The organism is Pseudoalteromonas sp. M8, from assembly GCF_018141365.1.
Taxonomy (GTDB): domain Bacteria; phylum Pseudomonadota; class Gammaproteobacteria; order Enterobacterales; family Alteromonadaceae; genus Pseudoalteromonas.
In genome coordinates this window covers 2867014-2924684 of sequence record NZ_CP047240.1, presented here as the reverse complement: position 1 = coordinate 2924684, position 57671 = coordinate 2867014, and the positions used below count along the sequence as shown (strand labels likewise).

57 protein-coding genes and 5 tRNA genes (2 of these 62 only partly in view) are annotated in these 57671 nt (G+C 43.9%); 39 read left to right on the top strand and 23 right to left on the bottom strand.

Features of this window, described 5'->3' with window-relative positions:
* Positions 1–163: the start of a bifunctional methylenetetrahydrofolate dehydrogenase/methenyltetrahydrofolate cyclohydrolase FolD gene (gene folD, locus GSF13_RS17925; protein WP_102057141.1), read on the bottom strand. The gene continues 692 nt to the left of window position 1, outside the view; the window shows 163 of its 855 coding nt (coding positions 1–163); it begins with the start codon at positions 161–163; its stop codon lies off the left edge, out of view.
* A 419-nt stretch (positions 164–582) separates the two neighbouring features.
* On the opposite strand from folD, the gene GSF13_RS17920 reads away from it, so the two are divergent.
* The 11 genes from GSF13_RS17920 to GSF13_RS17870 all read left to right on the top strand — a co-directional run bounded on the left by GSF13_RS17920 (position 583) and on the right by GSF13_RS17870 (position 10233).
* Positions 583–659: transfer RNA gene (locus GSF13_RS17920), tRNA-Pro, on the top strand.
* 41 nt (positions 660–700) lie between these two features.
* Positions 701–777: transfer RNA gene (locus GSF13_RS17915), tRNA-Arg, on the top strand.
* 24 nt (positions 778–801) lie between these two features.
* A tRNA-His gene (locus GSF13_RS17910) sits at positions 802–877 on the top strand.
* Between the two features lie 19 nt (positions 878–896).
* Positions 897–973, top strand: a tRNA-Pro gene (locus tag GSF13_RS17905).
* A gap of 21 nt (positions 974–994) precedes the next feature.
* A tRNA-Pro gene (locus GSF13_RS17900) sits at positions 995–1071 on the top strand.
* A 276-nt stretch (positions 1072–1347) separates the two neighbouring features.
* Positions 1348–2652: a trigger factor gene (gene tig, locus GSF13_RS17895; protein ID WP_010371144.1), complete on the top strand. Its 1305-nt coding sequence runs from the start codon at positions 1348–1350 to the stop codon at positions 2650–2652.
* A 333-nt stretch (positions 2653–2985) separates the two neighbouring features.
* On the top strand, positions 2986–3603 hold the full coding sequence (clpP, locus tag GSF13_RS17890) for an ATP-dependent Clp endopeptidase proteolytic subunit ClpP (RefSeq protein WP_010606724.1): 618 nt from the start codon (positions 2986–2988) through the stop codon (positions 3601–3603).
* A gap of 122 nt (positions 3604–3725) precedes the next feature.
* Positions 3726–5009, top strand: coding sequence for an ATP-dependent protease ATP-binding subunit ClpX (gene clpX, locus GSF13_RS17885; RefSeq protein ID WP_010606725.1), 1284 nt, complete (start codon positions 3726–3728; stop codon positions 5007–5009).
* 293 nt (positions 5010–5302) lie between these two features.
* Entirely contained in the window at positions 5303–7660 is a 2358-nt protein-coding gene (lon, locus tag GSF13_RS17880) for an endopeptidase La (protein ID WP_017216125.1), read from the top strand.
* A 216-nt stretch (positions 7661–7876) separates the two neighbouring features.
* Positions 7877–8149, top strand: a complete 273-nt coding sequence (hupB, locus tag GSF13_RS17875; RefSeq protein WP_010371157.1) for a nucleoid-associated protein HU-beta — start codon at positions 7877–7879, stop codon at positions 8147–8149.
* A 173-nt stretch (positions 8150–8322) separates the two neighbouring features.
* A complete protein-coding gene (locus GSF13_RS17870) occupies positions 8323–10233 on the top strand; it encodes a SurA N-terminal domain-containing protein (protein WP_174170012.1) in 1911 nt (636 codons plus the stop codon).
* A 67-nt stretch (positions 10234–10300) separates the two neighbouring features.
* On the opposite strand, the gene GSF13_RS17865 is transcribed toward GSF13_RS17870, so the two are convergent.
* The 8 genes from GSF13_RS17865 to pspF all read right to left on the bottom strand — a co-directional run bounded on the left by GSF13_RS17865 (position 10301) and on the right by pspF (position 18915).
* The gene (locus tag GSF13_RS17865; protein ID WP_211866583.1) at positions 10301–11428 is read right to left on the bottom strand and encodes a nuclear transport factor 2 family protein; all 1128 of its coding nucleotides are present in this window, start codon (positions 11426–11428) and stop codon (positions 10301–10303) included.
* A gap of 69 nt (positions 11429–11497) precedes the next feature.
* Positions 11498–12526 (bottom strand): AraC family transcriptional regulator, encoded by a 1029-nt coding sequence (locus tag GSF13_RS17860; RefSeq protein ID WP_206471054.1) that lies wholly within the window; start codon positions 12524–12526, stop codon positions 11498–11500.
* Positions 12527–12544: 18 nt separating this feature from the next.
* Complete coding sequence (locus GSF13_RS17855) at positions 12545–13306, bottom strand: ATP-binding cassette domain-containing protein (protein ID WP_128726417.1); 762 nt, start codon at positions 13304–13306, stop codon at positions 12545–12547.
* Entirely contained in the window at positions 13291–14298 is a 1008-nt protein-coding gene (locus tag GSF13_RS17850) for an oligopeptide/dipeptide ABC transporter ATP-binding protein (RefSeq protein WP_010606731.1), read from the bottom strand. The genes GSF13_RS17855 and GSF13_RS17850 overlap by 16 nt, the downstream gene beginning before the upstream one ends.
* The gene (locus GSF13_RS17845; RefSeq protein WP_010371175.1) at positions 14298–15191 is read right to left on the bottom strand and encodes an ABC transporter permease subunit; all 894 of its coding nucleotides are present in this window, start codon (positions 15189–15191) and stop codon (positions 14298–14300) included. Before GSF13_RS17845 ends, GSF13_RS17850 begins: the two co-directional genes overlap by 1 nt.
* Complete coding sequence (locus GSF13_RS17840; RefSeq protein WP_010606732.1) at positions 15178–16212, bottom strand: ABC transporter permease subunit; 1035 nt, start codon at positions 16210–16212, stop codon at positions 15178–15180. The genes GSF13_RS17845 and GSF13_RS17840 overlap by 14 nt, the downstream gene beginning before the upstream one ends.
* Position 16213: 1 nt before the next feature.
* Entirely contained in the window at positions 16214–17797 is a 1584-nt protein-coding gene (locus tag GSF13_RS17835; protein WP_211200812.1) for an ABC transporter substrate-binding protein, read from the bottom strand.
* Between the two features lie 26 nt (positions 17798–17823).
* Complete coding sequence (pspF, locus tag GSF13_RS17830; RefSeq protein WP_211866581.1) at positions 17824–18915, bottom strand: phage shock protein operon transcriptional activator; 1092 nt, start codon at positions 18913–18915, stop codon at positions 17824–17826.
* Positions 18916–19097: 182 nt separating this feature from the next.
* Between pspF and pspA the strand changes: the two genes are divergently transcribed.
* The 8 genes from pspA (at position 19098) to GSF13_RS17790 (ending at position 25726) form a co-directional block, all read left to right on the top strand.
* The gene (gene pspA / locus GSF13_RS17825; protein WP_010371188.1) at positions 19098–19757 is read left to right on the top strand and encodes a phage shock protein PspA; all 660 of its coding nucleotides are present in this window, start codon (positions 19098–19100) and stop codon (positions 19755–19757) included.
* Positions 19758–19834: 77 nt separating this feature from the next.
* Complete coding sequence (gene pspB, locus GSF13_RS17820; RefSeq protein ID WP_010371190.1) at positions 19835–20068, top strand: envelope stress response membrane protein PspB; 234 nt, start codon at positions 19835–19837, stop codon at positions 20066–20068.
* Positions 20065–20466 (top strand): envelope stress response membrane protein PspC, encoded by a 402-nt coding sequence (gene pspC, locus GSF13_RS17815; protein ID WP_010606736.1) that lies wholly within the window; start codon positions 20065–20067, stop codon positions 20464–20466. The genes pspB and pspC overlap by 4 nt, the downstream gene beginning before the upstream one ends.
* 48 nt (positions 20467–20514) lie before the next feature.
* The gene (locus GSF13_RS17810) at positions 20515–21927 is read left to right on the top strand and encodes a YcjX family protein (protein ID WP_211866579.1); all 1413 of its coding nucleotides are present in this window, start codon (positions 20515–20517) and stop codon (positions 21925–21927) included.
* Positions 21924–22949, top strand: a complete 1026-nt coding sequence (locus tag GSF13_RS17805; protein ID WP_211866577.1) for a TIGR01620 family protein — start codon at positions 21924–21926, stop codon at positions 22947–22949. Before GSF13_RS17810 ends, GSF13_RS17805 begins: the two co-directional genes overlap by 4 nt.
* A 190-nt stretch (positions 22950–23139) precedes the next feature.
* The gene (locus GSF13_RS17800) at positions 23140–24318 is read left to right on the top strand and encodes an aminotransferase class V-fold PLP-dependent enzyme (RefSeq protein ID WP_211866575.1); all 1179 of its coding nucleotides are present in this window, start codon (positions 23140–23142) and stop codon (positions 24316–24318) included.
* Between the two features lie 255 nt (positions 24319–24573).
* Positions 24574–25371, top strand: a complete 798-nt coding sequence (phhA, locus tag GSF13_RS17795) for a phenylalanine 4-monooxygenase (RefSeq protein WP_010371198.1) — start codon at positions 24574–24576, stop codon at positions 25369–25371.
* Between the two features lie 10 nt (positions 25372–25381).
* Entirely contained in the window at positions 25382–25726 is a 345-nt protein-coding gene (locus tag GSF13_RS17790; protein WP_010606741.1) for a 4a-hydroxytetrahydrobiopterin dehydratase, read from the top strand.
* A gap of 196 nt (positions 25727–25922) precedes the next feature.
* On the opposite strand, the gene GSF13_RS17785 is transcribed toward GSF13_RS17790, so the two are convergent.
* Positions 25923–26522, bottom strand: a complete 600-nt coding sequence (locus tag GSF13_RS17785) for a Yip1 family protein (protein ID WP_010606742.1) — start codon at positions 26520–26522, stop codon at positions 25923–25925.
* 209 nt (positions 26523–26731) lie between these two features.
* Here GSF13_RS17785 and miaE point away from each other — a divergent pair, with 209 nt between their 5' ends.
* Positions 26732–27514: a tRNA isopentenyl-2-thiomethyl-A-37 hydroxylase MiaE gene (miaE, locus tag GSF13_RS17780; RefSeq protein WP_211866573.1), complete on the top strand. Its 783-nt coding sequence runs from the start codon at positions 26732–26734 to the stop codon at positions 27512–27514.
* A 9-nt stretch (positions 27515–27523) separates the two neighbouring features.
* Here miaE and GSF13_RS17775 read toward each other — a convergent pair whose 3' ends face one another.
* Both GSF13_RS17775 and GSF13_RS17770 read right to left on the bottom strand, forming a co-directional pair.
* Complete coding sequence (locus tag GSF13_RS17775; RefSeq protein WP_211866572.1) at positions 27524–28249, bottom strand: UDP-2,3-diacylglucosamine diphosphatase; 726 nt, start codon at positions 28247–28249, stop codon at positions 27524–27526.
* A 58-nt stretch (positions 28250–28307) separates the two neighbouring features.
* Entirely contained in the window at positions 28308–28802 is a 495-nt protein-coding gene (locus tag GSF13_RS17770; protein WP_010371206.1) for a peptidylprolyl isomerase, read from the bottom strand.
* Positions 28803–29001: 199 nt separating this feature from the next.
* Here GSF13_RS17770 and cysS point away from each other — a divergent pair, with 199 nt between their 5' ends.
* Complete coding sequence (gene cysS / locus GSF13_RS17765) at positions 29002–30381, top strand: cysteine--tRNA ligase (protein ID WP_211866570.1); 1380 nt, start codon at positions 29002–29004, stop codon at positions 30379–30381.
* An 89-nt stretch (positions 30382–30470) separates the two neighbouring features.
* Here the strand turns inward: cysS and GSF13_RS17760 are convergent, their stop codons facing one another.
* A complete protein-coding gene (locus tag GSF13_RS17760) occupies positions 30471–31994 on the bottom strand; it encodes an amidase (protein WP_211866568.1) in 1524 nt (507 codons plus the stop codon).
* 180 nt (positions 31995–32174) lie between these two features.
* Here GSF13_RS17760 and GSF13_RS17755 point away from each other — a divergent pair, with 180 nt between their 5' ends.
* Complete coding sequence (locus GSF13_RS17755; protein WP_069018601.1) at positions 32175–33071, top strand: mechanosensitive ion channel domain-containing protein; 897 nt, start codon at positions 32175–32177, stop codon at positions 33069–33071.
* 42 nt (positions 33072–33113) lie between these two features.
* Here the strand turns inward: GSF13_RS17755 and GSF13_RS17750 are convergent, their stop codons facing one another.
* The 4 genes from GSF13_RS17750 to GSF13_RS17735 all read right to left on the bottom strand — a co-directional run bounded on the left by GSF13_RS17750 (position 33114) and on the right by GSF13_RS17735 (position 35912).
* A complete protein-coding gene (locus GSF13_RS17750; protein ID WP_039497924.1) occupies positions 33114–33935 on the bottom strand; it encodes a mechanosensitive ion channel domain-containing protein in 822 nt (273 codons plus the stop codon).
* A 17-nt stretch (positions 33936–33952) separates the two neighbouring features.
* On the bottom strand, positions 33953–34633 hold the full coding sequence (locus GSF13_RS17745) for an LrgB family protein (protein WP_211200811.1): 681 nt from the start codon (positions 34631–34633) through the stop codon (positions 33953–33955).
* Between the two features lies 1 nt (position 34634).
* A complete protein-coding gene (locus GSF13_RS17740) occupies positions 34635–35003 on the bottom strand; it encodes a CidA/LrgA family protein (protein WP_174170025.1) in 369 nt (122 codons plus the stop codon).
* A 111-nt stretch (positions 35004–35114) separates the two neighbouring features.
* Positions 35115–35912, bottom strand: a complete 798-nt coding sequence (locus tag GSF13_RS17735) for a crotonase/enoyl-CoA hydratase family protein (RefSeq protein ID WP_211866565.1) — start codon at positions 35910–35912, stop codon at positions 35115–35117.
* Between the two features lie 192 nt (positions 35913–36104).
* Here GSF13_RS17735 and GSF13_RS17730 point away from each other — a divergent pair, with 192 nt between their 5' ends.
* Genes GSF13_RS17730 through GSF13_RS17720 form a run of 3 tightly spaced genes read left to right on the top strand, consistent with a single transcriptional unit; the run spans position 36105 to position 37728 of the window.
* Complete coding sequence (locus GSF13_RS17730) at positions 36105–36422, top strand: DUF440 family protein (protein WP_211866564.1); 318 nt, start codon at positions 36105–36107, stop codon at positions 36420–36422.
* Positions 36423–36439: 17 nt separating this feature from the next.
* The gene (locus GSF13_RS17725) at positions 36440–37267 is read left to right on the top strand and encodes a DUF481 domain-containing protein (protein ID WP_010606753.1); all 828 of its coding nucleotides are present in this window, start codon (positions 36440–36442) and stop codon (positions 37265–37267) included.
* 11 nt (positions 37268–37278) lie between these two features.
* Positions 37279–37728, top strand: coding sequence for a hypothetical protein (locus GSF13_RS17720; RefSeq protein ID WP_010606754.1), 450 nt, complete (start codon positions 37279–37281; stop codon positions 37726–37728).
* A gap of 31 nt (positions 37729–37759) precedes the next feature.
* Here the strand turns inward: GSF13_RS17720 and GSF13_RS17715 are convergent, their stop codons facing one another.
* Complete coding sequence (locus tag GSF13_RS17715; RefSeq protein WP_010606755.1) at positions 37760–38245, bottom strand: peptidylprolyl isomerase; 486 nt, start codon at positions 38243–38245, stop codon at positions 37760–37762.
* Between the two features lie 11 nt (positions 38246–38256).
* On the bottom strand, positions 38257–39168 hold the full coding sequence (ygfZ, locus tag GSF13_RS17710; RefSeq protein WP_211866562.1) for a tRNA-modifying protein YgfZ: 912 nt from the start codon (positions 39166–39168) through the stop codon (positions 38257–38259).
* Between the two features lie 160 nt (positions 39169–39328).
* Between ygfZ and GSF13_RS17705 the strand changes: the two genes are divergently transcribed.
* Entirely contained in the window at positions 39329–39580 is a 252-nt protein-coding gene (locus GSF13_RS17705) for a succinate dehydrogenase assembly factor 2 (RefSeq protein WP_010371260.1), read from the top strand.
* 40 nt (positions 39581–39620) lie between these two features.
* Positions 39621–39974, top strand: coding sequence for a protein YgfX (locus tag GSF13_RS17700; RefSeq protein WP_249122696.1), 354 nt, complete (start codon positions 39621–39623; stop codon positions 39972–39974).
* Positions 39975–40031: 57 nt separating this feature from the next.
* On the opposite strand, the gene nadB is transcribed toward GSF13_RS17700, so the two are convergent.
* The gene (gene nadB, locus GSF13_RS17695; protein ID WP_010606758.1) at positions 40032–41633 is read right to left on the bottom strand and encodes an L-aspartate oxidase; all 1602 of its coding nucleotides are present in this window, start codon (positions 41631–41633) and stop codon (positions 40032–40034) included.
* Between the two features lie 297 nt (positions 41634–41930).
* Here nadB and rpoE point away from each other — a divergent pair, with 297 nt between their 5' ends.
* From rpoE to GSF13_RS17640, 11 genes are all read left to right on the top strand, one after another.
* Positions 41931–42512 carry an RNA polymerase sigma factor RpoE gene (rpoE, locus tag GSF13_RS17690; RefSeq protein WP_010371267.1) on the top strand — a complete coding sequence of 194 codons (582 nt, stop codon included), beginning with the start codon at positions 41931–41933 and terminating at the stop codon, positions 42510–42512.
* 1 nt (position 42513) lies between these two features.
* On the top strand, positions 42514–43125 hold the full coding sequence (locus GSF13_RS17685; protein WP_174170031.1) for an RseA family anti-sigma factor: 612 nt from the start codon (positions 42514–42516) through the stop codon (positions 43123–43125).
* Positions 43126–44076, top strand: a complete 951-nt coding sequence (locus tag GSF13_RS17680; protein WP_010371273.1) for a MucB/RseB C-terminal domain-containing protein — start codon at positions 43126–43128, stop codon at positions 44074–44076. It abuts the gene before it with no gap.
* Entirely contained in the window at positions 44073–44531 is a 459-nt protein-coding gene (locus GSF13_RS17675) for a SoxR reducing system RseC family protein (RefSeq protein ID WP_010606761.1), read from the top strand. The genes GSF13_RS17680 and GSF13_RS17675 overlap by 4 nt, the downstream gene beginning before the upstream one ends.
* Positions 44532–44590: 59 nt before the next feature.
* Positions 44591–46378 carry a translation elongation factor 4 gene (gene lepA, locus GSF13_RS17670; RefSeq protein WP_010606762.1) on the top strand — a complete coding sequence of 596 codons (1788 nt, stop codon included), beginning with the start codon at positions 44591–44593 and terminating at the stop codon, positions 46376–46378.
* 12 nt (positions 46379–46390) lie between these two features.
* Positions 46391–47326, top strand: a complete 936-nt coding sequence (gene lepB, locus GSF13_RS17665) for a signal peptidase I (RefSeq protein ID WP_010371286.1) — start codon at positions 46391–46393, stop codon at positions 47324–47326.
* A 2-nt stretch (positions 47327–47328) separates the two neighbouring features.
* Positions 47329–48006 (top strand): ribonuclease III, encoded by a 678-nt coding sequence (gene rnc, locus GSF13_RS17660; RefSeq protein WP_010371291.1) that lies wholly within the window; start codon positions 47329–47331, stop codon positions 48004–48006.
* Positions 47996–48895 (top strand): GTPase Era, encoded by a 900-nt coding sequence (era, locus tag GSF13_RS17655; RefSeq protein ID WP_211866560.1) that lies wholly within the window; start codon positions 47996–47998, stop codon positions 48893–48895. The genes rnc and era overlap by 11 nt, the downstream gene beginning before the upstream one ends.
* Entirely contained in the window at positions 48896–49588 is a 693-nt protein-coding gene (gene recO / locus GSF13_RS17650; protein WP_010606763.1) for a DNA repair protein RecO, read from the top strand.
* A gap of 93 nt (positions 49589–49681) precedes the next feature.
* The gene (gene pdxJ, locus GSF13_RS17645) at positions 49682–50416 is read left to right on the top strand and encodes a pyridoxine 5'-phosphate synthase (protein WP_045989843.1); all 735 of its coding nucleotides are present in this window, start codon (positions 49682–49684) and stop codon (positions 50414–50416) included.
* A gap of 81 nt (positions 50417–50497) precedes the next feature.
* Entirely contained in the window at positions 50498–52552 is a 2055-nt protein-coding gene (locus GSF13_RS17640; RefSeq protein ID WP_211866558.1) for a TonB-dependent receptor, read from the top strand.
* Positions 52553–52601: 49 nt separating this feature from the next.
* On the opposite strand, the gene dapD is transcribed toward GSF13_RS17640, so the two are convergent.
* The 3 genes from dapD to map all read right to left on the bottom strand — a co-directional run bounded on the left by dapD (position 52602) and on the right by map (position 57066).
* The gene (dapD, locus tag GSF13_RS17635; RefSeq protein ID WP_010606766.1) at positions 52602–53429 is read right to left on the bottom strand and encodes a 2,3,4,5-tetrahydropyridine-2,6-dicarboxylate N-succinyltransferase; all 828 of its coding nucleotides are present in this window, start codon (positions 53427–53429) and stop codon (positions 52602–52604) included.
* A gap of 10 nt (positions 53430–53439) precedes the next feature.
* Positions 53440–56058, bottom strand: a complete 2619-nt coding sequence (gene glnD, locus GSF13_RS17630) for a [protein-PII] uridylyltransferase (RefSeq protein ID WP_010606767.1) — start codon at positions 56056–56058, stop codon at positions 53440–53442.
* Between the two features lie 216 nt (positions 56059–56274).
* Positions 56275–57066 carry a type I methionyl aminopeptidase gene (gene map, locus GSF13_RS17625; RefSeq protein ID WP_010606768.1) on the bottom strand — a complete coding sequence of 264 codons (792 nt, stop codon included), beginning with the start codon at positions 57064–57066 and terminating at the stop codon, positions 56275–56277.
* Between the two features lie 279 nt (positions 57067–57345).
* Between map and rpsB the strand changes: the two genes are divergently transcribed.
* Positions 57346–57671 carry the beginning of a 30S ribosomal protein S2 gene (gene rpsB / locus GSF13_RS17620; protein WP_010371318.1) on the top strand. 403 nt of this gene lie beyond the right edge of the window, so only the first 326 of its 729 coding nucleotides appear in the window; its start codon is at positions 57346–57348; its stop codon lies off the right edge, out of view.

Genomic DNA, 57671 nt, shown 5'->3' with positions numbered 1-57671 from the left:
GCTTTGAACCAACATAAACTTGGCTCGCGGGATCCTGGCCTACTAATACCACAGCCAAGCCAGGCGCTCTTAGGCCTTGCGCTAGTCTGTCTTGAACTCGTTGTGCAACAGTAGAACGAACTTGTTTCGCGATAGCTTTGCCATCAATGATGTTTGCCGTCATGATTGACCTATATTAAGGGTTAAAAAACTTGAACGATGATAGAGCCTTTAAATTCTTCTATACAAGCACTTTCATGTATTGATGAAATGATTGCTTAATAAAGATGAAAATGGGGTCGCTCTATTTATATGTCCCTTTAGTTACAACAAAGGAGGACATTTGCCCGCTATTTTCTCAAAAAACAGCCAGCCCGCCAAGTTTGCATTGCGTAAAAGCAAAGGTTTTCATGATCTGTTCTACAAGAACCGCTCAAAAATTGTTTAAGTCAGCTGTTTTATCAACAATTTGTGGCAAAATTAGGCAGTTGAAACAAAAACTAAAAAAAATATTTGACCTACTTCGGGCAAATCACTATTATGCACCCCGTTGCCAACGAGGACTCACCGATAAAAAGGTTCTTAGTTCTCCAAGGTCACAGTCGGCGATTAGCGCAGCTTGGTAGCGCACTTGGTTTGGGTCCAAGGGGTCGCAGGTTCAAATCCTGCATCGCCGACCACTTTTAAAATAAGAATGTAGCATGAAGATGTTTACGAGTTTGCGCCCTTAGCTCAGCTGGATAGAGCAACGCCCTTCTAAGGCGTCGGTCGAAGGTTCGAATCCTTCAGGGTGCGCCATCTTATTTTAATCCACATGTAGTGGCGGCTGTAGCTCAGTTGGTAGAGCCCTGGATTGTGATTCCGGTTGTCGTGGGTTCAAGTCCCATCAGTCGCCCCATCTACATGCCAAAATCAGTCGGCGATTAGCGCAGCTTGGTAGCGCACTTGGTTTGGGTCCAAGGGGTCGCAGGTTCAAATCCTGCATCGCCGACCACTTCTACAAAATATATATGTTCGGCGATTAGCGCAGCTTGGTAGCGCACTTGGTTTGGGTCCAAGGGGTCGCAGGTTCAAATCCTGCATCGCCGACCACTTTCTCTCTAGTATTTCAGTCCTTTATTTCAAATTTACTAACTTTTAATCAATTAGCACCAATATGCCTAATTATTTAACCTGATTGCTCGACTCCGTCGTTGAATAGGTTATAATGCCGCGTCTATTAATTAACGTAGTGCCCGTAGGGCAGGCAACAAGCGTCACATGCAACGGAGAGTTTGGCAATTTAGCCGAAGGCCCATAAAAGCATGATGGTTGTCTTGTTAGTAAGGAAGGCGCTTTGTCGCCCAAAAATGAAGATTGAGGTAAATCATGCAAGTTTCTGTTGAGACGACTCAAGGCCTTGAGCGCCGTCTGACCATCACCGTTCCTGCAGAGAACGTTGAGACTGAAGTTAAAAAACGCCTACAACAACTGTCAAGAACACAGCGTATCGATGGCTTCCGCCCTGGTAAGGTTCCAGTGTCAATCATCACTAAGCGTTACGGCGCGGCTGTACGTCAAGAAGTTGCTGGCGATCTGATGCAGCGTAACTATATCGAAGCAATCATTGCAGAGAAAATCAACCCTGCAGGCGCACCATCTTTTGCTCCTAAGTCACTAGAAGCGGGTAAAGATCTAGAATTCGATGCAACTTTTGAAGTATACCCAGAAGTTGAGCTTAAAGATCTAGACAAAATTGCGGTTGAGAAGCCTGCAGTTTCTGTCACTGATGAAGACCTAGCGAACATGCTTGAAACGCTTCGTAAGCAACACGCTTCTTGGACTGAGAGTGATGCTGCAGCTGGCGAAAAAGACCGTGTAACGGTTGATTTCGTTGGTACAATCGACGGTGAAGAGTTCGAAGGCGGTAAAGCTGAAGACTTCCCTCTAGAGCTTGGTCAAGGTCGTATGATCCCAGGTTTCGAAGACGGTATCGTTGGTAAAAAAGCAGGTGAAGAAGTTGTTTCTGACGTAACTTTCCCTGAAGAATATCACGCTGAAAACCTAAAAGGTAAAGCGGCTCAATTCACAATCACTGTGAAGAAAGTTGAAGTTCAAGAGCTTCCTGAACTAACTGACGAGTTCGCAACTAAGTTTGGTGTTGCTGAAGGCGGCGTTGACGCACTTAAAGAAGAAGTTAAGAAGAACATGGAGCGTGAGCTAAACCAAGCGGTTAAAGCTAACGTGAAAGATCAAGCTATCAAAGGTCTTCTAGAAACTAACGAAGTTGAAGTGCCAAAAGCACTAATCGACCAAGAAATCGATGCACTTCGTCAACAAGCTGCACAACGTTTTGGTGGCAACGCACAAAACATGCCTGAGCTTCCAGCTGAGCTATTCCACGAGCAAGCAGTAACTCGCGTGAAAACTGGCCTACTACTAGGTGAAGTGATCAAAGCGAACGACATCAAAGTTGATGAAGATAAAGTTGCTGAACTAATCGACACAGTTGCTTCTGCATACGAAGATCCAAGTGAAGTAGTGGCATACTACAAAGCAAACGATCAACTAATGCAGCAAATGCGCAACGTTGCGATGGAAGAGCTAGCAGTTGAAGCTGTACTTGCTGCTGCATCTGTTTCTGATGTTGAAAAGTCATTCGACGACATCATGAATCCACAGGCTGCTCAATAAGTCTTTGAAGAAATCATTGACTTACAGCTAAGCTGAAGTTTAAATGGCTCGAGTTACTCTAATAGAGAATTCGGGCCATTTTTGTTTTTAAGCCTTGATATTGAAGCATTAAGTACTTATATCTTGAGGCATGGCTTATTTTATTAGCTATACTTATTTTACGAGTCAGGTTTCGTTGAGTATTACTGATACAGTTATATCTACTCGTTTCAATTCGCTCAAAAAAGTATTAGCCTAAACACCGATCACAGAATGTTTTTATGGACCGCGCTAAGTCCAATGAAAGTTGCTGCGAATAGGCAATAGATTCTGTGCTAATAAGGAATAAAAAACATGAATGATGGTATGATCGATCCAATCAATGCGTTAGTACCTATGGTCGTGGAGCAAACGGCTAAAGGCGAGCGTTCTTATGATATTTACTCACGACTGTTAAAAGACCGTATTATTTTCTTAACAGGTCAAGTCGAAGACCATATGGCCAATCTAATTGTGGCGCAGATGCTGTTCTTAGAATCAGAAAGCCCTGACAAAGATATATTCTTGTATATCAACTCGCCAGGTGGTTCTGTGACTGCTGGAATGTCAATCTACGACACGATGAACTTTATCAAGCCTGACGTTAGTACGGTTTGTGTTGGTCAGGCTGCGAGTATGGGAGCATTTTTGCTATCTGGCGGTGCTAAAGGTAAACGTTATTGCTTGCCGAACTCGCGTGTGATGATCCACCAACCTTTAGGTGGTTTCCAAGGTCAGGCTTCTGATTTTGAAATTCACGCCCGCGAAATCTTGGCGATCAAAGAAAAATTGAATCGCTTAATGGCGGATCACACCGGTCAACCTTATGATGTGGTTGCGCATGACACAGACCGAGACAACTTTATGACTGCAGATCAAGCGTTAGAATATGGTCTGATTGATGCGGTTCACTCTCGTCGAGAGCTTAAGTGATTATGAATTAGCCGATGAATTGAATTCATCGGCTTCTACTGTGCCAAAGCCAAATTTCTTTGGTATAGTTAAAAGAAATACGATGTTATCTAGAGATAACAGCAATTGAATGAGGTAGCTGAATGTCAGACACTCCAACAGACGGCGATAAGAATAGCAAGCTACTCTACTGCTCATTTTGCGGTAAGAGCCAGCATGAAGTTCGTAAGTTAATTGCCGGTCCATCTGTCTATATATGTGACGAGTGCGTTGAACTTTGTAACGACATTATTAGGGAAGAAATCAAAGATATTGCGCCTAAGCATGACGCGTCTGATAAATTACCTGTGCCAAAAGAGATCAGAAATCACTTAGATGATTATGTGATAGGTCAAGACCACGCTAAAAAAGTCTTGTCTGTTGCGGTTTATAATCACTACAAGCGCCTGCGTAACCAAGGTGGTAAAGGTGATGTAGAACTTGGCAAGAGTAATATTCTACTAATTGGTCCAACGGGTAGTGGTAAAACCCTTCTAGCGGAAACGCTTGCACGTTTACTTGACGTCCCATTCACCATGGCAGATGCAACGACATTAACCGAAGCCGGTTATGTGGGGGAAGATGTTGAAAACATCATTCAAAAGCTTCTGCAAAAATGTGATTACGACGTTGAGAAAGCACAGCGTGGTATTGTTTACATTGACGAAATCGACAAAATTTCAAGAAAATCTGACAACCCATCAATTACCCGTGATGTGTCAGGTGAAGGTGTACAACAAGCACTACTAAAACTGATTGAAGGCACGGTTGCATCTGTTCCGCCACAAGGTGGTAGAAAGCACCCGCAACAAGAGTTTTTACAAGTAGATACTTCTAAGATCTTGTTTATCTGTGGTGGTGCGTTTGCAGGCTTAGATAAAGTCATCGAGCAGCGCAGTACAAAAAATACCGGAATTGGGTTTGGTGCTGAAGTTAAGTCTAAAGACTCTGAGCGCTCATTAAGCGAAACGTTTAAAGACGTAGAGCCTGAAGATTTAGTTAAGTACGGCTTAATTCCTGAATTTATTGGTCGTTTGCCTGTAGTTGCAACTTTGACTGAACTGGACGAAGAAGCACTAATTGAAATCCTAAATGAGCCGAAAAATGCACTCACTAAGCAATACGCGGCGCTATTTAAGATGGAAGGTGTTGACCTTGAATTCCGTGAAGATGCGCTACGAGCGATTGCTCATAAAGCGATGGAGCGTAAAACGGGTGCCCGCGGTCTGCGTTCGATTGTCGAAGGCGTACTGCTTGATACTATGTATGAGCTTCCTTCACTAGAAGAAGTGAGTAAAGTCGTCATTGATGAAACGGTGATCAAAGGCGAATCAGACCCTATTATGATTTACGAAAATAACGGTAAAGAAAAGGCGGCGTCTGAATAGCTCAGTATGAGATTGAAAAAAGGAGCCTAGCGCTCCTTTTTATTTCTTAGTCCACATCAGATAGAAACCAATATAGTCAAATTGCTATAACAATAAAGGGCAATAGCGAGACAAGTTTTTAGGGTGAATATTTCATACATTTCACCACGGTAAATTGAGTGTCAAAACTAAGCTTTTTATACGTTAAATTGATCTCTACTTGATGCGGATTACTATAAACTATTGAACTTTATCTGCGTTATCCCCATATAGCTCAGTATTCCCAAAATTAATTGAAGTGCGAAGAGAACATAATGACGCTTGAAAGAACGGATCGAGTAGAAATTCCTGTGCTAGCGCTACGCGATGTAGTGGTGTATCCGCATATGGTGATCCCGCTGTTTGTAGGTCGAGAAAAATCAATAAAATGCCTAGAAGCTGCGATGGACAATGACAAGCAAATCTTTTTAGTTGCGCAAAAAGACGCCTCAGTTGATGACCCAAGCACTGATGATGTCTATCAGACTGGTACCATTGCAACGGTACTACAGTTACTCAAACTACCTGATGGCACAGTGAAAGTGCTAGTTGAAGGTACTCAACGCGCAAAAATAGATGAGTTTCTAATTACAGACGAATATTTCTTGGCGCAAGCTCAGTACATTCCATCTCAGGATGTGGATGAGCAAGAGCAAGACATATTAGTTCGCAGCGCAATTAGCCAGTTCGAAGGCTATGTGAAGCTAAATAAAAAGATCCCACCAGAAGTACTAACTTCAGTATCGGGTATCGATGAAGCTGCACGCTTAGCGGATACGATGGCTGCTCATATGCCAATTAAAGTACCTGAAAAACAAAAGGTGCTAGAAATTAACGATGTGACTGAGCGTCTCGAGTATTTGATGGCGTTGATGGAAGGCGAGATCGATTTACTTCAAGTAGAGAAGAAGATCCGCTCACGCGTTAAAAAGCAAATGGAGAAATCTCAACGAGAGTACTATCTGAATGAGCAAATGAAAGCTATTCAGAAAGAGCTTGGTGAGCTGGATGATGTTCCTGACGAATTTGAAGCCCTGAAAAAGCGTATTAGCGAAGCGAATATGCCGCAAGAAGCGGAAGAAAAAGCGCTTTCAGAGCTTAACAAACTTAAAATGATGTCACCTATGTCTGCAGAGGCGACAGTTGTGCGCTCGTACATTGAGACGATGATCAATGTACCTTGGAAAAAACGCTCAAAGGTGAAAAAAGACCTAGCTGGTGCACAAAAGATACTAGATGCCGATCATTATGGTCTTGAGAAAGTGAAAGACCGCATCATCGAATATCTAGCGGTACAGCAGCGCACCAATAAGCTTAAAGGTCCTATATTATGCTTAGTTGGTCCTCCAGGCGTTGGTAAAACCAGTTTAGGTCAATCTATCGCGCGTTCGACTGGCCGTAAGTACGTACGTATGGCGCTCGGTGGCGTGCGCGACGAAGCTGAAATTCGTGGTCACAGAAGAACTTATATTGGCTCAATGCCGGGTAAATTGATCCAAAGCATGTCGAAAGTTGGCGTAAAGAACCCGCTTTTCTTGTTGGATGAAATCGATAAGATGTCATCGGATATGCGTGGCGATCCTGCATCGGCTCTACTAGAAGTGTTAGATCCAGAGCAAAATAGCAACTTTGCAGACCACTATTTAGAAGTGGACTACGATCTGTCTGATGTTATGTTTGTTGCGACTTCTAATAGCTTTAACATTCCAGGTCCATTATTAGACCGTATGGAAGTCATTCGTCTTTCTGGTTACACCGAGGACGAAAAGCTAAATATTGCCAAGCAGCACTTAATTCCAAAGCAAGTGAAACGCAATGGATTAAAAGAGTCTGAAATCAATATTGAAGACAGTGCGATCATTGGCATTATCCGCTACTACACGCGTGAAGCGGGTGTCCGTAATCTAGAGCGCGAAGTTTCTAAGTTATGCCGAAAAGCCGTTAAGAACATCTTGCTAGATAAAAATGTTAAGCAAGTTGTGATTAACCAAGAAAATCTTGAAGACTTCTTAGGTGTACAACGTCACGACTACGGCAAGGCGGAAGACGGCGATAGAGTTGGTCAAGTTACCGGGCTTGCATGGACGGAAGTAGGGGGTGACTTACTCACTATCGAATGTGCGGCAGTACCAGGTAAAGGCAAACTTGCTTACACCGGCTCGCTGGGCGATGTGATGCAAGAGTCAATTCAGGCGGCAATGACGGTTGTGCGCAACCGTGCTGACAAACTACGCATTAATGACGATTTCTACGAGAAACGTGATATTCATGTTCATGTTCCTGAAGGTGCAACGCCGAAAGACGGTCCGAGCGCCGGTATTGCGATGGTAACGGGCTTAGTGTCAAGCCTCACTGGCAATCCAGTGCGTGCAGATGTCGCGATGACAGGTGAAATTACCTTGCGTGGTGAAGTTCTGCCTATCGGTGGTCTGAAAGAGAAATTATTGGCAGCGCACCGTGGTGGAATTAAACGAGTTTTAATACCGAAAAAGAACGAGCGCGACTTAAAAGAAATTCCTGAGAATGTTCTTGAAGGGCTTGATATTCATGCGGTGTCATGGATTGATGAGGTATTATCACTGGCGTTAGCGCACCCAATAGACAGTTTTAGTGTGGAATCGCAAAAAAACTAAGAAAAAAGCCAAAAAATTGAGTGAAAAGGCTTTTCAAATCTAAAAGGTGTGTTAAGTTAGGCACTGTATTCAAGCCTACTGGTTCGGAAGCCCCGTAATCACTAGGCTTGAGAAAGATTTCGAGAATTAGAGAGTCGCTGTGATGTCTCTAAATGAATAGCAAAAGTTACCAGTAAGAAGTAACTTTTGACAATAACTATGGAAGAGGATGATATTGTGAATAAATCTCAATTAATCGATCAAATCGCAGCTGATGCTGACATTTCTAAAGCGGCTGCTGGTCGTGCGCTAGATTCATTCATTGAGTCTGTAACGGGTGCACTAAAAGACGGTGACTCTGTTGCACTTGTAGGTTTTGGTACTTTCTCAGTGCGCGAGCGTGCTGCACGTTCTGGTCGTAACCCACAAACTGGTGAGACTATTCAAATCGCAGCAGCTAACATCCCATCTTTCAAAGCGGGTAAAGCGCTTAAAGACGCAGTAAACTAATTCAATTTGAATTAGGCGGTGCAGAGTCATCGCGAACTGCTTCAAGATAAAAGGCGTATCTGCTAAGATACGCTTTTTTTATACCATCACTAATCTGATTGGTGTAATGCTTAACCCAAATCTAGCAAACACAAAGTGCTTTAGTGCTTTGACTTAGATAAGAGAAACAATAAATGCTTGAAAAGATCAGAGAAGGCTCGCAAGGCCCGGCGGCTAAAATCGTATTAGGTTTAGTCATCTTATCTTTTGCGTTAGCAGGGATCGGTGGTTACCTAGGTCAAACCACAGAGCAGCCTGTCGCAGAAGTGAACGGAGTAAAGATTTCACAAACCAAGTTTTCTCGTGCTTACTCAAATGAACGCGCACGACTAGAGCAACAGTTTGGCGAATACTTTGCACAGATTGCAGCCGATCCTAATTATATGGCGCAAATTCGCCAAGGTGTTGTTGATCAATTAGTACAACAAGAATTACAAACTCAATTAGCTAAAGAGCTTGGTCTTCGTGTGAGCGATGAGCAGGTTAAAAAAGCGATTGTTGAAATGCCATATTTTCAAATTGGTGGAGAATTCAGTAACGACCGTTACTTACAAGTTATCCGTCAAATGAACTTCCAGCCAGATAGCTTCCGTGAATATCTTCGTGACGAGATGACTCGTGCGCAGTTAATCTCTGCAGTTGCTGGCACTGATTTTGTACTGAAAAACGAACTTCAGCAATCTATTGCGCTACAGCAACAAACTCGTGCTATCGACTATGCGGTATTAAGCAAAGAGTTGGTGAAAGATGAAGTGTCAGTATCAGATGAAGAAGTTCAGAACTATTACGACTTGAATCAAACTCAGTTCCAAGCTCCAGAATTGGTGGCGGTTAACTATATCGAGCTAAAAGCTGAAGATTTAGCGCCTGCAGAACCAGTTACTGAGGAAGCGTTAAAAACGTATTACGAAGAGCAAAAAAACCAATATCTTGAACCTGAAAGACGCCGCGTGTCACACATTCTTGTTGATGCAAGCGAAGATGCTGAAGCCGCTAAACAAAAAGCAGATGAAATTCTGGCTGAATTGAATAACGGTGCTGATTTTGCCGTTGTTGCAGAAGAAAAATCTGACGACGTGGTGAGCGCTGAGCTTGGCGGTGATCTAGATTGGATTGAAAGGGACATGATGGATCCGGCGTTTGAAGATGCAGCATTTGCGCTTGCCGCGGTAGGTGATGTATCTGAAGTGGTTGAATCTGAGTTTGGTTTTCACATTATCAAGCTAACGGACATTCAACGCCAACAAGCGCAATCTTTTGAAGACGTAAAAGACAACCTTCGTGCAGAGCTTGAAAAAGCAGCTAAAATCGATGCGTTCTATCAAAAGCAAACCCGTGTAGCTGAACTTGCTTTTGAAATGGCTGACTCGCTACAAGACGCTGCTGAAGCCGCTGGCGTTGAAATCAAATCAACTGAGCTGGTAAGTCGTAATGCGCTTCCTGAGCCACTGAATTCACCAGCGATAAGCAATACTATCTTCACGCCAGAGCTGCTAGAAGACCGCGTAAACTCTGAAGTGTTAGAAGTTGCACCAGAGCATATCGTGGTGGTTCGTGTTGCTGAGCATAAAGCGGCAGCGACGAAGCCACTTGAGGAAGTCAGCGCGCAGATCAAAACGCAGTTGAGCAATGAAAAAGCGTCGACATTAATTGCAGAGAAAGCACAGTCACTATTTGAGCAACTACAAGGTAGTTCTACTTTAGCTGAGATTGCCAAAGCACAAAATATCGAAGTGAAAAGCGTGACTGAGCTTAAGCGTCGTAGCTACGACGTACCGCCAGCTATCGCAGCAGAAGCATTTAAATTGCCTCAGCCTGGTGTAGCAGAAACAGAATCTGCACTTGTAGAGCTTGGTAATGGTGACTCGGCATTTGTGGTGCTGAAGTCTGTAACCACGCCTGAAGTTGATGGCAAAGTTGATGCGCAGCAGAAGCAGTCAATCACGGCTTCTTATGCAAACAAAAACTATCTTGAGCTACTAGCAGCACTTGAAGCTAAGTCTGAAGTGAAAAGACCACAGTTACAGGTCACAGAGCAGCAATAATCGTTTTTAGATAGCAGAAAGGCGCCAACACGGCGCCTTTTTTATGCCTTGTGAAGGGATATCGGTATTATTGAATATGCTCAAGTACGGTGCTTGCAACCGCTTGTGAAGACTGATAATTCTGGCCCGTCACTATGCGGCTATCTACCTTGATAAAAGACGCATCCCGCTCTCCATATACAAAATTCCCTCCAAGCTCTTCCACTTTAGGCTGAATTTGAAAAGGAAAATGCTTGAAATACGCTCTATCTGGATTTTCAAATGCGGTAGGGTAACCGGTGATTTGTTTTCCTTTGATGAGATACTCGCCATTTTTCAAGCGCAAATTAACGATACCAGCTGTGCCGTGGCATACAGCGGCAACAACACCTTGGTTTTGTTCATATATATGCATAGCAATACGCTGTAGAGTAAGGTTTTCTGCTACTTCATACATGGCATTACTGCCGCCTACATAATAGATTGCCGCATATTGGCTAGGGTCGACTTCAGCTGGGCGCATTGTGTTGCTGAGCGCATACATATAGTCAGGTTGGTAAAGGTACTTTTTATGTTCGCCGTTTGAAGTATTTATATAGCTCAGGTTTAGCGCGCCACCTTGTGTGCTGACAAAATCAACAATTAGTCCTGCTTGAGTAAATACGTCATAGGCACTGAGTAGCTCTTCGAAGCTCGTGCCAGCTGGCAGCTGACTATCGCCGTGAAAGGCCTTGCTTGACGCGACAATGAGCACTCGGCGACCTAAGTTCGTTACTTGCTCGGAAGTTAGCGTGGTTTGCTGCGCAGATTTACTGATGATTTTCCATGTGCCAGCTATTTTCTTTAGGAGTAGGTGATCGATGTACTGCACGTTTGACTTCAATATATCAATGCGGATTTTGGCCTGTGCAAGGTGATCATTCACGCTGATATTTAGAATTTTTGCGCGCCTGCCTGTGTCTTTTTTCGGACCTTTATACCAACTCAAATACTCTTTCAACGGGACTTGCCACATCGCTTGGTCTGACTTTTCTAAAATAAGTATCGCATCGGGATGAAACGCTTTTCTTATCATTTCAGGCTGGTTATTCGCGGTGCCACCGATGTAGTGGTTTAATGTAGCGGTAATTTTAGCGGTCTCATCCTCAAAAGCGATGGCGATGCTGGTTTGGATAAGTAGTAAAAATAACAATGGTACTAGTTTTGATAGGGTCATAAGCTTCTCCTGTAATGACTCAGAAGAAACATAAACTTATTTAATTAAAGCAGTCACCTAGAGTATATTTTAGGAGTCTGATAGTATGTTCTCGGAGTGCTTAAAGCTATTTGGAGAGTACCCCGTGAGCTTCTTAAATGCGGCAAAAAATGTGGATGCAGAATTAAAACCACACTCCAGTGCAAGGTGTTCCAGCGGCATGTTGGTGCTCGAAAGCAAGTGTTTCGCATATTCAACTCTCAAGCCATTGAGATATTGTTTAAAGTTACAATGATAGTGGCGATTTACTATTTGCGATAATTTGTTGTGGCTCGTGCCTAATCGTTTGGCCAATCGGGGGAGCGTTAAATCCGGCTCAGTAAATAGCTTGCTTTCTGACATTAGCGACTCAAGTTTGGCTATGAGCTGATTGTATTCATCGTCGCTTATGTGCGTATTGGCATATTTCTTTTCATTAGCAGTTGGTTTTCGTAGTAATTTGGGTGCGAAAAGGATGCTTAAATAGAGCACAAAGCTGAACGTGAGTGCTCCTGTGATGTAAGAAGTGAACGACGAAAAGAAATACGCGGCCCAAATGAGCCAGCAACCGCAGATCACAACCAAAGTTAGATGAAACTCAGCGTTGCCATTGGCGCTTTTGCCTATAGCTAGACGATAAAAAGTATAAGAACTTATCAGTAAATAACCTAGCCAAAAATAGGATGTGCCTTTGTAACCCCACATTTGCCAAATTTCAGGGTGAAGCTGATAGGGCATAAGTATACCAAATCCAATAATAAAACCGCTTAATGCCAAAAAGTGTATTGTTAGATAACGATTTTTGGTTTTACTGTAGCTTGCAAGTACAAAATTAAGCAGGCAGGGACCAAGCAAAAAGTAGGCACTCAAACCTATTTGCAGGATCGTTTTATCCAGCTCTGGGTTAAAGTAAAAAAGGACTGATTTACCAATTCGAATACAGAGTAAAATGAGGAGCACCGACACCCAGCGCAGTGCCTTTGCCTCCTGAAATTTTATTAGCAGTAGGGCGCTGAGAATAAAGCCATTAAACACCCCGATAAGTGAGAAGAAAAATAACAGATGGGCACTAAAATCCATTACTTATTCCCCGCGAAATTATGCTGATAGCAGCTTCTGCATGGTTTTAGATTTTGGAGTATTGAACACACGTTCGGTTTCGCCATATTCGACGACTTTGCCGCGGTTTAATACCAAAATCTCATCACTCATGTGACGAACCAAACTCAAATGATGTGTGATAAGCACGTATGCAAGTCCCGTTGCTGCTTGTAGCTCTAGCAGCAGATTTACGGTTTGCGCGCGTACGGATGGGTCTAATGATGACAACGCTTCATCCAATACCAGCACTTTTGGGTCTAAAATAAGGGCCCGCGCTAAGGCAACCCGCTGTAACTGCCCGCCACTAAACATATGAGGATAATAGTCTATGTGTTCGCCAAGTAGCCCGACGCGGCTGAGCGTGATGCGGATTTTCTTATAGCGCTGCTCTTCAGTGAGTTCTGTATTGTATTGCAGACAATCATCAAGCATATCCCCAATGGTGAGACCCGGGTTGAGCGAGCGAGTTGGGTCTTGAAAGATAAGGCGAATAGTACGGCAGTCATGATTGCGAATACCTGCGTCTTCTACAATTTGGCCATTCAGTAATATTTGTCCTGAGTCTGCCATGTCGGCACCGGCAAGTACTTTGGCGAGCGTACTTTTACCAGAGCCAGTCTCGCCTATGATCGCGAGGGTTTGTCCGGGAGCAAGCGCAAACGACACATCTCTGAGTACCTGTAACGAGCGGCGTCTGAACAGTCCTTGACGAGAAGTGTAGGACTTGTTTAAAGACTGTACTTTTAAGACGGGTTGCATTTTTGCTTCACCTTAATTAACGGAAAGTGGCAAGCGTAACTATGACCATGCGAGCGACTTTGCCTTGGCGTGACGACACATTCTTTTTGCGCTTGAGGGCATCTAGGCCCCAAGCGGCATCCTATGGGTAAATGCTGTAATGGTGGAATCGTGCCTTTCAAGGCATAGAATGCTTCTTTATGGCCGAGCCCTTGACCAAAGTCAGGTAAACTCTTAACCAGCGCCTGGGTGTAGGGATGCAATGGCTGTTTAAAAATAGCCTGAGTAGGACCTGCTTCAACCATCTGTCCGCAGTAGAGCACATGCATTGCATGAGACCAGTCGGAGATCTCTTCCAGCTCATGCGAAATCATTAATATCGACATGTTCTTAAGCTGGTTTAATGCCTTGAGCAATCGAAATACTTGCGCGCGGGCGGTACTCTCAAGTGCGGTGGTTGGCTCATCGGCAATAAGTAATTTAGGGCTTCTGGCGATGGCCATCGCAATCATGATCTTTTGACACATCCCCTCAGAAAGTTCATGTGGGTAACTGCTGCAGATCTTTTTATCGTCTCGGATCCCAGCTTTGTGCAATAGCGCTCGGACCTTTTCTTTTCGTGCTTTTCTACGACCAAAAAAGCCACCTTTTAAGACGCTATCGGGAATAGATTCCGCGACTTGGTCGAAAATGGTAGCGGTTGGGTCAAGGCTTCGACTTGGCTCTTGGTAAATCATCGCAATATCTTGGCTGACGAGCTTTCTGCGCTTTTCTGAAGATAAACGCATAAGGTCAACGCCACGCCAGTGCATGCGGTCTGCGGTTACTGTCCAGCGCTGATTGAGTACCCCCACAATGGCTTTGGCGATTAGACTTTTACCAGAGCCAGACTCACCGACAAGCGCATGTACTTCGCCTTCTTTAAGGCTAAGGTTGACCTTATCAACCGCGCGAATAACACCGTCTTCGGTACGTAGTTCAATGGTGAGGTTCTTAATGTCTAGTAATTGCATTAATCTGCCTTACGTTGTTTCAGCGCTTCACGCAGTCCATCACCAACCAAGTTGGTAGACAGTACTGCCAAAAAGAGCAATACACCTGGGAGACCTACAGTCCAAGGCGCTAGATAAATTAAACTTAAGTTTTCTTGGAGAATTGCACCCCATTCGGTCGATGGAGGCTGCGCACCGAGCTTTAAGAAACCAAGTGCCGCAATATCCAAAATAGCAGTCGACAGCGCCATGGTGAAGATAACCACGATATGCTCGTAAATGTTAGGCAGTATGCCACGGACGAGCAGTTTCCAGCGTGTTGCACCATCAAGCTTAAAGGCGATGATATAGTCTTTACTCAGCTCAGTGACTACTAAGTTTCTAATCGAGTGGATGTATTGTGGCAATAGCGCGAAGATAATTGCCCACACTGTATTCATCAAACCTGGCCCCAATATAGCAATGATGATAATGGCCAGCAGTAACGAAGGAATGGCGAGCGTAATATCCAATAAGTGATTAAGAAAGCTGGATTTTAAGCCTCGACTGGCGCCAGCAAGCGTACCAAGTACGACGCCGAGCGCCGTGGTAACCAAGGCTGCAATGATAGATAAACCAAACGTGTAGGTTGCTCCATTCATTAAGCGCGATAAGATGTCTCGCCCTAAATCATCTGTACCGAGTATAAAGCGCACATCGCCATCGTCATGCCAAGAAGGTGGTAGCAACAGGGCATCAGCATGCTGCTGGTTAACACCATAGGGCGCGATCAGCGGCGCTGTTAAAGCCAACACCGTCAGAGCAACAAACAGCCATAAACCCACTAGCGCAACGTGGTTTGAGCGGAATTTACGCCATAACCTAAATAAAGGTGAGCGATTAGACTCTTCGGTAAATAGATTAAACTTTGCCATGAGCCTGATTCCTTGCGAGCGGATCGAGTATCGAGTGAATAAAATCAGACAACATGTTGGCAATGATAACAAAGAAAGACACCGCGAGCAGTCCCCCTTGGATGGCGGGGAAATCACGTTGATAGATGCTTTCAATTAACCATCGACCGATCCCAGGCCAAGAGAATATCACCTCAGTGATCATCGCAAGTGTGATGAGCGTGCTAAATTGGAGGCCAATTTGTTTTATCACTGGAAGCAGCGCATTTCTCAGCGCGTGGTGGATGATAAGCTGGCTGCGATTAAGGCCTTTTGCTCTAGCTGTTTTAATATAGTTCTGGTCGAGGACTTCGAGCATAGAGTCGCGAGTAAAGCGGATCAAAACTGTCGTTGGGTACATAGCTAGCACAACGGTTGGCAGCGCTAAATGATGAAGTGCATCCCAAAATGCGGCACCACCATAGGGAAAATCTTCAAGATAAATATCAATCAGAATAAAATGAGTAACGGGCTGTATTTCATAAAGTAAGCCAATTCTACCGGACATGGGGAAAAGCCCAAGGCCCAGACAAAATGCCATAATAAGCAGCAGGGCTAACCAAAAAACTGGAATGGAAAATCCCATCAAGCTTAATGAGTTAATGAGCTTATCTGGCCACTTTTTATGATAAGCGCTGGCTATTACTCCACTTGGTACACCAATCAAGACTGCAACCGTCAAAGCATATAAACACAGCTCAAGCGTTGCTGGAAATAGATGTTTCACATGAGAAAGCACGGGCTGCCCTGATGATAAAGATAAACCCCAGTCGCCTTCAAACATACGAGTCATAAACGCGCCATATTGCACAAAGATATTTTCTTCAATACGATATTTTTCAACTAGCGCCTGCGTTTGGGCATAACTTGAGTTGACTTCACCACTGAAGTTAGTGATCAACTCACCAGGAAACAGGTAATTGAGGGCGAAAGTAAATATCGTTAGGGTAAACAACATAAAGCAAAGCAAGCTCAGTCGTCGATAAGCATATTTTGCGAACATGTTAGTCTCTCCTTGCCTCAGCGAGCGAAATACCACCAAATGGACGTAATGAGACGCCCTTGATATCAGAGCTAGTTGCTTGGAACCTTAGCCCGTGCGCAATTGGGACGAGAGGCAGTTGCTCAATGACCATTTTTTGTGCTTGCTGATAATAGTATTTTCTTTCTTCCATATCGTTGGTGTCTAACGCTTGAGTGAGCAATAAGTCAAACTCCGGATTACACCAGTTGGAAGGGTTTTTGCCACTAAATGTCGCAGTGCAGCTCAATAATGGGCTGAAGAAATTGTCTGGATCAGGTGTATCTGCTGCCCAGCCTAATAACACGCTATCATGCTCATGGCGGCCAACGCGTTCAATAAAGGTATTCCATTCGTACTCGACGATTCTGGCATTGACGCCAATATCACGTAGATCACGTTGAATAAGCTCAGCCATTTTCCGCGCGTTAGGATTGTAAATTCGCGACACCGGCATGGCCCATAAGGTCATGGAAAAACCACCCTCAAGACCAGCCTGTTTCAAATACTCTTTGGCTTTTTCAGGGTCATATGTTGGCATTTTTTGCTGTGCTTCAAATGCCCATGAAGAAGGGGGAAGCATCGAGCGGGCTAAAATTCCATTGTTGTAAAATACCGCTTGCATGATTTTTTCAAAATCTATGCTGTGCGCCAGCGCTTTGCGGACCAACGGATTATCAAATGGTGGCTTTTCGGTGTTGAATGCCCAGTAGCCTATATTCAGATTTGCGGCCTTTTCAACTTCTATGTCTTTTCTTTGCTCAAGCACGGTGAGCTGGGTAGCACTGGGGTGCGCCGTAATATCACATTCTTTAGTTAGCATTTTTGCGATGCGGCTAGTGCCATTGGTGGTGATATCGTAGACCAATTGTTCCATGTATACCGGGTGTTTCCAGTAATGCTCATGGCGATAATATCGGATCAGGTTATCACGTAAAAATTCACGGTACTTATACGGACCTGTGCCTACGGGCTTTTGATCAAAATCTTGCTTATGTTCAAGCTGTATAAGCTGATCGGCATATTCTTTAGAAAGAATGACAGCGAAGTCTGTGGCGATATTGGATAAAAAGCTACTTTCCGCGTTGAACAGATCAAAGCGAACGGTATGTTCATCCACTTTTTTTACTTGGCGGATCAGTTGGTCGAGTCCAATACTTTGAAAATAAGGATAATTTGCATCACCAACAAAGTGGTACGGATTGTAAACATCAAATAAACGGTTAAATGAGAATACCACATCATCGGCATTCATTTTTCTTGTTGGTGTGAAGTAGAGGGTATCGTGAAATTGGACATCATCCCTCAGGGTAAAAGTGAAAGATTTACCGTCATCGCTGACCTGCCAAGACGTTGCCAACTCAGGTAAGAATTCGCCGCTTTCAGGATCAATACTGATCAAGGTGTCATAAAGCTGATTGGCAATAATATCAATCGTAGACCCTGTTGTGGTCACTTGTGGATTAAATGACACAGGGTTCGCTTCTGCACAATATACTAAGCCTTGTGACTTATCATTCACTTTATTTGGCGTCTGATCCGTACAGCCAAATAAAGCGGTACACAGCACACCAAAAAACAATTTACGCACCACTATGCCTCTTGTTTTTGGTTTTGGTCCAGTAGGTTGTATTTTTTCAAATAACCTCTAAGTTGATGATACGTCAAACCAAGGTTTTGTGCAGTTTTCTTTTGATTAAATTGACTAAATTCAAGTGCTTTTTGCAGCATTGTGATTTCATAGTCGTTGGAAAGCGATTTTAAATCACAAGGGAAGTCGAATTCGAGGGTAGGATCTGCCTGTTGTTCGTTACTCGGTTGCGCTGCAGGCAAAGGCTCAACTTTATGAGTGGCTGCAGTTGTTGGCTGGGCATTTGGCGCTTTGATCCGTTGACTCGGCCTAAATGGGCTGGCAAAGGGGTCAAACACAATATCATGAACCGGAATTTGGTCATTGCCATGACGATATAAACTACGCTCCACCACATTTTTGAGCTCTCGTACATTACCGGGCCACGGGTAATCAAGCAGTTTCTCGATGGCTTTGCGGGTAAAGCCGCTAAATAACTCCCATCCTAAATCCCGAGCCATATTTATTGCAAAATGTTCGGCCAATAATAAGATGTCTTCTTTTCTCGCTCTTAATGGCGGTAAGGTGATGACGTCAAATGCGAGGCGGTCCAATAAGTCGTGTCTGAACTCTCCAGCATCGGCAAGAGTGGGGAGGTCTTCATTGGTAGCGCATACCAGTCGAGTATCTACTTTTACGGTTTGCTTGCCGCCAACTCGCTCGAACTCACCGTATTCAATTACACGCAAGAGCTTTTCTTGCACCATCGCAGAGGTATTAGCTAACTCATCCAAAAACAGTGTGCCACTGTTAGCGCGTTCAAATCGACCTTCATGGCGCTTGCTTGCACCAGTAAAGGCACCGCTCTCGTGACCAAATAATTCACTCTCTAAAAGGTTTTCGTTTAGGGCTGCACAGTTTAGTTTGACGTATTCCTGATCCCACCGCTCTGAGAGATAATGCAAACGTGCCGCAATTAACTCTTTACCTGTGCCACGCTCGCCAATAATAAGCACGGGCTTTTCTAAAGGAGCGAGCTGTGAAACCTTGTCTAGCACAGCTAAAAAGCTGTCAGATTGGCCTAATAAATTATCCTGTTGGCGAAAACGGCTCATATTGCCTAACTCTTAGTGGTTTTTACTAATAACTAGTGTATTTTAAAAAAAGTGATAACTAAAGGCTTTTTAAAAATAAAATAACATTATGATTTTATTGTGTTTTTAATTTTGTTAAAGTTGGCAAGCTATTTGATACATAGAAGTAAGCAATTTAGCTATTAACCAAAGAGGTAACCACTATGGGAATTTTTTCTCGTTTTGCAGACATAGTGAATTCTAATATCAATGCTATTTTGGATAAAGCCGAAGATCCAGAAAAAATGGTTCGCCTAATTATCCAAGAAATGGAAGATACACTAGTCGAAGTAAGATCGACCTCAGCAAAAACACTCGCTGAGAAAAAGGAGTTAACACGCCGTCTAGATCAGCTAAAAGCACAGGTAGATGATTGGCAAACCAAAGCAGAGCTTGCACTAAGTAAGGAACGTGAAGATTTAGCACGTGCTGCTTTACTTGAAAAGCAAAAGTCTGCGGAAGATGTTGCAGCCCTTGAAAAAGAGCTAGAGCATGTAGACACGCACATTGAAAAGCTGCAGCAAGAAGTCAGTACATTACAAGATAAACTGGCCGACGCAAAAGCGCGCCAAAAAGCGATTGTACTACGTCAGCGCTCAGCAGAATCTCGTTTAGAGGTGAAAAAGGCACTCGACAGCAGTAAAGTAGATGATGCCCTAAATCGCTTTGAGCGTTATGAGAGCAAAATCGATGGCCTAGAGTCGCAAATCGAATCTTACGATTTAGGTAAGAAATCTTTAGCGGATGAGATTGCTGATCTGCAAAAGAACGAAAAGATTGACGATGAGCTTGAACAGCTGAAAAAGAAAATGGCTGAAAAGTGAAAATAGTCGCACCTACTGTCAGGGTAGGTGCTAACCAACTACAATAATAACAGCCAGGTTGAAGGCAGGAGAAGATTATGTTTGACGCAGAAGTTTTAATGGCTCCGTTGATTATTTTTATGGTCATCGTGGCACCACTTTGGTTGATTTTGCACTACCGTAGCAAAAAGCAGGTAAGCCAAGGGTTAAGTGAACACGAGCATCGTCAGCTTATCGAATTAGCCAGCAAGGCAGAAAAAATGGCAGATCGTGTTGAAACGTTAGAAGCTTTACTTGACCAAGAGTCACCACAATGGAGACGCAAGTTATGAGTAGAGTAAAGCGAGAGCTATATCGTGACCCAAGTCGCGGCAAGATAGCTGGGGTATGCGCAGGTCTTAGCGATTACTTCAACATGGAGTTATGGCTTGTTAGGATCTTATTCATCACAGCCGTGCTATTATCAGGTGGTCCATTATTTATCGTCGTGTATGTGGCATGCTGGTTTATTTTAGATAAACGTGAAGTGACGCCAAACCGTTCACCTGATGCAAAAGATGAAGATAAAGTATCGGTGAAGTTTAAGGTGTGGCAAAAAGGCGAGCCGCCAAGACAGGCACTTTACGACCTAAAAGACAGATTATCACGACTTGATGGTCGCATTCAGAACATGGAACGCTACGTAACTTCCCCTGAATTTACGGTTAGCAGAGAAATTGACAAGCTATAAGGCGGTATTGGCCGCCTTGGCATTTTCTTGAGGGGCACTTTTCTACTTATGACTACGTCACGTTTTCGAACCCCATCTTCCCTAGATAAGTTAAAACAACAAGCCAAAAAAACGCTCCACCGCTCTTTTGATAAGCATATAAAGCTTGCCGTAACCGGGTTTAGTGGCAGCGGGAAAACCGCATTTATCACGGCTCTTATCAAGCACCTGACTACCCAAACGAGCACCGACAACTTACCGTTTTTAGATGTCGTGAGTGAAGGTCGTCTTGTTGCGTGTCGTCCTGAGCCGCAGAAGGCACTGGCGGTACCAACTTTTGACTATCAGCAAGCGATAACTTGTTTATTGGAAGAGCCGCCAACATGGCCTGCGTCAACCAAACGTATCAACACCTTAACACTGGCGTTTAGGTATCATAGTGAACGCGGACTCAAACAGCACTTAGCGCAAACCCATACACTATACCTTGAACTATATGATTACCCAGGTGAATGGTTAATGGACTTGCCGCTACTTAAAATGACTTTTCCCGAGTGGTGTGAGCAGCAATTTGCATTATTAAATAAGCCTAAATACCAGCCATTTGCACAAACGTTTTTACAGCTCCTCAAGCAGTTTGATGGGACGGAAGCGGTGGATGAAAGTAAGCTGAAAATGCTTGCACAAAGTTACCATGCGCTTTTAGCGCAGTTGCAGCGGGACACTCGTTTATCTAACTTGCAACCTGGCAGAGCGTTGATCCCAGGTGACCTTGAGGGAGCGCCAATATTGCTGTTTTTCCCGGTACAAGTTCACCCAAACGACATTACCGAGCATTCACAATATCAACAGCTTGTGGAGCGTTTTGAAGCCTACAAAAAGCAAGTCGTCGCACCTTTTTACAAAGATTACTTTTGTCAGTTTGACCGCCAAGTCGTGTTAGTTGATCTATTGGGTAGCCTAAGTGATGGCTATGACACACTGAAAGAGCAAGAAGTTGCGTTAAAGCAGATCCTCGCCATGTTTTCTCATGGTAAAAGTGGCTTTTTGTCTCGTTTATTTAACCCAAAAATAGATAAGGTGCTATTTGCCGCCAACAAATGTGATGGTGTCTTGAACGAGCAGCAGACCAATTTGACAAGGTTGTTAAATGAAATGCTGGTGGACAGCGCCAATGAGCTGCGCTTCAATGGGGTAACCGTGGACACGATGTCTCTTTCTTCGGTGAGAAGTGTTGAGGCGAGAGCGGTGAAAGAGGGGACGCAACATGTGCAATGTATCTACGGCAAGCCAGTCGGCGAGCAGCAGTTTATTAATTATGTGCCACCAACCCCGCCTGATCACGTTCCAAAAGCGCAGGCTTGGCCTCAAAATGGGTTTGAGTTTTTAGCGTTTGAGCCGCTACCTGCGAGGCAAGGAAACTTATCGCATATCAGGCTTGATCATGCTTTGCAGTTCTTAATTGGAGATAAATTAAGATGACAGATCAGACAAAATCTTACCAAGGCTCGGGTAGGCGCTTAAACATCGATACTGAACGCCAAGATGAGTCTCAACATTTGGGTGGTGAAGGCAAAGTTCTCGGCAACGAGCTGGTTGTGAGTGAAAGCCTTGATGCTGTGCCTGAACCCGAGTTACCGAAAATTGAACGTATTTACGAATCGCCTTGGCGATTTGGGTTTAAGCAGTGCTTTTTGCTTGCGCTATTAATACTTATCATTGTGGAAGCAGCACTGACCTTGATAGAGAGCTATGAGCAAAATATTCTGCTGTTTAGTCTATACACCACCGTGTTGTCTCTTGGTTTACTTGCGCTATTTAAGTTCTTATTTTCGGAAGTCATCGCACTTAGCAAGCTAAAACAACATCAGCAAATTAAGCATGATGCCCTGCGCTTATTACAGAGTGACCAAATTGGCGAGGCGCGAGCTTGGCTTGGGCCACTATTAAAAGCGCATCCAGAGCAAAAGGTTGCCGCATTTGAAGAGGCGTTACAGCCTCACCACACAGACAAAGAAGTCATCACTTTATATGAAAAAACTTTGCTCCGAGGCCAAGATGCTGAAGCTAAAAAGCTAATTCAGGAGCATGCAACAACATCGGCGCTCTTAGTTGCTTTAAGTCCACTTGCACTTGTGGATATGCTGGCGGTGCTTTGGCGCGGAGTCGTGCTGGTGGAAAAGATCAGCAAACATTATGGTATTCGATTAGCGTATCGTAGCCGCATCACCTTGTATAAAATGTTGTTGAAGCAAATGGTATTTGTTGGCGCAAGTGAACTGGTAAGCGACCTTGCTGCGACCAGTGTGGGGGCTGAATTACTTGGCAAGCTTTCTACCCGTTCGGCACAGGGCCTAAGTGCTGGGATATTCACAGCCCGCTTGGGCTATAAGGCGATGGAACTTTGTCGACCATTGCCACGCTTGGAGCACAAACAAAGTCTTTTAAAAAATGCGATTAGCTCAGTCGTTGATGTGCTATTAAGGCGTAGCAAAAAAGATTAAGCGGCAACAATTTTATACACCTCTTTAAGTAAAATTGGCTAGTCACAATAAGTGAACTAGCCGTCTCCCCATCTGGCATGCTTGTCTATTATTCTAAACTGCCCTACATATTGGTTATTACACAAAAACGACGCTAATCAATTCACTACCATGTTTATTTGGTTGGCAATAATAAAATCAGCAGGCAAGTATGAAAAAATTAAGAGATGACAGTCAGTGTATTCACGGACCCAATCATTTTGACGAGCCACATGGGGCGTTAACAGCTCCTTTGTATCAAACCTCAACATTCCACTTTAAAGACGCAGCGCAAGGAGCCGCACGGTTTGCCGGTGAAGAGCCCGGCTATATCTATACTCGCTTAGGCAACCCTACGACGCGAGAGCTAGAAGAAAAAGTAGCTCGACTCGAGGGAATGGAAGATGCTGCGGCGACCGCCACTGGTATGGGGGCTGTGTCTGCATCGGTGCTGAGCTTTTTGCAGCAAGGCGACCATATGATTGCATCAAGCGCATTATATGGCTGTAGCTTCGCACTATTTGCGCATATGTTGCCTAAATTCGGTATTGAGGTGTCATTTGTAGACTTAACCGATGAGCACGCGTTACGTGATGCGGTACAGGAAAATACAAAACTATTGTTTGCCGAAACGCCGATCAACCCCAACATGACGGTATTAGATCTGAAAATGTTAGGAGAGATCGCTAAACAGTACGAGCTCTTGTTTGTCGTTGACAATACCTTTATGACACCGCTTTTACAAAAGCCTGTGAATTATGGTGCTGATCTTATTGTGCACAGCGCAACCAAGTATCTAAATGGTCATGGGGATGTGGTAGCAGGGCTCGTGTGCGGTTCAAAAGAGCACATAGAACTTATCAAATTAACCGTGTTAAAAGACATTGGCGCTACAATCAGTCCGCATGATGCTTGGTTAATCAATCGAGGGTTGAAAACCTTAGCTTTGCGTGTACAACGCCACTGTCAAAGCGCACAAACGGTAGCAGAGTTCCTAGAAGCGCACCCTAAAGTGAATAAAGTCTACTACCCAGGTTTACCTTCGCATCCTGGTTACCAATTTCTTGGTGAACAAATGAAAGGGGCTGGTGGGGTAATTGCTTTTGAAATCAACGGCTCGCTAGAGCAGGGTGAACAATTTATCAATGCGACTGAGCTGTGTACGTTAGCGGTAAGTCTAGGTGATCCGGAAACGCTCATTCAACATCCGGCATCAATGACACACTCTCCTTATACACAAGAGGAAAGGTTAGCTGCGGGAATTTCTGATGGACTAATTCGGATTTCAGTGGGGCTTGAAGACGTAGAAGACATTATTGACGATCTTAAGCAGGCGTTTGATAAAATATAGCTGTAAGTTAATTTTTACAAAGGGGCTGGGTTTAGCCCCTTTTTATTATGTGTGTAATTTTAGTTTTACAGGTGTGTATTTTATAGTTTACGAAAATGCTTGTTGTGCGAAATGTGATAAACGTGCTCACTATTAAACTTTCCTTCACTTTTACTTAGTATCAAAGTCACAAGTTGAAGCGCTCCGAACCATCAACAGGACGGCAATTGAAATTGCAAGATCATAAACTCGGGGTGAAGTAAGTGAGAATGTAAAATGGCTAAAGCAAGTAAATATGTATCTAAGCAGCCAGATGAAAATGGCGTTATTGCTTGGACAGATGAAGAGAACCAAATTTGGTCAGAGTTAGTTGCACGTCAGCTAGCGTGTATCGAAGGCAAAGCCTGTGATGAATATTTGGCGGGCCTTGAGAAAATTAACTTACCAAAAGACCGCATTCCACAACTAAGTGAATTAAACGAAGCATTAGCGAAAGAAACGGGTTGGCAGGTAGCACCAGTGCCGGCACTGATTGATTTTGATGAGTTCTTTCGATTACTTGCCAACAAACAGTTTCCTGTAGCGACCTTTATTCGCTCCAGAGAAGAATTTGATTACTTGCAAGAACCAGATATCTTCCATGAGATTTTTGGCCACTGTGCAATGCTAACAAACCCAGCATTCGCTGAGTTTACACACAAGTATGGTCAGCTAGGCTATGCCGCTGAGAAGAAAGATCGCGTATACCTTGCACGCTTATACTGGTTTACCGTCGAGTTCGGTTTAATGCAAACTGAGCAAGGTCTACGTATCTATGGTGGCGGTGTGCTGTCAAGCCCAGGTGAGACTCAATATGTTTACTCTGACAAACCAGAAATTAATCCGCTTAAAGTGTTAGATGTGTTACGTACACCTTATCGCATCGACATTATGCAACCTGTTTACTATACAATTAACTCAATCAACGACTTATTTGAGATCTCTAAAATGGATATCATGTCGCAGGTTGAACAAGCAAAAGAGCTAGGGTTATTTGAACCTAAGTTTCCGCCAAAAGAAAAACTAGCAAGTTAAGGAATTATCAATGTCTGATTTAAGTGCACAAAAATGTGAAGCGTGTCGTGCGGATGCGCCTAAAGTATCAGATGAAGAACTAGCGGTTCTGATCAAACAGATCCCTGATTGGGTACCTGAAGTACGCGATGGTATTATGCAGCTTGAGCGTGTTTACAAGTTTAAAAACTTTAAACAAGCAATTGCGTTCACAAACAAGGTGGGCGATATGGCTGAAGAAGAAGGCCATCACCCAGGTTTACTTACCGAATGGGGTAAAGTGACGGTAACGTGGTGGAGCCACTCTATCAAAGGTCTTCATAAAAACGATTTTATTTGTGCCGCTAAAACTGACGAAGTATTCGCAGCACAGTAGGTCGACATTTATGTCGACAAATATCGACAACCCCATGTCATATTTCGACCTACAAAATAAAAACGGCGCTAAACAAGCGCCGTTTTTATTCATCATTTAGGATAAAAGCCAAGAAAACGTTCGTCTTTTCATTTTCCAAGCAAATACAACTAGCGTTAGCAGACATAGATTAATCTATTTTTATCCCACCTTCAGGCTACGTAAACGTAGGGCTAATTATGCCATTAGTCCACAAGATAGCGGTTGCAGCAAGAATGATGACTAACAGCACTAGGCCACAAGTCACAACCGAGCTGGCATAAATAAAACCGCGCTCTTCAGGAATATGCATCAGAATAGGCACGCCCGTATAAAGCAGATAAACGGAGTACGCGAGTGCAACCATCCCAACCGATACGACAAACCAAAGCTCAGGATAAAATGCCGCAAAAGCCGACATAAACATTGGCGTTGCCGTGTAAGCCGATAACTCTAGAGTTTGTGTATAGGTCGGTGTTGAGCCAAAAGTGATGGCCATCCAGTGGGCGAGATACGCCAGAATAAAGACGCCTGCAATTAATGCGCAGTACATTGCAACACCAATTAATATTGCCGACTCATGAGTTAAATAGACAGCATCCCCAGTACCAACACTCCAGCCTAAGTAGACCGAAGAATAATACCCCATAATGCTTGGGATCAGCGCAACAAGTGCGATATGTGACAAACTGTAAAACATACTTTCGTGACGGTTATCGATTGTTTGCCACTCTTCGTGCGGGTGAGCATATAAGCCCCATAGATGATTAAAGATCATAGTTAGCCCCTCAAATATAGGTTTGTACTATTTTTGTACAATTCAATTAAGTTATGAGAGATGAGTTAATTTTTGTCAAGAAAATGTAGTTGAATAGCAATATTACTATTTTCAGAATGATCTAAAACTTCTTGGGGAATAGCCTTGTGGTGCACCTTGCAGCGAGAAGTTATGATAAAATGGCGCAAACACATTAGTCTTTTGTTGTTATGTTAGAAAAGTACACAGATTTACTTGCGCCTATTAACCAATTTTTAGGCTGTGAAACCCCGCAAGCTTGGATTGAAAAAGCAAAACAAAGCGAGCACTTACCATTGTTGCTTATCGATCATATGCATTGTGAGTTAAAAGCGGCACAAAGTGCGGCCTTCTTAATTCGCAAATATGCAATAGATGATGCGTCTGCAAAAACATTGTTAAGTTGGTTGCAACCCTACGAAGATTTTATTTATCGCAGTGTTGGTGATGGCGAGTTTTCAGGCAGTAAAAATGAATTGATTGGTGAGTTAACTGCACGACCTGAATATGCTTACAATCAAGATATCTTGAGTAAGATGGTGAGGCTTATCAAAGAAGAGCTACATCACTTTGAACAGGTGCTAGAAATCATAAGGGCACGTGATATTCCTGTTGAGTACGTACAAGCATCTCGCTATGCGTCTGGAATGATCAAACATATTCGCACCTATGAACCCGCAGCTCTGGTTGATAAACTGATCATTGGTGCCTACATTGAGGCTCGTTCATGTGAGCGTTTCGCTAAACTTGCGCCACACTTAGATCAAGAAATTGCTAAGTTTTATGTGTCGCTATTGCGCTCTGAAGCTAGACATTACCAAGACTATATTGATTTGGCGCATCAAGTAGCCAACGCAACCGATCCTAAGCGCTGTGATGTAGCTGGGCGCATTAAACTATTTCAACAAGTAGAAAACGAGCTTATCAGCTCGCCGGACCCCGATTTCAAGTTTCACTCAGGTGCGCCTATTTAAGCACTAAATTTATTCAAAAGGATGGCAAAGGAGCTGCTGTTTACCACTTTCGTCAACGACGATATATGAACTTTGTGAATACCAATCGCCAAGCACAGTGCGTACCTTACCACCTTGGTAGGTGTGCACTTTTGGTCTGTGGGTGTGGCCGTGGATCATATTGTCTACGCCATGTTTTGCGAACATTTCAGCCACTGCTTCTTCGGTGACATCTAGAATCTCGAGGGGCTTGCCTTTTTGGTTTTCAATACTCTTACGTCTTGCATTTGCAGCGACTCTGCGACGATACCAAAGTGGCATAGCAAGCATCAGCCTTGGCCACCACCAGCCGCGGCTCTTCCTGCGAAACTTTTGATAGGCTTCGTCTTGTGTACACATCTCGTCGCCGTGCAAAATCACCGTTGGTGTGCCGTATAGATCTATCACCGCTTGTTCAGGTAGCAAAGTCATTTGGCATTCGTCAGCAAAGGCTTGTTTGATTAAAAAATCACGGTTACCGTGAATAAAAAATACTTGAATGCCGAGGTGACTCAAGCTTCGCAGTTTTTGTGCAATAATCAGGGCGTAGGGGTCTTTTTCATCGTCTCCAATCCACACTTCAAAAAAATCACCCAGAATATATAAAGCGTCGACATCGGCGGTCATATGATGGTCGAGAAAAGCGAAAAATGCGTCGGTGATATCAGTGCGGTGCTCGGTTAAATGCAAGTCGGCGATAAAATAGGTTTTACCCATGGGACCTCAAAACTAATAAGGCCAGCATAAATACTGGCCTTGAATAAAAAGTAGGATATTACTCAGCAACGTATGCTTTTTCGATGATCACATCTTCAAGCGGTACGTCTTGGTGGAAACCAGAAGAACCAGTAGCAACACCTTTAATCTTATTTACTACGTCCATGCCTTCAACAACTTCACCGAATACACAGTAACCCCAACCTTGCGATGTTTCGCTAGAGAAGTTAAGGAAGTCATTGTCGTTAACATTGATAAAAAATTGTGCAGTTGCAGAGTGTGGATCTGGCGTACGTGCCATTGCTAGGGTACCCACTTTGTTTGCAACACCGTTGTTAGCTTCGTTTTTGATCGGTGCTTCAACTGGTTTTTGTTCCATACCCGATGCGAATCCGCCACCTTGAACCATAAAACCGTCGATTACACGGTGGAAAATAGTACCGTTATAAAACTCGCTGTTTACGTAGTTTAGGAAGTTAGCTACCGTTTCAGGCGCTTTGTCAGCGAAAAGATTAATACGGATTTCGCCGTGATTTGTTTCTAAAACAACCATGTTAGTGTCCATCGTGTTGAATGATAAAACCCTATTTTATATCAACTGGGCTTTTGTGAAAAAGCATTCCTTAAAAATCAGCGTAAAAAATCAAAAAACTGCCGTAATTTGTTATTAAAATCTAGAGGCGCTGCTATGCAGGTGGTATGATTAAAAGCACTTTTGTTAAAAAATGAACCGTACTTAGGAAGAAAACTACATGTTGCAGATTTTCAACACACTCACTCGCCAAAAAGCCCCTTTTAAACCGCTCAAAGAAGGCAAGGTTGATATGTACGTGTGTGGTATCACTATCTATGATTTCTGTCATGTAGGACACGCACGCACTTACGTTTCATTTGACGTAATGAACCGTTATTTACGTTATTTAGGTTATGACGTCACGTATGTGCGTAATATTACTGACGTGGATGACAAAATCATTAAACGCGCCGCGGAAAACAAAGAGTCGATTAATGATCTAACCGTTCGCATGACCAAAGCCATGCATGAAGACTTTACTGCGTTGAATATGCTACCTGCGGATATTGAGCCGACGGTAACAGGGCATATGGATGAAATCATCGAGATGATCGCGCGCTTGATTGAAAAAGGCCATGCTTACGTTGCGAAGGATGGGGATGTATTGTTTGATGTCTCAACGTTTGAGCAATATGGTCAGTTATCTCAGCAAGATTTAGAAATGCTACAAGCGGGTGCACGCGTTGAGGTAGCACAAGACAAAGATGATCCACTCGACTTTGTATTGTGGAAAAAAGCCAAAGCGGGTGAGCCTGCGTGGCAATCTCCGTGGGGCGAAGGTCGTCCGGGTTGGCACATTGAATGTAGCGCAATGAGTTCAAAGCATTTGGGTGAATTTTTTGATATTCACGGTGGGGGTTCAGATTTGCAATTTCCGCACCATGAAAATGAGATTGCCCAATCTTGCTGCGCAAATAATGGCCGTTATGTGAACACCTGGATCCACACCGGCATGGTACAAGTTAACAAAGAGAAAATGTCTAAGTCTCTTGGCAATTTCTTTACCGTACGTGAAGTGCTAAAAGCTTTTGATAGAGAAACAGTACGCTATTTCTTGATCAATGGTCATTATCGTAGCCAGCTAAACTATTCACAAGAAAACCTTGAACAAGCACGTTCGTCGCTTGAGCGTATTTACACTGCGCTACGTGGCGTTGAGCTGGTGGAGGTTGAACTTAAAGGTAATGCTTACGTTGAACGTTTTGAGACAGCAATGAACGATGACTTCAATACGCCAGAAGCACTGCCAGTGATTTTTGAATTATCAAAAGAAGTGAATCGCTTAAAAGAGAGTGACGCAAAAGCTGCAGGTGAGCATGCATTTATTCTTGTGAAACTCGCGGAAGTCTTAGGTATTGCGCAGCAAGACCCTGAATCTTTCTTACAAGGTGAACAAGACGACGACGAAGTAGCGCAAATCGAAGCATTGATTGAAAAGCGCCGCAGCGCTCGTGAAAATAAAGATTGGGCTGCAGCGGATGAAGCGCGTGATGCGCTAACTGCTTTAGGCGTTGTGTTAGAAGATAGCGCGGGCAAAACAACTTGGCGTAAAGCTTAACCTTCTTGGTACCAACACGATACGCAAATAAAAATGCCTTCACATCAATCAGTGTGAAGGCATTTTTATTTATAACACTACTATTATTTTTAAGGCGTTAATGTCGCCTTAAACTCAGGTGCTTTGCGTGCATTAGTCAACTGTTCGAAAGCATAGGCAAGCTTGATTAATTTCGCTTCGCTATAAGCCTCAGCGAAGAAAGAAATACCCAGCGGTAGCTCGTGATGAAAACCCATCGGTACTGTAATGCTTGGATATCCTGCAATCGCCGCGGGAGATGACGACGAGGCTGAGAAGTTATCACCGTTAATGATATCGATACTCCAAGCTGGGGTATTCGTTGGTGCGATAAATGCGTCAAGGCGATGTTCTTGTATTATTTTATCAATGCCTTGTTGGCGGGCAAATTTTTTAACCAAAGCTTGGGCTTCTTGATATCGGTGTTCTGTGATATCGCCTTTCTTTGCTGCTTCCTCTATCAAATATTGATCAAAGTACTTAATGGTGGAAGGATGTTGCTGGTTGAATTGGATGAGCTGGTTTAGGTTTTTTACTTTTACCTGCTCTGGTGTCTTGGCAAGGTAAGCATTGAGATCATGTTTAAAGTCATAGAGCAAAATATCCAATTCGGCGGAGCCTAAAGCTTCCAGCTCAGGTAAGTCTAACCCTTCAATTATTTCTGCGCCATTTGCTTTCATGGTTGCAACGGCTTTTGCAAATACCGCTTGAACTGCTGGTGGAAACTGACCTACATGACTGGTGATAGCAATTCGTTTGCCTTTGAAACTGGCAGCATTTAAGCCTTGGGTAAAATCAATCGGCTGTTTTGCATCGGTAACGATAGCATTGAGCAATAAGGCGGCGCCCATCACCGACTTTGCCATAGGGCCAGCGCTATCTTGGCTATGACTAATAGGAATAATGCCTTCACCAGAAACCAAACCGACAGTCGGTTTAATACCTACAACGCCATTATGTGCTGAAGGACAAACAATAGAACCGTCAGTTTCCGTACCAATGGCGAGCAGTGCAAGACCTGCGGAGACGGCAACAGCAGAGCCGGAACTTGAGCCACATGGTGTTCTGTCTAACACATACGGGTTTTTGGTTTGACCACCGAGCGTGCTGTAGCCGCTCGAGCTGAAACTTGATTTAAAGTTTGCCCATTCACTTAAATTGGCTTTGCCAAGGATGATAGCGCCGGCTTGTTCTAACTGGATGATAAGCGGTGCAGCTTGGGTTTTGACGTTGTGTTGCAGGGCGAGCGCGCCTGCGGTTGTTGCCATTGGCGCCCTGGTGTCGATATTATCTTTAACAATAACTGGCAGGCCATGAAGTGGCCCTCGATATTTTCCCGCGAGTATTTCGGCATCAAGCTTTTTAGCGTCTTGTAAAGCGTTGGGATTGAGCGTGATCACGGCATTGAGCATAGGGCCACTGTCGTCAAGTTGTGAAATCCTTTTTAAATAAAACTCAGTGAGTTGCGTTGCTGATAAAGTTCGATTTTGTATTTTGGTTTGTGCTTCGAGCGTGGTAAGGTCCGCAAGCGATTGACTATGAGCCGGCAACGCAAGCGCGAGACAAGTGGTTAAAGCGAGTAGGGACTTTTTCATGACGTATTTTACCAATCCGCAGTAGTATTTTTGTTATTTGTTTGTCCTTTATTTAGTCACGAGCCCTGTAAAAGGTCAAGCGAGTAGCTTGAACAAAGCATGATTTAGGCGTCTTTAAAACTTGTATTTTTGCTGCTCGCCACACACACTTAACTTCACGAGATAACAAAAAATATAACCATGATAAAAGCACCAATAGATATAGACGTAGATATTCCGTGGCTTGACCAGAAGCTATTTTCATTAGGTAAATTTTCATTAGAGGTGGGAGAGGCACTCTCATTTATCGCGGTGATCGTTGCAACTTTGGTGATCTCCAAGATCCTGCGACTAGCATTTAATCGTCTCGCGTCAAGACAAGGGGTGATCCAGCATACCTCAGCCTATGTGATAGGCAGGATCATTCACTACATCGTATTATTTATTGGTCTTATTATTGCGCTGACGGCGTTAGGAATAGAGATCACTGAATTAGCGCTTGTTGCCAGTGCACTCGGCGTTGGGATTGGCTTGGGCCTACAAGGTCTAGTGAATAACTTTGTCTCAGGTCTGGTGTTACTGCTAGAGAAAACCGTCAAAGTTGGGGACTTTGTTGAGCTGACCAACGGGGTGGTTGGGGAAGTGATAGCCATTCACATGCGCTCAACTTGGATCCGCACAAATGACAACGTCGACCTGCTTATTCCTAACTCGGAAATGGTGTCAAATACAATTACCAATTGGACAATGTCGGACAAATATCGTCGTTTCCGTATTCCTTTTTCGGTGGCCTACGGCAGCGATAAAGAGAAGGTGAAGCGTGCCGCATTGGAAGCGGCCAAAAATGTCCAATATACCTTGAATACGCCGGGGCGAGAAGCAACGGTATGGATGACAGGGTTTGGTGATAGTAGCTTGAATTTCACGCTAGGAGTTTGGGTGCAACCTGAGCAGGTAAAGCGGCCAACGGCGCTGGTTTCTGATTACCTCTGGGCTATCGATGATGCCTTTCGCAAATATCAAATCGAGATCCCGTTTCCACAGCGCGATCTTCATTTACGCAGTGGCTTTTCTATGGAAAAGCCTGATGAAAACTGAGTGTAGAATAACGGCTAGCACCCTAGCCGTTCGTGAGTTTACTCACTGAATGATTTTAACCACTCGTTGCGGGAATGGAATTTCTATTTCCGCATTTTTAATCGCGGCAAACACCGCTTTATTCACTTCTAATTTAGTTTCGATAAGTGAAGTCGTAGGCACCCAGTAGCGGTAGCTCAATATCACCGCACTGTCGGCAAATTCCTCAATCCCCACCTGAGGCTTAGGGTCTTGACTGACCTTAGCATTATCAGCGAGTACCTGATTGATAAGTGTTAATGCACCTTGATAATCAGCATCATAAGCTATCCCTATTTCACCTTTCACCAGAGAGTTTGCAAACGAGTTATGGAGAATTTCTCCCACCACATGTTTATTCGGGATAGTGATCTCTACTTTGTCTTCGTTGATGAGCGTTGTATGTCCAAGCTCAATCATTTTAACTTGGCCGTTAACGCCTTTGATGCTGATGGTATCGCCAATCACAAATGGGCGGGTAGCAATGATGGCAAGCCCAGCGCCATAGTTTGCCAGCATACCTTGCAGCGCAAGACCTGCACCTAGAGACGCAGCCCCGATGGCGGCAACAAACGGTGTGATACTGATGCCAACCTTGCCAAGAGAAATAATCACAAACATGGCGATGATAAGCACTTTGATCACATTGCCAATAAAGTTGGTTAAAGCAGGATCGATATTGTGTTTTAGCATCAAGTTTTCAGTCGCTTTAGACAGCTTTCTTGATAACCACAAACCGAGAAGGAAGATGAATATCGCAGCGAGCAATTGGAAACTGTAAGTCACCAGATACTCTCGAATAATGTTGTAATAGTGTTCTATTTGCTCGATTTCTTGATTGATCACAGTCGTATCCCGAGTTATTAAATTAGAGTAGCCAACCAATGATAAAACAAAGGCACCCAAAGTGCAGTTATCATGGCGGTAATTGTCATCGCCGCTGAAGCAAAAGCGCCAGCCATGGGGTGATGCTCTATCGCTGCGGCTGTGCCTATCGCATGGCAAGCAACACCAAGCGCAGTGCCTTTCGCTTGCATATGGTCAACTTTACACCAGTGCAAGATATGTAGTCCAAACACGCCACCAAATACACCAATTAGTATCACCATAATCGCTGCAATAGCGGGGATCCCTCCGAGATAATCACTAATGAGTAAGGTGATTGGTGTTGTAACCGACAGGGCCGCCATTGAAGCTGAGAGCTGCGGATCGGCTGCAAAAAACTGGCAGATAAGAAAAGCGCTTAACGTAGACAGTGAAACACCCAACCAACTGGTTAAGCACAATGCAAAAAATACCGGTTTAATTTGGTGAAATTGTTTATACAAAGGGTAAGCGAGTGCAACGACAGCTGGCTCTAACAAGTAATGAATTGGTAGCGTTGCTTGTTGATATACCTTGTAGTCGAATTTCGTGAACAGTAGAAATGCCGAAATGGCCAAAATGCAGATCAGCACAGGGTTCAATATCGGTAAGGAGATGCGCTGATATAGTTTGCGAGCACTAAAAAATAATAGCACAGTGAGCGCTGACGCCATAATCATATTAATCACGAAACTTGATGCTCTTAACGATAGGGCTTAACAATACAAGACTTATTGTTGGTACACCAACTAGCAATAACAGTAGCATAAGCCATTGGGATTGAAACAAACTGAGATGCTCTACCAAGCCCACTCCCGCTGGAATAAAAAACAGCGCCATGTATTTTAAGATGGGCTCTGCTGCGGGGGCTAACCATTCTACTTTAATGATTTTTGTGGCAAGGAGTATGACAAGAAACACCATGCCAAGTAGGGCGGCTGGGATCTGTAAAGCACTAAGCTGAATTATCCACTTAGCGCTGAAGAGGCACGCTAAAATGATGGCAAAGCCTAGTGCAAATTGTAATATCAACTTCGCTCTGTGTACCATTAAATGTAAATCCTTAGCGCTGTAATGGCTCTAGTATGTATGATGGCTCATTGTACGCTTTCGTATTGCGATGACCATTATACTTTGGGCAAACAGGCATTCAATCTAGCGTCACCACTTCATGCGAGGCAAAAATGGCTTTTTATTATCATCTGCTACAGAGGCATTCTTCATTGCAATTTTGGTATTTTTAGCGGCGAGCAATTTAATTTGTGACCACGTTTCTAACCACAATAGTTTACGTGCGGGCTGGTTGTAGGCTCGATTATACACTTTCTTAATTGCTGCAATGGCATCTGGCGAGCGTGCGGTAAATTGAGAGAGTAACTCTGAGAGTCTAGCGTCAACATCATCACAGATCTCGGTAATGAGACCGTCCTTTAGTGCTTGCTGGGCGTCTATTCGCTGTGCATGGACTGTCATTAGCAATGCTTTATCCTTGTTCATTGTGGCAGGCAAAAGTAAGCTGCCGCCCATGTCAGGGCAAAGTCCCCATTTGGCTTCCATAATGGCAAACTGCGCACTGCTGTCGGCTAAACGAATATCTGCGCCTAATGCAATATGACAGCCTCCACCTAAACAGTTGCCTGTGATCTTGGCGATGACAGGAACAGGCAAAGTTTGCCAGCCGAGTACGACTCTTTGTACTAAGTTAGCATTGCCAGGTAACCACTTTTTAAGTAGCTTGATGATCCCAGAAGGTTCGTTCAGCACGCTTTTTACATCTAGACCTGCACAAAAATGTGCGCCTTCACCTTGGAGAACGACAGCCCTAATTGATTTGCTTTTTCTAATTTTCTTTATCGCATTATCTAAACCAACAAACATGTCAACAGACAGCGCGTTTTGTTTTTCTGGTCGAGATAAGGTCACAAATGCGATGTTGTTCGCTTCGGAAAATGAAATCATGATGAGATGCTCCCTGCGGGTTTTATGCGATAGTTTTAGAGTAATAACTCAAAAGCGGTGTGACATTCAACTTTTACCGATAATTTGTTCGTCATTTAGCGTTATTTTCTGTTTGATTATCGCGACTAAGTATTTATGTTTTACCTCATTTTGCTATCATTGCGCCAATTTTAAAACAACAGGCTAGCGTCCATGACAGCGAGACTTTGTAGCATCGAAGAAGCCACTCACCAAGCATATGATATCTTCCTTGAGTTGGCCCCGGATAATCTTGAAGAACACGATATTAATATGTTCAACGAACATCGCGAAGATCGTGGCTTCATTGAAGAAAGTGAGCCGGACGAGAGTTGGTCGAGCGTCACTGCGTATGAACAAGAAGCAGAACCAGAGCATTTCGTACAGGTTTTGGTCGGTATCGAGTTTGATGACTCGGATCAGGTGTACGCAAAAATCTTGATTAGCAGAGATTTAGATGCACCGTTTTGTCATATCATATGGAAGCAATAACCGGAAAGTAGTTGCCAGTGCTGTTTTTTAGAACTTTCGCCTTATTTGCAATTGGCTTGGTTTCGCTACCAAGCTTAGCTACGGATCCATTCGAAGATTTTCACGAATATGGCAAAATGCCCGATGACGAAATTCATCAAAAACACAAGGGCGAAATGCTGTACGGCGACGTTGAATTTGGCTTTATCGTTAACAAAGGTAATACGCAAAACACGTCATTTAAGTTTAAAAGTAACCTTTACCAAGATTTCCCCAAGTGGCGTAATCAATTTAAATTTAATGGCCTTTATCGCCGCGAGCAAAATACAGAAACAGACGTCGAAGATGTCTCAGCGTCGCGCTATTTTGGCTCTGCGCAAGGTAACTATAAGCTAGGGGACGATAACGCCTCGTTCTTTATGTACGGTGACTATGAGCGTGACAGGTTTAATGGCAAGGAATATACCACGACATTTGCGCTCGGTTATGGCAATCGTGTGTATGAGGGACGAAAGAACACGGTAGATGTCGACATCGGTCCCGGTATGTCTATCTCTCGTGTGGATAACGAAATCGAGCTTGAGCCGGAAGAAGATAGAACGGAGCAAGGCCAGCTTTTGCGTATGGCATTGCAGTGGGAAAGAAACGTTTCAAAGCGTACCCGCTTTAATCAAGACGTCAGTTTTGAACAATCGCTGTCAGGTTTAAACTCCAGATTGTTTGCTGAGTCTGCGCTAGTCACACAAGTGATTGGCGGGATTGCGCTGAAGTTTGCGTTTATTTACCGTTATAATTCGCAGCCAGAAAATGAAAAAGAAAAGGTAGACACCGAACTTGGTGCTACATTAGTTTACAGCTTTGATTAAGAAGACTATCGATGTATAAAAATACACAGTTTGCATGGGTTATATGGCTGTTTCTAGCCTTTATCGCCAGTTTTACCATATTGGCAATTTTCCTAGCTGGTAGCAATCTCGCCTTTGTTGGCTTTTTGGTGATCCTCGCGCTTGTTGCGTTTATTTTTTACGGCTTAACCATTCAAGTGAACCAAGAGCAACAAACGTTAAGCTGGTGGTTTGGACCGTCGGTGGCCAAAATGACCTTAAAGTTTGACGATATTGATTATGTTCAGCCTGTGACTAATTCTCTACGCCATGGTATTGGCATGCGGATCAGCACAGACGGTTGGGTATACACAGTTGCCGGATTCAAGGCACTCGAAGTGGTGATGAAGGATGGCACTAAATATCGCTTGGGTACAAATGACCAAGCTAACTTGGTTACGGCAATGGAAAGTAAACTTAAACAAGAAAAAAGCGCTGAATGATCAGCGCTTTTTATTAGTAACTCGACTAATCTTAGTGGTCGTGACCACAACCGCCTTCGCCATGAACGTGGCCGTGGGCAACTTCTTCTGCTGTTGCTTCACGTACTTCAAGCACTTCAACGTCAAAATTCAGTGTGATCCCAGAAAGTGGGTGGTTCGCGTCAACAATGACTTCTTCGTCTTCGATACCAATGATCACAACGATTTGGTCGCCTTCGTCGGTGGTAGCTCTAAATTGCATACCCACTTCGATTTCCATGCCTTCAAACATTGACTTAGGAACAGCTTGAGTCAATTCGTCAAAGCGCTCACCATAACCTTCTTGTGGCTCTATGGTCACACTGAAAGTGTCACCAGCTTGTTTGCCTTGTAGGGCATCATCAAGACCTGGGATCAGATAACCTGAGCCAAGCATCGCTATCACAGGCTCATCATCAAATGTGCTATCAATCGTGTTGTTGTCTTTGTCTTGAACTGAGTAGTGGATTGTCACTACCGAGTTAGGGCCAATAATCATATAAGATCCCGTTAGTTGTCTTCTAAAGAATAAGGTAGAGGTTGAATAGTAAGACTCACCTCTGGTGAATTTTTTGCTCTTAGCACTGCGTCTTGTGGTGTGTCATTTGGCATCACAGCCAGCGCATAATAACGGCTGCTGCTTGCATCGAAGGTTTGTTGAATAACCTTGCCACCACGACGCCAGTTGTCTTCAATCTGCAGTTCAATGTCTGCCTCTTCGATGCGCTCTGCAGCATTGCCTGTCACTATGTACATGGCACGTTTGTTTTTACCAAGATAGCGCATCCGAGCTACGGTTTCTTGACCAGTATAGCAACCTTTCTTAAAGCTGATCCCGTTAAGGGCCTGAAGGTTAACCATTTGTGGTACAAATTCGTCCACGTGATCTGCATCAAGGCTTGGCTCACCTGCTAAAATGCTGGCCGCAATAAACGGTGCTGGACTGCTTTGTTGTTCCACGTCCGCGGGTAAACTTGCGCCTTCGAACGCGATGAAAACAAAGCGCTCGTCTGCGAGTTTTAGCAGCTTGCCGTTGGCAACATCCACAGCGCTTGCGTCAGACGAAAGCTCAACGCCAAAGGCAGTAGCAAGCGCTTTACTGTCCTGAGTCATTAAGCCAAAGACTTCGCAGTCAGCAAAATCAATGTCAACTTTGGCAAAGACTGCGTATTTTTTTAGCTCACGAAGTGATGCTTCAGCTTCGGCCACACCTGCAAGCATTAAGTAGTCGTCTTGATAGCGAGTTAAGCGCGCCACAGACCAAAGTTTGCCTTTAGGGCTACAATGCCCAGACCACATAAAATTATCTTCTTTGATAAGGTTAATGTCTTGAGTAACCTGACCGTGCAAATAGCTAAGTTTATCTTGTCCTGAAATGCGAATAACCTTGAACGGAAGCGCATAAGCACGAGCAATTGACATAATGTTGATCCCTATTAAAGTGTTTTCGTAATGTTACCGTAAAATCATAAGTGGAGATAGGGACGGACGATTTCAATGTGCCATTTCTATAAGTTTTATGGCATATGTCCTGCACAGTGGGTATAATTTTCTCAATAGTTTATGAGGGGTTAATCAGTTTATGGTTGAGTTACTGCCTAAAGCTCGAGTTAAATGGGCTTGCCGCCGTGGCATGTTAGAGCTGGACGTTATTTTAGAGCCGTTTGTTGAGCAGGCTTATGACGCGCTATCCGACGAAGGTAAGTACGTGTTTCAGCGTCTAGTTACCTGTGAGGATCCAGATTTATTTGCTTGGTTTATGGGTCATGAAGAATGTCCAGATCCAGAGCTAAAACGCATGGTTAAGTTAATCCTTGATCGGATCCGCGTATAGAATCGACTTTCAACACAATCTTCAGAACCACACCTTCTTTGTGGTTCTTTTTTCTTGCCTCGCTTTTATCCTTTTTCTGCTGTTTCCAGCGCTGTGGTGGTTAGTCGCAATCGTGTTTGCTGTTACGGGTTATTGCAGTTGGCAAACTGTTCTATCTCGTATACCAAAGACGGGTACTGTACTCATGCTCCAGAAGGAAAACTTTGTTGAAATACAGTCGCAAACGATAAATTTCAAAGGACAGCTTATTGGTGCGACCATATGGTTTGATAGTCAAATAGCGCTAACAATCATGGATGCGAACCAAGCTAAGCAGCAGATATTTTTGACTCGACGGGCAATACCAGAAGCGGACTGGCGCTTACTTTGTCGCACCGTACTGCAAGCCAATTAGAAAAAGCAACGAGAGCATGGCGATAAAAATCAGCACATACTCTACATGCAAATATTATTATTTTGTCGGTGACAAAACGGTCGGTGTGGAGTTTTCAGCCATGTCAGGGAAGTCAATGGTGTAGTGCAGTCCGCGACTTTCTTTACGTTCTAACGCGCTGCGAATAATAAGTTCAGCTACTTGTACTAAGTTACGTAATTCGAGCAGGTTGTTACTCACTCTGAAGTTGGCGTAATAATCGTGGATCTCTTGCTGCAATAACTCAACGCGGCGTAGCGCACGTTCTAACCGTTTAGTTGAGCGAACAATGCCAACATAATCCCACATAAACAATCTAAGTTCATGCCAGTTGTGGGTGATAACTACTTCTTCATCCGAGTCGCTGACACGGCTTTCGTCCCAATCTGGTAACTTAGATGGCTCAGGACGATTATCGATTTTAGCTAAAATATCTTTTGCGGCTGCGTGGGCAAACACAATGCATTCTAACAATGAGTTACTCGCCATGCGGTTTGCGCCGTGTAGACCTGTGTAAGCCACTTCGCCGATTGCATATAAATTGTTGATGTCAGTACGACCATTAAAGTCAGTCATAACACCACCGCAGGTATAATGCGCCGCTGGCACGACGGGGATTGGCTCTTTGGTGATATCTAAACCAACACTTAAGCACTTAGCATAAATCGTAGGGAAGTGCTCAATGATGAACTCTTTGTCTTTATGTGAGATATCCAGATAGACGCAATTTGCACCCAATCGCTTCATCTCATAGTCAATGGCACGGGCGACTACATCGCGAGGGGCGAGTTCTTCGCGTTCATCGAAGTCAGGCATAAAGCGTGTGCCGTCAGGACGTTTAAGCAGCGCGCCTTCACCGCGCATGGCTTCGGTTATTAAAAAGTTTTGTAGCTCAGGGTGGTATAAGCTGGTCGGGTGAAATTGGTTAAACTCCATGTTGGCTACACGGCAACCCGCACGCCACGCCATTGCGATGCCGTCACCTGAAGAAACATCTGGATTTGAGGTATACAAGTAAACTTTACTTGCGCCACCCGTTGCTAAAGCGACAAACTTAGCCGAGATGCTCTCAACTCTATCCGCTTTGCGATTGTAGACGTAAACACCTTTAATATCGCTTGAGTCACCATATTTATCTTTAATGAGATCGATGGCGTTGTATTGCTCTAGTATATTAATTTTTGGGTGTAACTGTACTTGGCTAATTAATGTGGTTTGAACGGCTTTACCCGTTGCATCAGCTGCGTGCAATATACGACGATGTGAATGTCCACCTTCGCGGGTTAAATGAAAGCGCTCTTTCCCTTTGCTATCCACTTCCATATCAAATGGTACGCCTTGCTCAATCAGCCACTTCAAGCAATTTTTTGCATTTGAGGCGGTATAGTGCACCGCATCGCGGTCACATAAGCCAGCGCCTGCCGCAAGTGTGTCTTCGACATGTGATTCGATACTGTCATTTTTCTTATCGAATACTGCGGCAATGCCACCCTGAGCATAAAGTGTGGAGCCTTCTTTTAACGCCCCTTTGCTTATCACGGTAACTTTACAGTGGTTTGCTAAAGAGAGCGCAAGAGAGAGTCCAGCAGCGCCACTGCCAATAATGACTACATCAGTATTGTGGTGAGTCGTATTTTTCATATTCGAAGATCTTTACTGTTTTTGCGTTTAATTCTGCTATTTATACCACATCTGCTATCATAGAAGGCAGAGAGTTTGTTCCGTTTAATGAGAATCATTTAGAACATTTTGTGTGACTGCTAATGGAATAATGCTAAAAAGCAGCCAAGAAACTAGTACGCAAAGATGGATGAATTCGTTTATTTTAAAAAAAAATACAAAAAAACAGAACTTTTTATTCAGTACTAAGTCAGAGTAGCTGTGAATGATGGCAACTAGATACGATTTAGAAAAGCAAAAAGAGGAGTACCGGCTCGAATGAGCGAGCAGGATTTAGATCTAGATATAGTTAAACGCGTTCAACAGGGAGATAAAAACGCATTCAACCTGTTAGTTGCCAAGTATCAAAATAAAGTCGCAGCGCTGATTTCTCGTTATGTAGCGAATCAAGGCGATGTGGCAGATGTGGCACAGGAAACGTTCATTAAAGCTTATCGAGCGTTGCCTAACTTTAGGGGCGAGAGCGCATTTTATACTTGGTTGTATAGAATCGCGGTTAACTGTTCAAAAAATTATTTGGTGGCGCTTGGTCGAAAGCCGCCAGCAAACGACGTAGATGCGGAAGAAGCTGAGTTTTATGATGGTGCAGACCAATTAAGATCGAACGCTTCACCGGAAAATCTATTGTTAAGCGACGAAGTGAAAGCAGTGATTTTCAAAACTATCGAGCGCTTGCCTGACGATTTAAAAACCGCAATTACTTTGCGTGAAATCGAAGGTATGAGCTACGAGGAAATAGCTGTCATTATGGATTGTCCGGTAGGTACAGTTCGTTCGAGAATTTTTCGCGCAAGGGAAGCGATAGATAACAATTTGAACCCATTAATAGGTGAGTCTTAATATGGCACAAGCTGAAAAACAAGTGACAGAAGATTTAACGACATCGCAAATTTTTGACGGTGATCTGTCACTCAACGCTGAAACTGATGTTCGTTTAGACGAACAAAAGTTTGCTCGGTATGCCTTGATTGGTGATGTAATGCGTAGTCAAAAGCAAGACACACTTTGCATTGATATCACCAGCAGCTTTGCAGCGGCACTTGAGCAAGAGCAAACGTATAGTGAGCCGGCCCTTGAGCAAGTGAAAGAAACGACGCCGAAGAGCAATGTGATTGAGCTAAGTACATGGCGTAAGCCGTTTGCACAAGTGGCTATCGCGGCAAGTGTGTCATTGTTTGCTGTGCTTGGGGTTAATACGCTAAGCACAGATGCGACTTTACCTGCGGGCGATACGTTACAGTTGCAATCTACTCCTTTTGCTGGAGGCGTTTCTCCTGTGAGCTTATCAACTGAGCCTGCGCTTGAATCAGCGGCTAAAGGCATTAGAGAGTTACAGCAGCAACGTATTGGTGCATTGGTGTTAGAGCACCAAAGACAGTCACGCATGGCGTATGCGCTGCAGCAATCTGGTGAAAACAGCACCGCTGAAAAGCAAGAGGAAAAAGAGCAATAAATGAGAGCACTGTTAGTTGTAGTAAGTGTATTTTTCTCTAGTTGGCTGTGGGCAAATGAAAGCGTATCAGCCAAACAACTGCTAAAAGACATGGCCGAAGCGGTGCATCATAGAAACTTTGATGCATCGTTTGTCGTGGTGAAAGGAAAATCTATGGAGCCTTACCGTTGGCTTCATGGTAACCAAGATGGGACTGAATTTGAGCTTTTAAGTTTGCTCAATGGTGCTGGACTTGAAATGATCCGCATTGGTGACAAAGTGACTTATTTTGAACCAAAGTCTGAGCCTTACACCATCCAAACAGATTCGATAGCAGGTCCTATTCCCGAAGTTTTATTCAAAAATATCGACAGCCTCAAAGAAAGCTATGATTTTGTCTTAGGTGGTAAAGGTCGGATTGTTGACAGACCTGCTCAGCTTGTCAGGTTAGAAGCAAAGGACGACGCTAAATACAACTATTGGTTGTGGATCGATACCGAGTCATCTCTGTTGCTAAAATCCGCTTACGTAAACCAACAAGGCGAATTGTTAGAACAGCTTCAGCTTACCCATATCAGCGTGACTGAAACTCCGGCCGAGCAATTGTTAGAACTTTCACAAAAACAGTTTCCTGAAGCCGTATCTGGGTTGTTGAAGACACTTGAGAATGGCACAAAAAACAATTGGCAAATTGGTTGGTTACCTCAGGGCTTTGAGCTGCTAAAATCTGACAGACATAAGTTAGATTTAAACAATGAGCTGGCAGACTACTACTTGTTTTCCGATGGCCTTGTTGATATTTCGGTATTTGTACAACGTCCTTTACCGGGCCAGCGCCCAAGTGGAGCGCTCTCGTCAGGTGCAACAACGGTGTACGTACACAACACAGGTGCGTTTGACGTATCCGTAGTTGGAAATATTCCAGCAATGACCGCAAAAGCAATCGCTGAGTCTGTGAAAAGACCTTTATGATAGAACAAACTCTGACAGTTGCCGCCATAAAAGGCGCAACTGTCTACTTAGAAGCGCAGCCAAAACCCGCTTGTGAAGGCTGTAACGGCAAATGCGGCTCCCAAGTATTCGCCAAACTCTTTGGCACCCACAAAAAACAATTCCCTGTAGATTTGACGGAATCTGTCGAAATTGGCCAAAAAATTAAGTTGGCATTAGACGACTCTAATGTGGTGAAACATGCGTTTTATGTTTACATGATGCCATTACTTTTTGCTTTTGCCGGCATGTTTATCGCAGCCCTCGTACTTGGTCTCAATGAACCTTTGCAGATACTTATTGCATTTACGAGTGCAGCACTCGGTTTATTTTTCGCCAGAGTCCAAGGGGATAAACTCAAACATCAGGTAAAAGTGATAAAAATTTACCCAATTAGCCTACCAATAACGCAAATAGATGGTGATTGTACTAAATAAAATGTAAAATCGAGGCCTTAATCTCTATTTGTGACTAACAGAAGTATTGAATCCAGTATATGAAGCATATCCGTAACTTTTCTATTATTGCCCACATTGACCATGGAAAATCGACGCTATCAGACCGCTTAATCCAAGTTTGTGGAGGTTTAACAGACCGCGAAATGCAGCAGCAGGTACTGGATTCGATGGACATCGAACGTGAGCGCGGCATTACCATCAAAGCACAGAGTGTAACGCTTAACTATCAAGCAAAAGATGGTGAAACCTACCAGCTAAACTTTATCGATACACCGGGACACGTTGACTTCACTTATGAAGTTTCACGCTCTCTAGCCGCTTGTGAAGGTGCGCTATTGGTTGTTGACGCGGGTCAAGGTGTAGAAGCACAAACACTAGCGAACTGTTACACTGCACTTGAGATGGACTTGGAAGTTATTCCGGTTCTGAACAAAATTGACTTACCACAGGCTGATCCACTTCGCGTTGCCGAAGAAATTGAAGATATCGTTGGTATTGAAGCATTAGAAGCGGTTCGTTGTAGTGCGAAAACGGGGATCGGCATTGATGAAGTGCTCGAAGTGATCGTACGTGATATTCCACCGCCAGAAGGTGAACCAAATGCGCCACTACAGGCACTGATTATCGATTCATGGTTTGACCCGTACCAAGGCGTAGTGTCATTGGTGCGTATTAAAAACGGTGAATTAAGAGCGGGCGAAAAGATTAAGATCATGTCTACAGAGCAAGCTCACCAAGTAGATAAGGTTGGTATCTTTACTCCTAAGCAGACCAATACCGGGGTGTTGAAAACAGGTGAAGTAGGCTTTGTTATCGCAGGTATCAAAGATATCCATGGTGCACCAGTTGGTGATACCATTACCATGGCTCGTGATTCTGCAACAGACCGTTTGCCTGGCTTCCAAAAGGTGAAGCCTCAGGTATACGCGGGAATGTTCCCAATTTCATCTGATGACTATGAAAACTTCCGCGATGCGCTTAATAAATTGAGCCTCAACGATGCATCACTATTCTTCGAGCCTGAAAACTCAACAGCACTAGGCTTTGGTTTCCGTTGTGGTTTCTTAGGTATGCTGCATATGGAGATTATTCAAGAGCGCCTTGAACGTGAATATGACATGGATCTTATTACCACAGCTCCAACGGTAATCTATGAAGTAGAAACTAAGCACGGTGTGGTGAAAATCGATAATCCATCGGATTTACCGCCAGTAAACGACATTATTGAAATTCGTGAACCAATTGTTGAAGCAAATATTCTCGTTCCGCAAGAGTATTTAGGAAACGTGATCACGCTATGTGTTGAAAAGCGTGGTATGCAGACCAAGATGACCTATCACGGTAAGCAAGTTGCGTTAACCTATGAATTGCCGATGTCAGAAGTGGTGATGGACTTCTTTGATAAGTTGAAGTCTACCAGCCGTGGTTTTGCATCACTTGATTACAACTTCAAGCGTTTTGAAGCATCAGACATGGTGCGTGTGGATATTCTGATCAATGGTGACCGCGTTGATGCACTTGCAATAATTGTTCACCGCGACGGTTCACAAACGCGTGGCCGTCAGTTAGCTGAAGCGCTGAGAGAATTGATCCCTCGCCAAATGTTTGATATTGCTATTCAAGCTGCAATTGGTAATCACGTCATTGCGCGTAGTACAGTTAAGCAGTTACGTAAAAACGTAATCGCAAAATGTTATGGTGGTGACGTGAGCCGTAAGAAAAAGCTACTGCAAAAGCAAAAAGAAGGTAAGAAGCGTATGAAGCAACTTGGTAACGTTGAAGTGCCACAAGACGCATTCTTAGCAATATTGAAAGTAGGTAAGTAACAGGAAATACAAATGGCAGGTTATTTTTCAATTTTATTGGTGCTACTCACGGTCGGTTCAGGCCTTATTTGGTTGATCGATCATTTGGTGTATGCACCAAAAAGACAAGCTAGGCTTGCTATTGCGCAAGGTGCGTCTGACACTCAGTTAGATGCCGACATCATTGCGGAAATCGCACCTGAACCTGCCATTGTTGAAAACGCGAAATCAATTTTTCCTATGATTGCCGCAATCACGATTTTCCGTTCGTTTATTTTTGAACCGTTTCAAATTCCATCCGGCTCAATGATGCCAACCTTATTGGATGGCGATTTTATTCTCGTGGAAAAATATGCTTACGGGATTAAAGACCCAGTGTGGCGTAGCAAAATCGTTGAAACGGGTACCCCTGAGCGCGGTGATATTGCGGTGTTCAAGTTTCCGCTAGACGAGAGAATTGACTTCATCAAACGTATTGTTGGTTTACCGGGCGACCACATTGTTTATCGCAATCGTCAGCTTTACATTAAACCTAAGTGTGAAGACGGGCAGAGTGAAGCAAACGGGTTGACGTGTGGCGAATATAATAAGATTGATGTAGACATTGTAAATCGTGACGAGTTTACGCAAGGTCCAATGCAGTTAGTGCGTCTAACCGAGCATTTGCCAAACGTAGAACATGATATTTTAATTAATCCTGAAGTGTTAGAGTTAACAGATCGCTACTATCAACAACCAGGTACTCGCCGCGATGAGTGGGTAGTACCAGAGGGAAGTTATTTTGCGATGGGTGATAACCGTAATAACAGCCAAGATAGTCGTATGTGGGGTTTTGTACCTGATGAAAACTTGGTTGGAAGAGCGGTATTTATTTGGTTAAGTTTTGATTTTGATAATGGCCCAGACAGCATTTTGCCAGGGTGGGTTCCAACTGGTGTTCGTTTTGAACGCCTAGGTAGTATTCAGTAAAAATGAAAAGAAACGTAGAAGAACTTTATAATAAAATAGGGTACAACTTCTCTGATAAGGCGCTGCTTGAGCAGGCTTTGACGCATCGCAGTCACAAAGGCCAGCACAACGAGCGTCTCGAATTTTTGGGCGACTCTATTTTAAGCTTTGTGATTGCAAATGCTTTGTATCACAAGTTTCCAAAAGCGCGTGAAGGTGATTTAAGCCGCATGCGTTCAACGTTAGTGCGTGGTCAAACGCTGGCGGAATTCGGTGTGGAATTCGCGCTTGGTGATTATCTGCGCCTAGGTCCAGGTGAGCTGAAGAGCGGCGGGTTTCGCCGTGAGTCAACGCTCGCAGATGCAGTAGAAGCCATTATTGGTGCCGTTTTCTTAGACTCTGACATCGACGTGTGTAGAGATTTGGTACTAAGTTGGTACGAATCACGCTTAACTGCGATTTCACCTGGTCATAACCAAAAAGACCCGAAGACGCTGCTGCAGGAGTATCTACAAGCTCGAAAATTACCTTTACCGGGCTACACTGTAATAGATACCAAAGGGCAAGCTCACAACCAAACATTCACGGTCGAATGTATAGTGGAAGGGATGGAAAGTATAATTTCAGTAGGCAGCTCGCGACGTAAAGCTGAGCAAAAAGCTGCCGAAAAAGCGCTTAAGATATTAAAGAATGACGCTTGATACACATTGCGGCATGATTGCCATTGTCGGTAGACCTAATGTAGGTAAATCGACACTATTAAATAAATTGGTTGAGCAAAAGGTAAGTATTACCTCGCGTAAACCTCAAACTACTCGTCACCGCATCATGGGGATCCATACAGAGGGTAACTATCAGGCGGTGTACGTTGATACGCCAGGACTTCATATTGAAGAAAAGCGTGCAATTAACCGCTTAATGAACCGAGCAGCATCAAGCTCAATCGGCGATGTTGAACTGGTTATTTTTGTCGTAGAAGGGACGCATTGGACGCCTGATGACGAAATGGTACTGGCTAAAGTTAAAGACAGCGGTCGTCCTATCTTGGTGGTGATGAATAAAACCGATCAGGTAAAAGATAAAGACTTGTTGATGCCACATATTCAGTGGTTGAGTGAACAGGGGGATTTTATCGGGATCGTACCTATCTCTGCGAAGCAAGGTAAGAACGTTGAAATGATCAGAGAAGAAGTGCACAAGCGTTTACCTGCGTGTGAATTCTATTTCCCTGAAGATTATGTTACCGATCGCTCGATGCGTTTTATGGCGGCAGAGATCGTGCGTGAAAAGTTGATGCGCTTTATGGGCGATGAGTTACCGTACTCGGTGACGGTAGAGATCGAACAGTTTAAGTGGCAAGACAACGGCGTTTGGCAGATCAACGCGTTGATCCTTGTTGAGCGCGAATCGCAAAAACGCATGGTGATCGGCAACAAAGGCGAAAAGCTCAAAGTTATCGGTCGCGAAGCGCGTAAAGATCTTGAGAACATGCTAGACAACAAAGTCTATCTCGAATGCTGGGTTAAAGTGAAATCTGGCTGGGCAGACGACGAACGTGCTCTTCGTAGCTTAGGGTACGGAGAAGACTGATTGGATAGCGACTTTCGACAGGCCTATCTGTTACATCGCAGACCTTACAGCGATTCTCAGGTACTGCTTGACGTGCTGGTCGAAGGCGTTGGACAACTTAAAATGCTTGCCCGAGTAAAGGGCAAGCAATCCCTCAAACATAATGCCCAGCTGCGGCCATTTTCATTACTTTTACTGCAATATGCAGGCAGATACGATTTTAAATACCTAAACCGTTTTGAACCCACAGACAATCAAATCCAACTCGTTGGGCGGCAGTTATATTGTGGTTTGTATCTCAATGAATTAACGCAACGCGTGGTACCAACCAACGAACCGCTAGAGCAGATCTTTGCGCTCTATCAGCTACATTTAATGCGTTTGGCCCAAGATGAAGATGTGGAACCTATCTTACGTAGCTTTGAGTTGCAATTGTTAGGTGAGCTGGGTTTCGGGGTGGAACTGGAATTTGACGCTGAAGGTAATCCAGTGCGGCCAAAAGCCGCGTATAAGTACGTATCTGAGTACGGTTTTATTGCAGTCGGTCGTGAACCTGATACGATACCGGGCAGTATGTTATTGGCCATTGCCAATCAAGATTTCCAAGACCTTGCCGTGAGAAGGGCAGCTAAGCTATTAACACGAAAATTAATGGCACCGCTGGTTGGTAAGCAAGGGCTGAAAAGTAGAGAACTATTTATTTCAAAGAAATAATACCAATTTAATCAAAAGTATAAATCGATAAATTGGTATCGCAGTAATAAGTGGGTGATCCACTTGCTACGTCATATTATCAAGGGATAAACGATGAAAGATATTTTACTTGGCGTCAACGTAGACCATATTGCAACGCTTCGTCAGGCGCGTGGCACTAGCTATCCTGATCCAGCACATGCAGCTGCAGTAGCTGAGCACGCAGGTGCCGACGGCATTACTATTCACTTACGTGAAGACCGTCGCCACATTCAAGATCGCGATGTTTACGTGATGGCAAAAACCATCCAAACACGTATGAATCTAGAAATCGCAGTAACTGACGAAATGCTCGACATTGCTTGCGAAGTAAAACCTGAATATGTTTGCCTAGTGCCAGAAAAGCGCGAAGAGTTAACCACGGAAGGTGGCTTAGACGTTGCGGGTAATCTTGATAGGATCACAGCGGCAACTCAGCGCCTAGCTGATGCGGGTATTAAAGTAAGCTTGTTCATCGACGCGGATAAAAAGCAGCTAGATGCCGCAAAGCAAAGCGGTGCGCCTTACATTGAAATCCACACTGGTGCTTATGCTGATGCTGAGAACGACATCGAAATGAGCGCTGAGCTTGAACGCATTCGTGAAGGCGTTAAGTATGCTCATGGCCTAGGCCTTATCGTCAACGCCGGCCATGGTTTGCATTACCATAATGTTAAACCGATTGCACAAATGCCAGAAATCTACGAACTGAACATTGGTCATGCCATTGTTGCTCGAGCGGCAATTGATGGACTGGAAAAAGCAGTACGAGATATGAAGCGTTTGATGTTAGAGGCGAGACAAGCATAACGCTTAGTGGTAAAGAAAACGAAAGGGCTGTGTAGCCCTTTCTTTTTGCCTTGTAATCGAGTTAATACAGTTGGTATCAAAATGAAAAAAATGGTGTTGGTCTTTGCAAGTTGTGCCCTTGCACCACAACTTAGCGAAGCGACAGAGAACAACGAATTTGAAATCATCACTACTACGGCATCCAGATTGGCTGAGACGGCAGGAGAGCGTCCTGTAAGCCTCTCTTTGCTAACAGAAGCTCAATTAGATGATACAGGCGTCACGCATATCGAAAAGGCGTTGAGGCTTGTTGCTGGCGCAAATATACAACATGGTAATGGTCAAGAGTATCTACCTGCATTGCGCTCACAAGTGCTATCTGGTGCAGGCGCATGTGGCGGCATTTTAATGGCTGAAGATGGTATTGCACTCAGAGCCGCAGGTTTTTGCAATATTAATGAACTCTTTGAATCGCACTTTGAAGCAGCTGAGCGTATAGAAGTGCTAAAAGGGCCAAACAGCGTATTGTATGGCTCGAATGCGGTGCATGGAGTGGTTAATGTGATTACTTCAAACAGCATTCAAAAAACACCTAGGGTAGCGTTAGATATCGGCTCCTATGGTTATAGCCGAACTCGAATACAAGCTGGCGATAAAGCCCTTGGCTTAGGCGCAGCGTTAACCCTTACAAAGGATACGGGTTATCGTGACGACGAAAGCGTTGAGCAACAAAAGTTGAGCGTCAAACACCAATATGAAGGTGAGAAGGTTGGTATCGTATCTGGAATAACATACACCCACTTAGATCAGCAGACTGCAGGTTATGTAACAGGAGTGGACAGCTATAAAAATAAGCAATTGGCAAAGCAAAACGAAAACCCTGAAGCATTTAGAAAGGCAGAGTCATTGAGAGCTTGGACAGAAATAACCGGGCACTTTGATGATAGCAACACCGTACTGATAAAACCTTATGTACGCTGGCAAGAGATGGAATTTGTTAAGCATTTCTTGCCGGGTAAGCCGTTTGAAGAAAATGGTCAAACTGGTGTGGGGTTGCAAACGCTTATACACACTGAATTAAGTGACTCAATACAATTAGATTGGGGAATGGATGCGGAATATACCCAAGGCGAGATGTTGCAGTATCAGCCTACGCCGACTGAAGGCTCTGCATTTTTGCGCTCAACTATTCCTACAGGAAAGCATTACGACTATGAAGTAGATGCAAGGCAACTCGCGCCTTTTGCAAATCTCAGTTGGCGACAGGGTAACTGGTTAGTTGAACTGGGCGGTCGTTTTGAGTCAATGAAGTACGATTATCGCAACTTTTTGCCTACTGGGCGCACCAAAGAAGATGGCTCGGTGTGTGCAATGGGAGGATGTCGTTATAGTCGCCCAGCCAGTGGCAAAGATAGCTTTGCATATTTTTCACCAAAATTTGGCCTAAGCTATGCTTTCACTGAGCGAGATATTGCCTATGCTAACTTGTCCAAAGGCTATCGCGCACCACAAAGTGCTGAGCTTTACCAATTGCAGCGAGAGCAGGTAAAAGCATCGCTAGAGGAAGAAAAGGCGGACAATATCGAGCTTGGCCTAAAAGGGAGTGCAGATAGTCTTGGCTATCAGGTCGCGATTTATGACATGGAAAAAGAAAATTTAATCTTCCGAGATAGCGACTTTTTCTATATTAACGATGGTCGCTCAAGACACCGAGGTGTGGAGTTGGAGCTGAGTTATTCATTCACAGCACATTGGCAACTAGATCTTGCCGCAACGCGTGCTAAGCATACCTATGAACAAGATAATATTCTTGGTGGCATCAATATTAACGGCAACGATCTGGATTCAGCACCAAGGAACGTCATTAACGCCCAATTACACTGGCAAGCACGGGATAATTTCAGTTGGTCTTTAGCTTGGCACCATGTAGGAGAGTATTTTACTGACCCCGAAAATCTTCATCGTTATTCTGGTCACGATTTACTGAGTTTACGAGGAAAGTGGCAGGTAAATCCGCATTTGGCGTTGACGATGAGAGTGAAAAATCTAACCGACGAACGTTATGCTGAGCGTGCCGATTACACTTCATTTAGTGGTGAAAGGTATTTTCCGGGAAGACCAAGAAACATTCTAGTGTCACTGGACTACCGCTGGTAATAGATGAAAAAGGGAGCAGAAAGCTCCCGTTTTGAAACTATCGTGATATTTAGTCGTCTAGTGAGCGAAGTAGTGCATTGATCCCAACTTTTTCGCGGGTTTGCTGATCTACTTTTTTCACAATAATTGCTGCATACAGGCTATGAGAGCCATCTTTGCTCGGTAGTGACCCTGGTACTACCACTGCACCGGCTGGTACGCGACCATAATGGATTTCACCAGTTTCACGGTCGTAAATACGAGTACTTTGTGAAATATAGACACCCATGGAGATAACGGCACCTTCTTCAACAATTACACCTTCTACGATTTCAGAACGCGCGCCGATGAAACAGTTATCTTCAATAATCGTTGGATTGGCTTGTAGCGGCTCTAATACGCCACCAATGCCCACACCGCCAGATAGGTGTACGTTTTTACCTATCTGTGCACACGAGCCTACAGTTGCCCAAGTGTCTACCATAGTGCCTTCATCAACATATGCACCAATATTAACGTAAGACGGCATAAGTACCACGTTCTTACCGACAAAACTGCCTTGACGCGCTACCGCGTTTGGTACTACGCGCATACCACCTTGTTGGAACTGCTCTGGCGTATAGTCTGAGAATTTTAATGGTACTTTGTCGTAAAACTGGTTAACGCCATCGCTCATTGGTTGGTTGTCACGAATTCTAAAAGACAGGAGTACCGCCTTTTTCAACCATTGATGTACAACCCACTCACCACTAATTTTTTCAGCAACACGCGCTGCACCTGAATCTAGCATTTCCAATGCGTTGACAATCGCTTGTTTTACTTCGTCTGACACCGTGGTTGGAGTAATGGTATCGCGGTTTTCCCACGCGGTTTCAATAGTCGTTTTTAAATCAGACATAAATTCCTCGTTAATCTGTTTCAGCATTTAATTTTTTGAGTAGGGCGCGATGAAGCTCAGCTTTTTGTACTTCATCTAGTGCCTTGTAATCTTTGTTTGAGACGACGAAAAAGTCTTCTGCGCGTTCGCCGACGGTTGTAATGCGCGCGGCATGAATATGTAGTGAATAGGCCTGAAATACCTCAGCAATTTTAGTCAGTAACCCCGGAATATCAATGGCCTGAATTTCAATTAGGCTGCGATCGTCGCGTGCGTGCGGGCGCAGTATAATTTTCGGTTTGATATTAAAGTCTTTAAACTTTTGTGAGCGGTTTTTCTTAACCCGGATCTTTCTTTTTGGATCTTTTAGTAAAGTTTCCAAGCCTTTTCTGATCCCCGCTGCACGGCCAGTACTGAGTGGGTCGCCATTCACTTCTAGGATAACAAAACTAAAGACAACATAGCCATCTTTTGTGGTCATGACCTGAGCATGCTGGATCTGTGCTTTTTTAGAACCTATTACACTGACCAATTTGGCGAATAACGCAGATTCATAAGGACTGTATACGAATACTTGTGTTCCGCCATGCATGGGCTTGTCAGAGACGATCACGCTTGGCTGACTTAAATCATGAGACTGTAATAAGTGCTCAGTATGCCAAGAGATTTGCTGTTCACTAAAGGCAGTAAAATAATTGGCCTTAAAGCGTGACCAAATAAGGTCAATGTACTCTTCGAAGTAGCCCAAATTAATCAGCCGTTGCTTGGCTTGGCGTTTCTTATCACGGATCTGATCGCGCATATCCATTGGGTTTTCAAGACCCAAGCGCAATGCCCGTTGAGTATGTAGATATAGCTCGCGTAAGAGGGTGTTTTTCCAGTCGTTCCAGAGGTTGTCGTTGGTGGCACGAATGTCGGCAACCGTTAAGCAATAGAGATAATCTAGCTGACGTTCGTTTTTCACTTTTTGTGCAAATTCTGCAATAACATCGGGGTCGTTAATATCTTTACGCTGGGCTGTGACAGACATCAGGAGGTGATTTTGCACCAGCCAAGCTACCAATTTAGCGTCGGAAGCGGTAAAACCGTGCATTTTGGTAAATGCCATGGCGTCAACGGCACCAAGCTCGGAATGGTCGCCACCTCGACCTTTGGCAATATCGTGAAAGATCCCAGCCAAGTAGAGTAACTCTGGTTTGTCCATGCGGGCAACAATCTCAGAACAAATCGGGAATTCACTAATATGCTCTTTATCGAAATAGCGGTAGATGTTATTGATGAGTTTATGGGTATGCTCATCTACCGTGTAGGCGTGAAACAGATCGAACTGCATTTGTCCAAAAATATTACGCCACTGCGGTAAATAGGCAGCGATGATCCCGTGTTTGTGCATCAGAGTAAACGCTCGTCCCATGCCATTAGGGTGTTTCAATAACCTTAAAAAAGCGTCACGACAGCCTGCGTAATCTTGCAAATCGCCTAATAAACGGCGTCTGACTTGGCGCATAGTACGTATGGTACTTGGGTCAATCTGATTAATTTTAGGGTTGTCTGCAATATGTTCAAAGAGGACAAACAAATTCTCTCGACGGAAAAAGACCGAGGGGTTTTTAACGCGAATTTTATTGCCAATACGCTCAAAGTTTCTGTCAAGTGGCACGGCTTCTTGTTCCAACTGCTCAGGAAGAATACTTTGTTCGAAATAGGAAAGCAGCATCTGGTTCATTTCGCGCACTCGGCTCATGATCCTAAATAAGCGTTTCATCATACGCTCGACCGAGGCTTTACCTTCAGAGCCAAAACCGAGGAGCTCTGCGGCATGTGGTTGATGGTCAAACAGTAAGCGGTTCTCACTGCGACCAGCGGCTAAGTGCAGCGCAAAGCGAATGTTCCACAGGTTTTCGATGCACTCTAACAGCTCTTGATATTCTTCATGGGTCAAATAACCGTGATTGATTAACTCTTCCAAAGTTTCAGCGCGGAAGTGTTTTTTAGCGACCCAAAAAATGGTTTGCAGGTCGCGCAGGCCACCGGGGTTTTCTTTAATATTAGGCTCAAGGTTGTAGGCGGTACCATGGCATTTTTTATGGCGAATATTCTGCTCATTGACCTTAGCGATAAAAAAGTCACTAGATTGCCAAATTGGGGTTTCAACAATATGTCGTTTGAGGCGTTCATATTCAATATGGTTACCACAAATGAGGCGGCTTTCCAGCAGGCTAGTGGCAAAGTGAACGTCATTTTGTTTTTGTTCTAGGACTTGTTCATGGGTTCTTACGCTATGACCAATATCTAGACCTAAGTCCCATAAATAAGTGACAAAACGCTCTAAGCAGCTGGTCACTTCTTCACAGGGAACGGATTTGGTCAGCACCAAAAAATCGATATCAGAGAACGGGTGTAACTCACCACGGCCATAACCACCAATGGCGATTAACGACAAGTCTGGTTGGTGCGCTAGCCCAGTTTCATTAAACAATTTAATCAACAATCGATCGATAAATTCGGCTCGAGAGTTAATTAGATTTCTAACGGGTTGCTTGGCAAATTGATTGCTTAACCATTTGTAGAAAAAAGCAAGACAATCACGGTAATCGGTAAGTTCTTGTGCTTCGTCAAGAAGCGTCTTCACTTTGTTCGGTAATGCCACTTAGGATCCTGTGTCATGCGCGCAAAAACAGTAGAGTCCTGTTTTACACTAAATAAATAAGAATTGCGAGTGACGAGGAGGTGAAGGGTCAAGGATTGGACAACTATCATCGTGTGTAACTGACATCTAAACCAAGGGGTGCTGTAATCGCTGTTGTGTGAGTTTTGCAATAAAAAAGCCAGCAATCTGGCTGGCTTTGATAAATGCTTTTTGCAATTAAGCTGAATGCGTAATAACGCGGTCTATCGTTTCGTCATTGCGCAGCGTTAAGATCTCAACGCCATTATCTGTGACAAGCAGCGTGTGTTCCCACTGCGCCGAAAGACTACGGTCTTTGGTAACGACAGTCCAATCATCTTTTAGTAGCTTACATTGGCGCTTACCGGCGTTAACCATAGGCTCGATAGTCAAACACATGCCAGCTTTGAGCACTTCGCCAGTACCTGGTTTGCCGTAGTGCATTACTTGTGGCTCTTCATGGAATTCTTTACCAATACCGTGACCACAATATTCACGCACGATAGAGTAGTTAAAGCCTTCTGCATACTTTTGAATTGCAGCGCCAATATCACCCAAACGCACGCCCGGTTTTACCATTTTTATCGCAAGGTATAGGCTTTCTTGCGTGATCTCGCTTAAGCGCTTACCTTGGATCGTTGGTGTACCGACGTAAAACATTTTTGACGTATCACCATGATACCCATCTTTGATCACAGTGATGTCGATATTGATAATGTCGCCTTCTTTTAGCGGTTTATCGTTCGGGATTCCGTGACAGATAACGTGGTTAACTGAGGTACAAATAGACTTCGGAAAGCCGTGATAATTTAGCGGTGCAGGAATGGCACCTTGCTCATCAACAATGTAGTTGTGACAAATGGTGTTTAATTCGTCGGTGGTCACCCCTGGCTTAACATACGGCTCGATCATTTCCAGTACTTCCGCGGCTAAACGCCCGGCAACACGCATTTTTTCGATTTCTTCAGGGGTTTTGATCACAGCACTCATTTAGACTCCAAGTCAATTTAGATGAACATTTATTATGCACAAATTTTACGCATAAGATTGAGTTAATTCTTTATATATGGTATAAAGCGCGCCGTCTTTTTACAAATAATTCTTCCTCACACGATGAGAATGAATGTTTGTAGTTAAGACAACACACTTATTAATATTAACACACACACATATCGACACATACACTTGGGTGCATGCAGTTATAAAAACTTCGTGTTGGTGCTATGGGATATGTGGAGGCCTAACCCTAACTTTTAGAGGAAATATACAATGGCAAACGTTTCAATGCGCGATATGCTTCAAGCTGGTGTTCACTTCGGTCACCAAGCACGTTACTGGAACCCTAAGATGAAGCCATTCATCTTCGGTGCACGTAACCGCGTTCATATCATCAACCTAGAAAAAACTGTTCCTATGTTCAACGATGCACTTAAGTTCTTACAGAACGTAGCATCTAACAAAGGCAAAATCCTTTTCGTAGGTACTAAGCGCGCTGCAAGCGAAGCAGTTAAAGAAGCGGCTATCCAAAGTGAGCAGTTCTACGTAAATCACCGTTGGTTAGGTGGTATGTTGACTAACTGGAAAACAGTTCGTCA

What these genes read in the sequence shown, in the direction of transcription:
- tig (WP_010371144.1), top strand. Translation starts at nt 1,348, where the DNA reads ATGCAAGTTTCTGTTGAGACGACTCAAGGCCTTGAGCGCCGTCTGACC.
- clpP (WP_010606724.1), top strand. Translation starts at nt 2,986, where the DNA reads ATGAATGATGGTATGATCGATCCAATCAATGCGTTAGTACCTATGGTC.
- clpX (WP_010606725.1), top strand. Translation starts at nt 3,726, where the DNA reads ATGTCAGACACTCCAACAGACGGCGATAAGAATAGCAAGCTACTCTAC.
- lon (WP_017216125.1), top strand. Translation starts at nt 5,303, where the DNA reads ATGACGCTTGAAAGAACGGATCGAGTAGAAATTCCTGTGCTAGCGCTA.
- GSF13_RS17870 (WP_174170012.1), top strand. Translation starts at nt 8,323, where the DNA reads ATGCTTGAAAAGATCAGAGAAGGCTCGCAAGGCCCGGCGGCTAAAATC.
- GSF13_RS17865 (WP_211866583.1), bottom strand. Translation starts at nt 11,428, where the DNA reads ATGACCCTATCAAAACTAGTACCATTGTTATTTTTACTACTTATCCAA.
- GSF13_RS17860 (WP_206471054.1), bottom strand. Translation starts at nt 12,526, where the DNA reads ATGGATTTTAGTGCCCATCTGTTATTTTTCTTCTCACTTATCGGGGTG.
- GSF13_RS17855 (WP_128726417.1), bottom strand. Translation starts at nt 13,306, where the DNA reads ATGCAACCCGTCTTAAAAGTACAGTCTTTAAACAAGTCCTACACTTCT.
- GSF13_RS17850 (WP_010606731.1), bottom strand. Translation starts at nt 14,298, where the DNA reads ATGCAATTACTAGACATTAAGAACCTCACCATTGAACTACGTACCGAA.
- GSF13_RS17845 (WP_010371175.1), bottom strand. Translation starts at nt 15,191, where the DNA reads ATGGCAAAGTTTAATCTATTTACCGAAGAGTCTAATCGCTCACCTTTA.
- GSF13_RS17840 (WP_010606732.1), bottom strand. Translation starts at nt 16,212, where the DNA reads ATGTTCGCAAAATATGCTTATCGACGACTGAGCTTGCTTTGCTTTATG.
- pspF (WP_211866581.1), bottom strand. Translation starts at nt 18,915, where the DNA reads ATGAGCCGTTTTCGCCAACAGGATAATTTATTAGGCCAATCTGACAGC.
- pspA (WP_010371188.1), top strand. Translation starts at nt 19,098, where the DNA reads ATGGGAATTTTTTCTCGTTTTGCAGACATAGTGAATTCTAATATCAAT.
- pspB (WP_010371190.1), top strand. Translation starts at nt 19,835, where the DNA reads ATGTTTGACGCAGAAGTTTTAATGGCTCCGTTGATTATTTTTATGGTC.
- pspC (WP_010606736.1), top strand. Translation starts at nt 20,065, where the DNA reads ATGAGTAGAGTAAAGCGAGAGCTATATCGTGACCCAAGTCGCGGCAAG.
- GSF13_RS17810 (WP_211866579.1), top strand. Translation starts at nt 20,515, where the DNA reads ATGACTACGTCACGTTTTCGAACCCCATCTTCCCTAGATAAGTTAAAA.
- GSF13_RS17805 (WP_211866577.1), top strand. Translation starts at nt 21,924, where the DNA reads ATGACAGATCAGACAAAATCTTACCAAGGCTCGGGTAGGCGCTTAAAC.
- GSF13_RS17800 (WP_211866575.1), top strand. Translation starts at nt 23,140, where the DNA reads ATGAAAAAATTAAGAGATGACAGTCAGTGTATTCACGGACCCAATCAT.
- phhA (WP_010371198.1), top strand. Translation starts at nt 24,574, where the DNA reads ATGGCTAAAGCAAGTAAATATGTATCTAAGCAGCCAGATGAAAATGGC.
- GSF13_RS17790 (WP_010606741.1), top strand. Translation starts at nt 25,382, where the DNA reads ATGTCTGATTTAAGTGCACAAAAATGTGAAGCGTGTCGTGCGGATGCG.
- GSF13_RS17785 (WP_010606742.1), bottom strand. Translation starts at nt 26,522, where the DNA reads ATGATCTTTAATCATCTATGGGGCTTATATGCTCACCCGCACGAAGAG.
- miaE (WP_211866573.1), top strand. Translation starts at nt 26,732, where the DNA reads ATGTTAGAAAAGTACACAGATTTACTTGCGCCTATTAACCAATTTTTA.
- GSF13_RS17775 (WP_211866572.1), bottom strand. Translation starts at nt 28,249, where the DNA reads ATGGGTAAAACCTATTTTATCGCCGACTTGCATTTAACCGAGCACCGC.
- GSF13_RS17770 (WP_010371206.1), bottom strand. Translation starts at nt 28,802, where the DNA reads ATGGTTGTTTTAGAAACAAATCACGGCGAAATCCGTATTAATCTTTTC.
- cysS (WP_211866570.1), top strand. Translation starts at nt 29,002, where the DNA reads ATGTTGCAGATTTTCAACACACTCACTCGCCAAAAAGCCCCTTTTAAA.
- GSF13_RS17760 (WP_211866568.1), bottom strand. Translation starts at nt 31,994, where the DNA reads ATGAAAAAGTCCCTACTCGCTTTAACCACTTGTCTCGCGCTTGCGTTG.
- GSF13_RS17755 (WP_069018601.1), top strand. Translation starts at nt 32,175, where the DNA reads ATGATAAAAGCACCAATAGATATAGACGTAGATATTCCGTGGCTTGAC.
- GSF13_RS17745 (WP_211200811.1), bottom strand. Translation starts at nt 34,633, where the DNA reads ATGATTATGGCGTCAGCGCTCACTGTGCTATTATTTTTTAGTGCTCGC.
- GSF13_RS17740 (WP_174170025.1), bottom strand. Translation starts at nt 35,003, where the DNA reads ATGGTACACAGAGCGAAGTTGATATTACAATTTGCACTAGGCTTTGCC.
- GSF13_RS17735 (WP_211866565.1), bottom strand. Translation starts at nt 35,912, where the DNA reads ATGATTTCATTTTCCGAAGCGAACAACATCGCATTTGTGACCTTATCT.
- GSF13_RS17730 (WP_211866564.1), top strand. Translation starts at nt 36,105, where the DNA reads ATGACAGCGAGACTTTGTAGCATCGAAGAAGCCACTCACCAAGCATAT.
- GSF13_RS17720 (WP_010606754.1), top strand. Translation starts at nt 37,279, where the DNA reads ATGTATAAAAATACACAGTTTGCATGGGTTATATGGCTGTTTCTAGCC.
- GSF13_RS17715 (WP_010606755.1), bottom strand. Translation starts at nt 38,245, where the DNA reads ATGATTATTGGCCCTAACTCGGTAGTGACAATCCACTACTCAGTTCAA.
- ygfZ (WP_211866562.1), bottom strand. Translation starts at nt 39,168, where the DNA reads ATGTCAATTGCTCGTGCTTATGCGCTTCCGTTCAAGGTTATTCGCATT.
- GSF13_RS17705 (WP_010371260.1), top strand. Translation starts at nt 39,329, where the DNA reads ATGGTTGAGTTACTGCCTAAAGCTCGAGTTAAATGGGCTTGCCGCCGT.
- nadB (WP_010606758.1), bottom strand. Translation starts at nt 41,633, where the DNA reads ATGAAAAATACGACTCACCACAATACTGATGTAGTCATTATTGGCAGT.
- rpoE (WP_010371267.1), top strand. Translation starts at nt 41,931, where the DNA reads ATGAGCGAGCAGGATTTAGATCTAGATATAGTTAAACGCGTTCAACAG.
- GSF13_RS17685 (WP_174170031.1), top strand. Translation starts at nt 42,514, where the DNA reads ATGGCACAAGCTGAAAAACAAGTGACAGAAGATTTAACGACATCGCAA.
- GSF13_RS17680 (WP_010371273.1), top strand. Translation starts at nt 43,126, where the DNA reads ATGAGAGCACTGTTAGTTGTAGTAAGTGTATTTTTCTCTAGTTGGCTG.
- GSF13_RS17675 (WP_010606761.1), top strand. Translation starts at nt 44,073, where the DNA reads ATGATAGAACAAACTCTGACAGTTGCCGCCATAAAAGGCGCAACTGTC.
- lepA (WP_010606762.1), top strand. Translation starts at nt 44,591, where the DNA reads ATGAAGCATATCCGTAACTTTTCTATTATTGCCCACATTGACCATGGA.
- lepB (WP_010371286.1), top strand. Translation starts at nt 46,391, where the DNA reads ATGGCAGGTTATTTTTCAATTTTATTGGTGCTACTCACGGTCGGTTCA.
- rnc (WP_010371291.1), top strand. Translation starts at nt 47,329, where the DNA reads ATGAAAAGAAACGTAGAAGAACTTTATAATAAAATAGGGTACAACTTC.
- era (WP_211866560.1), top strand. Translation starts at nt 47,996, where the DNA reads ATGACGCTTGATACACATTGCGGCATGATTGCCATTGTCGGTAGACCT.
- pdxJ (WP_045989843.1), top strand. Translation starts at nt 49,682, where the DNA reads ATGAAAGATATTTTACTTGGCGTCAACGTAGACCATATTGCAACGCTT.
- GSF13_RS17640 (WP_211866558.1), top strand. Translation starts at nt 50,498, where the DNA reads ATGAAAAAAATGGTGTTGGTCTTTGCAAGTTGTGCCCTTGCACCACAA.
- dapD (WP_010606766.1), bottom strand. Translation starts at nt 53,429, where the DNA reads ATGTCTGATTTAAAAACGACTATTGAAACCGCGTGGGAAAACCGCGAT.
- map (WP_010606768.1), bottom strand. Translation starts at nt 57,066, where the DNA reads ATGAGTGCTGTGATCAAAACCCCTGAAGAAATCGAAAAAATGCGTGTT.